The organism is Companilactobacillus halodurans (assembly GCF_009600985.1).
Classification (GTDB): domain Bacteria; phylum Bacillota; class Bacilli; order Lactobacillales; family Lactobacillaceae; genus Companilactobacillus; species Companilactobacillus halodurans.
In genome coordinates this window covers 1-57,671 of record NZ_VDFP01000005.1, presented here as the reverse complement: position 1 = coordinate 57,671, position 57,671 = coordinate 1, and the positions used below count along the sequence as shown (strand labels likewise).

Below are 57,671 nucleotides of genomic sequence, written 5' to 3'. Positions count from 1 at the left end.
CATTTTTTGTACTTATCAAAATATATATATCATACATATAAAATCTAAAAAAGTATCCCTCAAAAGTTGAATTATCAGCCTTAAAGAATACTTTTAATAAAAATTAATTTTTCACTTTATTATAGTCTGTGAGTTAATACTATTGAATCTCCATGATTAACATTTGTTCCATCAACTTTGCTAAACCTATCAATAGAATATTTTTCACCATTGGTTAGAACAGTAATAACGACTGGATTTTTCCCTGCTCTTTTTATTTGTTCTATATCCATCCTACCAATCTTAGTATCTTCGCTAACTTCATCACCTTCACTTACTAAAATATCGAATGGCTTCCCTTCCATTTCAACAGTGTCTAAGCCTAAATGAATAAGTATTTCCGCACCGCTTAAGCTTTTAATACCAATAGCATGTTTCGTAGGGAAAATTGATTCTATTTTTCCTTCAACACTTGCATAAATATCTTCGCTTGTGGGATTAACAGCATAACCACTACCAATCAATCCTTGTGAAAATACACCATCATCTAATTTTTCAATTTCTGTAAATTTACCATCAACTGGAGCAAATAATTGAGATTCATTAGTAATAAATTTAGTTTCTTGTTCTTTTTCTTCAACTGACGTTGGGTCAGATGTCTGATTATTAAATTCTTCCCAGCCACCATTGTCTATAAGGTCATCAACTTCCTCACGAACATTGGTAACATCGGGTCCAATTATAACCTGGACTGCGTCTTTATTTCGTACAACTCCCTTTGCTCCAACTGACATAAATTGATTATCAGTAGCTAGTAATTCTGGCTTATTTATTGTTAATCGCAATCTAGTAAAGCAATTATTTACTGACGCTATATTGTCAGGACCACCTAATAAATTAATATAAGCTCCTGCAGCTGAACGGAACGGATTATTGGATTTTTGACCATTATCCTGTCCTTTCGATTTTTTCTTTTTATAATCATCCTTCGTAAACATATTGACCATTTCATCATCTGATCTACCGGGAGTTTTAAAATCGAATTTCAAAATCAAGAATTTAAATACTACAAAATATATTCCAATAAAGATCAATCCAATTACCCACTGAATTACATATGTTTGCCAATGATTTGCCCACATCGGAATATAATTTTTCGCGGTAATATCAATTAGCCCTGCCGACATATCACCTGTTACTCCAAATGCATACATAGTAGTTGCTAAACTAGCTGCTAAAAATGCATGAACAAAGAATAAAGCTGGTGCAATGAAGAGAAAAGTATAATCAAACGGTTCAGTGATACCTGCCAAGGCTGCTGTTAGTACCCCAGGAATAATTAAAGCAAGCAATTTCTTCCTGTTTTTGGGAATAGCAGTTGAATAAAATGCTAAAGCAATACCAGGAATACCAAATATATTAGATAATCCTTGTAAAGCATAACCACCTTCAGGGAATAATTTAATAAGTGGTGTAGATGTTGCTGCAAATTGACTAATATGCTTAACCCAATATAAAGTTGTTCCACCCTCGATTACAGCAGGACCATATTGGAATGGTGCATATATGAAGTGATGCAAACCCAATGGTAGCAAAGCCTTTTCAAGGAATATATATGTAAATACCCCAAAATTCCCTGATTTAACCATAAAGTATTGCATTTGTAGAATACCATGTTGGAAAACAGGCCAAATCCATACAAATAATCCTGCAATTGGAATCATTAGGAAGAATCCAATCATTGCAACAAAAGCTGACCCCTGGAAAACTCCTAACCAGTCAGGCAATCTTGTACCGAAATAGCGGTTGTGTAGCCATACAACAATACCTGCAATGAGAATAGCGCCAATAACACCTGTATCAAGTGTTTTAACACCAGCAATAACCTTTAGACCACTTGTTTCAGAAGTAGAGTTAATATTTACTCCAAAATTTTTACCAAACATTTGTAAAATCTGATTAACAAAATTATTAAATGTCATATAAATTACAAATGCTTCAAGCGATGCACGTTCTTTTGCCTTATTGGCTAACCCTAACGGCAAACCAATAACAAAAAGGACTTCCATATTATTAAATACGGTCCACCCACCAGCATCGATGATTTTCCAAATAGAAATCCATGCTGTGCCTGGTGCTGCAAGTCCACCAACAATTGCCGGATTAGTGAAGACTGCAGTTAACCCTACAACAATTCCAGAAAATACAAAAAATACAACGGGTGTAAACATGGCGCCACCAAAGCGCTGGAACTTAGCCATCATATTCCTATACCTCCATATTAGTGTAGTTCAGGCCAGTAATCTTTATTTGCAATAATTAAGTCATCCAAAACAAGTTTTGCTTTGTCTGCTGAAGGAACAGTTTGGTTTAATGTAAATGCTTGAAGAACTTTTTGATATGATCCTTCAAAATAACCATCTACTAATAATTTTTCCGCTGCATTTTGAGCTTCCATTAAACCTTTATGGAAATCCGGAATATCATGACGCATTGATATTGGTTCAGCACCCTTACGACCAACGTAAGCAGGCACTTCAACAGCTGCATCAGAACGCAAATTTGGAATAGAGCCATGATTTGGCACAATCAGCATAAACCGTTGATGACTATCATTTAAAATTGATGTTGCCATATCAACAATATATTGACCATGTTCTCCAAAATCAAAGTCTAGAATATTTCCATCATCATTATTTCTAATTTCGTTAGCCATTTCTTTAGTATGCTTTAAACGTCCATCCATAACCATATTGGCACGAGTATAATTGGAATCTGTTTCATCTACGATGATATCTGGGAAGAAATAATATTCCAGATAATTATTTGGCAAATAATCGGGGAATAAGTTCAATATTTTAGATAACTTATTCCAAGCATCTTGCCATGACTGATCGCCTTTGTTAAATGAAGCAATTTTCATTGGTTTATTTCTTAATTTCTCAATAAGTTCAGGCATAACATCACGTTCTAATTTTTTATCATAAATCTCTGTATACCAGCCAAAGTGATTTAATCCATAATATTGACAAATCCAATTTTTTCTATCATATCCAAAATCACGAGCCATTGTTTCTTCAATTGATATCGTCATATCACAAGCATTTAACATATTTGCATTCGGATATACTCTTCTAATAGATTCTGCAATTAAAGTTTCTGGGTTTGTATAATTTAAAATCCAGGCATCGGGTGAATATTGTTGAACATAACCAACAACACCAAGTAATCCTTTGATTGATCTTAGTCCGTACGAAAAACCACCTACACCACAAGTCTCTTGACCAACTAGCCCATACTTCAAAGGAATTTTTTCATCCTTTTCTCTCATTTCCATCCCGCCGACACGCAATTGAGAGAAAACAAAGTCACAATCTGTAAATGCTTCTTCTGGATCCAGAGTTGCAACTAATTCAATGTCATCATGATTAGTTGTCTTCAACATGTATTGAATTATTAAATACATATCCTCATTTCTTTCTTCATCAATGTCATATAAAATTAATTTTGACATTGGAAAGCGATCCAAATTATGTAAAACAGCCTGAGTAATTCCAGGAGTGTATGTGCTACCTCCGCCAGCTATTGTTACATGCAAATCAGTTTGCTTCATAATCGATGCCTCCTATAAATTTTTTTATTTTTTCAACAAAGACAGTATATAATGAAGTTTAAACAGATTGTTAAATTTTATCGCAAGCGCTTACCTTTTTAGAAGAACGATTGCCCTTTCAAATCTCTGAAACAAATTTCATTTTTTTAGGAGGACTTTGGAAATGCGTATAGAAGAATTAATTAATAAATATTCAGACAGATTAACTGAAAATGATTATCAACTATTATCTATTATTCTTAAAAACAAAAAAATTTTAAGTAATTTAAATTCTAAAGAAATCAGTGATATTGTTTATTCATCACCCGCAGGACTAACTAGACTTGCGAAGAAATTAAACTTTACAGGTTTTTCAGAATTTAAGTACTTCTTAAAAAACGATGCCGACAATTCAGGACCGTTAGAACCCAATCAATTAGATATTTTAATTAATGATATGAACGATACAATAAAATTACTCAGCCAGACAAACATGACCCCACTAACGACATATATACATAATGCAAAACGAATATATATCTATGGTACGGGTTGGGGAGAAAAAAGAGCAGCAGATTTAATAGCAAGAAATTTTCTCGCCTATAATATTCTGTTTTATAAAATTCCAGCATTCACTGAATTGGAATGGGTTTTAAATGACATTACGGAGAATGATATCTTATTTGTAATTTCATTTAGTGGAGAAAATACCGACCTAAACAAAAGTTTAAAGAAATTAAAATTAAAAAATGTTCCATACATATCCATAACACCATTATCAAAAAACACTTTGGCTTCCCGAGCAACTTATAACATGTATTACAGTACGACTATTTTAAATATCTCAACCGCACCAAATACTGAATACAATTATTTCTCACCTTTAGAGTTAGTAGCAGATGCCTTATTTAGGTCTTATATAGATACCTATCCAAAATAAGTTAGTGAAAGGCGTTTCAAATCTCCTAAAAGCGATTGAGCAATTCAAGAAAGCGTTTACAATGGTATTAAATAAAAAGCTTTAGGAGGATCCAACTAATGAATAAAATAGCCTCAAATTTCAAGAGGATAGTTCTTTTGAATTCAAAAAAAATCTATAAAATAAATTACTTAATGCTATTTATTACTTCTCTCCTTTATGGACTATATATATTAATGATTAGCAATTCAAAAAATATTGGATTCCAACAAATTTTAAAGGCAAGTCCATATACCGCAATTATGTTTATTGTTATTTTATTAAATTTAATGATTGGTTACGCCCTATGGATTAAAGGTTCTGAAGGTATGTCTAATAACAAAAAGAATAGAATCATTTTAATCGATTTGGCCACCTGCCAATTAATTCTAGGGAATATATTTTCCTTTATTACTTTTATGACTACATATTGGTCATTCAAAAATCAACCTGATACAGAAGTCGAATCTAAAAGAAATTCTCTCACAGGAACGGTTGTGATATCGACGATATTATATATATTATGTTTCTTCTTATTGATTCGCCTTACTTTACATTGAATATAGTCCCTGTGAAATTTGATTCACTTAAAGTATTAAAGTAAAATCATCCACATAAAAAGAGCCAAATCATAACTTCTGCATCCATCATGCAAAATTATGTTTTGACTCTTATTTTATTTCTAAATTAAAGTGATTCGTTAAGACTCCAAGTCAAAGTCCCTTGATAAACTCCACTCGATGTATCTTGCGGAATTTTGATTTGCCAATCATTGACTCCAATATAATTAGTTAAATTAAGGGAATCTTGATTGCCACCGAAATCTTTTGTCCGAATACGCGTACCTGAAGCTGACACCGGCTGCCAAGTTCCTGAATCAGTATCAGAATCATCACGTTGTCTGAGGAACAATAAGTTTGTTCCATCAGTTGGCATCGTTTCGCCACTAGCTAGATTTATCATTTGAGAATTTGGATCGTCATTATCATAAGCGACATTGACGGAAAAATCGTTACTATCGGGATGGTTAACAATTAATTGTCCCTTTGTGGCTATATTGCCTAAGGTCTTTGATTTACCACCAAGATCAACGGCTCCAAAATCAATTAAACTTGGAACTTCAGTAATGCCGTCGGACTTTTGAATATTTGCGGTAGCAGTAGTTGAATCCATCGTTGGAATCGACGTTCCACTCGAAGTTGTGCCACCTGAAATCGTTACGGTATTATCCACTGCTCCGATTGCTGCTGATGTGACTTTGGCTTTGAAATCAATTGTTACCGTTTCTCCAGGGTCAACTTGAGCGATACCGGTACTGATACTGTTACTTTGATAAGGTTCCGTATCTTTAGGTCCTTTTACACTAGCTGCACCATCTTGTTCTATTCCAGCTGGTAATTTTTCAGTCAATTGTGACCCAGCTTCCAAAGAATCAGTTCCTTTAACGGTAAAGTAAATATAATACTCCAAGGTATCGCCGACTTTAGCATCAGTACTATCTTTAAAGTCAGTTTCATTATTCGTCAGATTTTTAACTTGCTTTGTAAATTCAAAATCGTACGCTGGTTTCTCCACTGAAATGTTAGCTGAGGCCGTATAGGATTTATCAGATGTTACTGTATCGTGACCAGTGAAAGTGGCCGTATTAGTAATTGTCTTACTGCCAGCATCCCGATCAATTTTAGCTTCATAGATAATTGTCGCTCTTTGACCATCACTCAATGACAAAGCCGGTGGAATCGTTAATGTTTTTGTTGAAGAATCATAATCATCATCTGAAAGCTTTTGCGAAGTTCCATCATTATCGATCAAACGTAAGGATCCAGAAACAAATTGTAAGCCATCAGGAATCTTATCTTCCAAAGTTTTATAAGTCCACGAACTTCCATAACCATTATTCTGAACATTTAGAGAAAACTTCAATGTGTCATTGACATGATTGGTTGCCTTACTACCAGTTTGTCCAGTAGTTTCATTAGTGTAATTTTTTGATACAACAGGTAAAGCATAAGGCTTAGAAGTTACACCCATGGTTGAACCATAGTGGGAAGTTTCTCCTGGTGCTAAAGAAGTTTTATTCCATTTCAAAGAATAGCTTGAATCTACCTTACCTTTGCCAGTAATATCGGCACCATAATTATAATCTTTAGACTCAGCACCATTACCGTTACTGTCAAACCCTGAAGCCCAATTCATACCACTTCCTGAAGTGTAAGCCTGGCCAGCATATTGATCAAATCCATCTACTGTTTGGTTTGTAACTATTAACTTATAATTATGGATAACACCATCAGAATCAGTTTGAGAATTTTCAATATAAAGACCATTTTGAGTACCTAAATCCTTAATAAAAACTGAATCATCATCACCCAATTTAGTATCTTCACCAAAAAGAAATTGGAAGTTTTGAGTTCTGGTTGAATTGTTCCTGAGAAACAGCTCTCTTTGAACATCGGCTGAATTTGAAGGTGAAGCTCTTAATAAAATTTCCGCTTGTAAATCAAAATCATTACTTCCGGTACCAGTACCACGTTTGAAATCACCGACAATTTTTAGTGCTAGATGTCCATTTTTATCTTTTCCAGTATAGATTTTTTTATTAGTCATATTTGCAAGTAACGCATAATTTTTTGTAGTAACAGATGAGGGCATCGTTGTTGGAACAATTAAGAAATCTGGAGAGGTCAGTGAAACATTTTGAGTATTAGTTGTTGCTGTTGCGTATCCAGATTGAAAGACTGAACTAATATACTTTTTATTATCTCTTAAAAATATATTCATTTTAGAACGATATAAATTATTAGTACCATTAACTACAGAATCGTTAGTAACTGTATTATCATTATTAGTCTTAACTAAGGGATTATCTGAATCCATGCTAAAAACATTCCCGCTTGTATCTTGCGCTAGTCCAAAAGTATAACCTAAATCCATATTAGTACCAATATTAACCAATTGAATTGACGAATAAGAACCACTTGTCGAATTCCAGGTAATATCATCATCGGCATTGCTATACGAATCCGGTGTTGTGGCAGCATGAGCAACACTGACCACACTAAATAAAAATACCATCATCGTGATAAAGGCGATGGTTAATAATCGTTTAATAAACTCATATTTTCTCATCATAAATTATCCCCAATATAAATATAATAAGTCGGCAAACATTCCGATATTAATATCCATTTATTATCATACGAATCGTATCACATATTTTATTAATTAAATTATCATTTTTGAACAAATTATTTTTCCTCATTATTTGAGAAAATTAGTTATTCATGGAAACAAAAAAGAGGCTCAAATATGAGTCTCTTTTCAAATAATATTTTTCTGATTAACTGATTAATTTTCTTTAACTGTCTCTTTAGCTTGTTCTTGCTCATAAGCTTGATATTCTTTAACCGGCATTTCTTTACCAGTAAATAACTTATAAGCTGCAGCTCCTTGCCACAACAACATCCCTTTACCGGGTGCAGTAATACAGCCTAAGGATTCAGCGTCTTTAATCAATTTAGTCTTGAGTGGGTTATAAACAGTATCCGCAACCACTAAATCTGAACGCAAAAACTTTTTATCAACTAAAGACTTGCCATCCATTGGTTTCATCCCAACGACTGTGGCATTGGCTAAAATATCAGCTTGAGAAATTTTTTCTTGTAACTTAGCCTGCTCATCGAGTGGATAAACATTAACTTTGACTTTTGGCGTAGCTTTTTCAATCTTTTCTTTAGTATTGACAGCATTTTGATAAAATTCATCCTGACGACTAAAAATGGCGATTTCTTTAGCGCCATTTAGAGCACATTGAACTTCAATCGCTGTGGCAGCACCACCGGAGCCAATGATAACTAGTTTTTTGCTGGCAATATCGACGCCCTTTTCCTTAAGATTGCGAACAAACCCAATCCCATCAGTGATGTGACCTGTCAATTTTCCATTGTCATTAACGATAACATTGATAGCGCCAATAATTTTAGCAGCTGGCGAAAGGTCATCGACTAAACTTGCAGCAATCGTTTTGCAAGGCATCGTGACATTGCTTCCGCGAACTTTTAATAGCTTTAGGGCATCGATTGCTTGTGGCATCTGATCCTTTTTCACGTCAAAGGCTAAATAGGCATAATCTAAACCTTGTTTTTGGAAGCTAAAATTAAACATTGCTGGTGAACCTGAATGCCCAACTGGTGAACCCAAGAGCGTGAATAAACCGGTCGTTCCGGAAATACGTTTTTCCATAGTGAAACCTCCTCTAAAAACTAATTTTTACTTTTTAGCTGGTTGATGGTGATCAATAGCATATTGACGACGGCCACCTGGCTTTGGAATCATATCAGAAATCATCATGTGAATTCCGCCATCGACCATGATTTCACTGCCGTTAGTGTAATCGGAACGGTCACTAGCCATAAATAAGACAGTATTAGAAATATCGTTTAGATTACCGATTCTCTTGCTGGCAACCAAGCGTTTTCTGCCATCTTCTACCTTAGGATCACTGTAGAAGTTCTCTGACAAAGGTGTCTTAACCAAACATGGAAGAACGCAGTTGCTACGAAGTCCGAACTGTCCCCATTCAGCGGCCATTTGTTTGGACATCATATTTACCGCTGCCTTTGTCGTGCTATAGGCACCACTGTAGGTTTCGGGTGAAAGTGAAGCGGCAGTCGAGATATGGATTAAGGTACCGTGCTTTTGTTTAATCATGACTTTGCCAAATCTTTGCGACATCAAGAAATAACCGGTAATATTAACGTTCAAAGCTTGTTTCCATTCGTCTAAACGTAAGTCTTCCAAAGGTGAAAATCTTAAGATGGCGGCGGTGTTGACCAAGACATCGACTTTGCCAAATTTGGCAACTACCTGTTTAACGGCATCATCAACTTGAGCTTCATTTGTTGTGTCACATTGGATTGCCAAAGTTTCCACATTATATTTTTCTGAAATTTCTTTAGCTAAGGCGTCAGTTTTATCCTTTAACAAATCGACTAAAACGATATTAGCTCCTTGTTGTGCAAAATCGTTAGAAAACTTTGTTCCCATTCCACCGACAGCACCGGTAATAACAACAACTTTTCCATTTAAACCTAACCATGTATCACTCATCTTTATGCCTCCACTTTTTTATTTTCTTGTAAAATTTCAGGCCATGCTTCTTTTAAAACTTTGACCGTATTTTTGTACGTATAATCGGCTACATAATCGATTCCTTTAGCCATATAGTTATCAGAAATCACTTCAACGCCAATGACTTTAGGGTCGACTCCGGCATCTTTAATCATTTTGACGAATCCAACTGTATCCAAATCGCCAGTTCCCGGAGCTAATCTGTCATGCATTGATTCATCCCGCAAAATCGACTGGGCATAAGGTCTTTTATAAGCGTCATCCAATTGAATGGAGATAACTCGTTTAGCTTGCTCTTTGGTCAACTTATCGTAAGGTTGGTTAGCTCTGACCCAGTGCCACATGTCTAAAAGCATGTAAACATTGTCACAATCAGCTTTTTGAATGATAGCCCAAGTCTTGTCTAAATCAGTCAAACCACTGTATGGCATTGGCTCTAAAGCAATAATCAATTTGCCAGCTCTCTTAGCTAATCCTTGAAGCTTTTTAGCTGTATATTCAACTGAATAATTTTCCATCAAACCAGTATTGATATGCTTGACGCCGAACAATTCGCACATGTGAAAGCACATTTGTTCTTTATATTTTTGTTCATATGAACGTGGCTCTTCACACCACTGCACGATGTATTCCACTTCAGTACATCTCAAATTATATTTAGCCAACATATCTAGAATATCTTGGTCAGTTAGTCCTTCATTTAAAGCATCGACGTAAGTTTCAGCTCGTAAACCGATGCCGTCGTAACCCGCAGCACTGGCCGCTTTGCAGCGCTCTTCAAAACTGCACTTATCGCCCAAAGTCCACGAACTCACCGTGATTGGATGTGTCTTTGTCATCATTAATTCCTCCAAAATTCTGGATTATTAATATGCATGTTTTTTAATTCACATATTACTTACAACTCCAATGTAATCGTCTTCTAAAACAGCGTCCAATTACTCTTTGTCACAACCATTCATAGCTAAAAGTTATCGGTTCTGTTATATTTGATTTAAAGAGGTAATCGTTATGAATTTAGATCATTTACGTTATTTTGTAGCCCTCTCACGGACGGAAAATTATACCCAAACGGCTAAAATGTTACACATCACGCAACCTAGTTTGACCAAGGCGATTCATTCGTTGGAAAAGGAACTAGACTTATTGTTGTTTCAAAAAAATGGCCGTCGCGTCGCTTTAACTCCAGCCGGAAAACTCTTTGCCAACAGCGTTTCAGCTTCTTTGATTTCACTGGATAAAAGTATTGCCGAAGCTAAAAGTTTCCACAAGAAAAAAGCCATCATCCGCCTAGCATCTTTACGAACGCTAAGCGTCAAATGGCTTCCAAATATTGCTCAACAATTTTTGAAATCAACGGACAATCATGCCGTCGACTTCCAATTTAATACTGGAACCGGATTGTCCCCCGATATTTTGAATGACTTACGAGCTAAAAAATACGACGTCGCCTTTTGTTCAAAATTAGACGACTATCCCGATTTAGACTTCTTCCCCATTGCTGAACAGACCATGGTCTGCATCACCCCAATCGACCATGCCCTAGCCAATAAATCAAGCGTCAGTCTGATGGAGACCTTGAATTACCCACAAATTACCTTTTCTAAAAGCAGTGGCTTGCATCCCATCATGAATAAACTTTTTAACGACGTCGGAGGACAACCTATCAGCGCTTATTCAGTCGAAGAAGACCAAACTATTGCTGGCTTAGTTGCCAATGGCTTCGGAATCGCCATCGTCCCCAATATGTCAATTCTACAAACCTTGCCGGTTAAAATAATTCCTATTTCTTTTCCCAACTGGCAGCGTATCCTTTATATGGCGACTTTGAAGCAAGAAACACAACCTGATGTGATGAGATTTGTGAACTTTGTTAAATCACAGAGTAAAGAACTTTCGGTAAATAATATTTAGACTAAAACCCGTGGTAATTAAAAATTTGATTACCACGGGTTTTGATTTATATATATATCATTAATTATTTAATAAAATAAAATCATTGCATTAAAAAACATTTGATTTCTTTTTACTACGTGCTATAATTTCTTTTGTAAGCGCTTGTAAGTGTTTATAAGTGACTTAAATTAATTAAAAAACATAAGGATTGTTACCCAAAACTCTTTGGGGCATTACCTTTATCTATTAATCATATTAGGTAAAGTGTGTGCCTTGAAGAGTTTTTTTGTCGTGGAGGAAAAAATGTTTGGATTAAAAAGTAAAAAAAAGCAACTTTTTGAAGTAGTTTCACCAATTAGTGGTGAATGTATACCAATTGATGAGGTTAATGACGAAGTATTTTCAAAAAAAATGGTAGGCGACGGTTTTGCAGTAAAGCCAGATGATTCTTCAAATATTGTAGTATCTCCAGTTTCTGGAAAGATTGTTGCATTGCCTGACAGTAAACATGCCATTGGTATCCAATCAGATATAAACGATATTAATATCCTAGTTCACATTGGACTTAATACAGTAAATTTGCATGGTAAAGGCTTTTCATCAAAGGTCAAGTTAAATCAATCTGTAAAAATCGGACAACCAATTATGGAAATAAATCGAAAAATTCTAAAACAAGCTAATGTTGATATGACCACAATGGTTGTTTTTACAGATGGGTATAATGGTTCCATTGAACTAGGAAGCAAAAAGAACCATTCTATAAAATCTGGACAGCCAGTTTTAAAACAAGCTTAGATTTTATTAATTGAGAGGAAGTGAGGTAATTGAAAGTAGTTAAAAAGATTAACAATAATGTTGCTGTTTGTATTGATAGTAATGGAGAGGAAGTCGTTGCTTTTGGAAACGGAATAGGTTTTGGAAAGATACCATATGAAGTTAAAGATCTTAATAAAATATCAATGACATTTTACAAATTGGATTTTCAATATTATCAACTTTTAAAGGAAATCCCCTCAGATATTTTTGATTTAAGTGAAGATATTTTAAAAGAAGCTGAAAGGGTAATTAATAAACCACTAAATCCTAATATTTTATTTAGTTTGGCTGATCACATCAATTTTGCAATAACAAGACTCAAAAAATATAAAAGCGCACAATTGCCATTTTCATATGATATTGAACATTTATATCCAAAAGAAACTAAAGTGGGCTATTATGCCGTTAATCTAATAAAAAAGAGATTGAACATTAACATGCCAATCTCAGAAGTTACAGCGATTGCCTTACATTTTCTCAATTCTCAATCACCAACTATCAAAAGTGAAAGAAGAAAAAATATTGATGAATTGATAGATTATTCTACAAAAATTCTAGAACAAGAATTTGATATTGACATAAACCGAAAAGAATTTATTTACAACCGTTTTATTATGCATCTTCGTTATTACATCCAACGGGTTAAAAACAATAATCAACTAACTGAACAAAATAATAAAGAACTATTTAATACTATTAAGGAACATGAGCCAAATATTTATTTAGGTGCTAAACGTATTGCAAATTATATTGATAAAGAACTTAAGACTAGTAGTAACGATGATGAACTATTTTACTTAATGATTTATGTCAAAAGAATAGTTAATAAAAAAGATACGTCAGTGAAAGGATGAAATAGTATGTCAAAAAAAGACGAAAAATATAAAAATTTAGCTAATAAAATACTAGATGAAATTGGTGGAAAAGCCAATATTTCATCAGTAACACACTGTATGACTAGATTGCGCTTTAATCTAAAAGATGAAAGTATTCCCAATGATGATAATATTAAAAGCATTAATGGAGTCTTGGGAGTCAATCGTTCTGGTGGTCAATATCAAATTGTTATTGGTCAAACTGTACCCATAGTTTATGATGCATTGATTGCCATTAGTGGATTAACAAAAAATGCTCCCATTGATGAAAATCTGGATAAAGATTTGACCAAAAAAGAACCATTCTCATGGAAAAAACTTGGGTCAGCTATTTTAAACAAGTTAGCTGGAAGTTTAACTCCTTTGATTCCAATACTTGTTGGAGCTTCCATGTTCAAAATGTTTGTAGCAATTTTTGGACCAACAATGTTAAATTGGCTTTCTACAAGTAGTGATACTTATAAGCTATTTACATTAGTCGGAGATGCAGGATTTTATTTCTTCCCAATTTTCTTGGGATATACAGCTTCAAAACAATTTCATACAAGTCCCATGATTTCAATGCTTTTAGGTGCTATTTTACTGGATCCTAATCTAACTAGCATTGTAAAAGCTGGAAAGGCCTTCAGTGTTTATGGTATTCCTATGAAATTGGTCAGTTACAGTAGTACTGTAATTCCAATAATTCTTGCAGTTTGGGTTATGTCTTATATTGAACCACTAGTCAAAAAAATTGTACCAGATTCCTTATCAGTCGTTTTAACTCCAACAGTCACACTATTAGTAATGCTTCCTATCACATTAACTGTTGTTGGACCTGCTGGTGCTTTCTTAGGACAATACGTTTCAGATGGTATTCTAGCATTCAGTAAATCAGGCGGTATCTGGAGTATCCTAGGTATTGCAATTATTGGTGCCCTTTGGGAACTATTAGTAATGACTGGAATGCACTTGATTTTAATTTCAACTATGATGATGATTTTTGCGACAGCTGGTCATGAAAACTTTATTAGTATCGGTGGATTAGTCGCAAGTATGTCAGTTGCTGGTATGTGTATTGGCACTGCTTTGGCTCTACACAACAGAGATGAAAAAGTTCTCGCTTGGGGATATTTTGTTGCATGCTTTATTGGTGGTGTTACCGAACCAGCTCTTTATGGTTTAGCTATTAGATACAAGCGTCCATTTATCGGAATGATGCTTGGTGGATTTGCAGGTGGATTATATGCTGGTATCGTTCACCTAGATGCTTATTCTCTTGTACCTGTTGCTAATTTTCTCGGCTTAAGTGCATGTATTGGTGGAACAACCGCCAACTTCATAAATGCAATTATTTCCGCTGGAATTACTATTGTGGTTGCTGCAATTGCAACTTATATAATTGGTGTTGAACCTAAAACTGGAAACAGTAAAGAATCAAGTAAAAATCTAAAATTAGTCGAGGCATAATTAAATATGAAAAAAATGATATTACGTGCTGATGATTTGGGATATTCAAAAGCTATCAATCTCGGTATTTCTGAATCTGTTCACAACGGTTTAATAAATAACGTTGGTGTTATGGTAAACATGCCTGAAACAGAAAACGGCTTAAATCTATTAAAAGACACAGATGTTTGTCTAGGACTACATACAGTCATCTGTACTGGTAAACCATTAAGTGACCCTAAATTGATTCCAAGCATCACAAATTTTGATGGAACTTTCGTTCATTCAAAGGTTTATAGATCCGTGAATAAAGATTTTGTAAATTTAGATGAAGTAGTTATGGAAATAGAAGCCCAATATCAAAAATTTGTTCAATTAGTTGGTCGCGATCCAGATTATTTTGAAGGCCATGCGGTTGTTAGTGATAATTTCATTAAGGGATTAAAAATAGTCGCTAAACGTCATAATCTTAATTTCTTAGATTTTGCCCTTGGCCCTGATTCTGATTCAGTCCCCTTCAAAAATATCAGGCTATATAGTTATATGGATAGTATGAATGATAATTACGACCCTTACGATACGTTAAGACGTGCTGCCTTGGCAGAACATGAAGATGGATATTCTATGATGGTCTGTCATCCAGGTTATCTAGATAATGATATTCTTACACATTCAAGTTTAACTATTCCTCGTACTCAAGAAGTCGCTATGCTGACAAATCCTCAAACAAGAAAATGGATAGATCAAAATGATATATCATTAATCAAATACTCAGATATTAAATAATTCCTCTCTTCAAATGATAAGTGTATATATACTTATCATTTGAAGAGTTTTTTTTTACAAAAAAGTCCCATAACCATTGATTAAGATTATGGGACCTGCTATAAATTTTATCTGATTAAATCATTCTTACCTTCATAATCGATGTAATTAAAAACATCCTCCCGACTAAAGATAGGTGAATCATTCATTGAAGCTTGTGCTAAAACGGAATTAGCAATCGCAAATTCCAAGGTATCGTCAAAATCCCACTTTTCAATCAATCCGGTTAGGATTCCACTGGCAAAGGCATCTCCGCTTCCGATTCGATCGAGGATATTCAATTCTTTAGCAGCTGAATGGTAGATTTTATTATCGTGGAACAAGAAACCGGCAAAATACTTCTTGCCTTCGACAAAACTGCGGTTGCTGCCGGCAAAAAAGTTGATTTGATAATCTTGGCAGAATTTACGATATAACTTAGTTTCGTCTTTTTCTTGATAATCCAATAAATCGGTTAAATCTCTTTTACTTCCAAAAATTATATCGATAAATGGTAGAATTTTTTGATAGCGTTTCTTCATCATTAAATGGGTATTGCCCTTATTCAATTGATTGCGATAATTGAAATCAAAACAGACGGCTTTGCCACGTTCGTGCGCCATTTCAGCTAATTTAAAAGCTGCTTCTCTGGTTTGATCCGTTAAACTCAACGAGATTCCACAAATATGGACGATATCTACTCCCGAAAGAGCTTTTTCAAAGTCATAATCTGAAGCTTTCATCTGACTAAAGGAACTAGCTAAACGATCTTGATAGGTCACCCTTTGTGGTCTTGCTCCCTGGCCTAATTCGACGAAGAAGCTACTGATGCTGTTGCCTTGATAAATAACTTTTTTATCGGAGATACCTAATTTTCTAATATCCGCACTGGCTTTTTTCCCGATGGGATTATTTGGTAATACTGTCAAAATCGAAGTGTCATAACCAAAGTGAGCTAAGCTACTCAATAAATTGACGCCAGTTCCGACTGTCGATAAGTGGAGGTCATCGGTTTGTTCAAGCAGCATTTTATCGGCAACTGTAAAACGAAGCAATACTTCACCAAAAGCTAAAATATTCATCCTTGAACCTCTTAAAATTTCTTGATAATTTCGTAGAGTTTAGCAACGTCTTCAGGTTTAGTATCTCCAGTTGCTTTGTCGATAATTGAGCTATAAACGTGAGGGATAATCCTTTTAACACCAGCATCGACGGCGATTTGAACAATTTCTTCAAAGTTCTCTAAATCAATTCCACCGGTTGGCTCCAAGTCAAAATCATTTTCAGCACAAGCTTTAACTACCGCTTTGAATTCTTCTTCATGAGTTAAACCTTTCATAGGAAAGAACTTGATGGAAGATCCGCCCATATCTTTTAATAAGGCGATAACTGTCTCAATTGGAACTTTGGTTGGTTCTTCTTGGCTGCTGAGTGGACCAGTGGCTAAATTGACAAGACCAACTTCTCCAGTAGGTGAAACTAGACCATTGATGATAGTTTCATTCTGTCCTAAAGCTTCTCGACTAGCTCCAACTCCAGTAAACACTTGATTGACGTGTTGTGGTTGAATAGCTTTAGCTACTCGAGTAACCATACCACTTTGCTTAGGGTCGCCTGCCCCGAGTCCAACAGATACAGCATTGTCGATTTCAGCTTGATACTTCTTCATATCCTCAATGGCCGCTTCGTCACTAGGATAATTCTTCGTCAAAACTCCCAAAACGACATGACCTTGTGCAGCCTCGTAACAGTCCTTGGCATTTTGCACTGAATTAGCCAAGACATTCAAACAAATTCCGTTCTCTAAATAATTTGGTCGTAAACTCATCTTAATTTCCTCCAACGATTTCTTTTAATCTTGCAACGATTTGGTCCATTTCGCTTTGGTCGACCGCTCTAATATCGAATTCGATGAATCCTTGGTTGACGCGATATTCACGGGCATAAATGGCAGTTTTGCCATTTCGTAATTGGTCACAAATTTGCTCAGCGGATAACTTGCCAACAGGCTTCACCTCTGCTCGATAGATTTGACGGCCAGCGGCATCTTGAATCACCTTGACTTCAAAGTCAGGAATCTTCTTTAATTCAGCAACAAATGGTTCGAGTCGCTCAATCATCGAGTCGCCAGTTTCTGGTCCATCTTGCAGGTACTTCGTGATAGCGGCTGTTAATCCGATAATATTTTCCTTACCAATTTTCATAGCTCGACCCATACCATGACCTTGCAGTCGAGCCCACTTGATATAGTTGCTCTTGCCAAAAATCACCCCTGAAGCTGGTCCCTCTAAAGCTTTAGCACCACTATAAATTACGACATCAGCCCCGATTTTCAGATACTTTGTTAAATCTTCTTCAGCAGCTGCATCTAAAACTAAAGGTAGGTCGTGACTATGTGCGACTTCAATTGCTTGTGGTATCGAGAGCATACTCTTTTGAACCGTATGGTGGCTCTTGATATAAAGGATGGCAGCCGTTTGGTCAGTGATTTGCATCTCCAAATGTTCTGGTTTACACATATTGGCGTAGCCGGCGGGAACCATTTTGGCTCCGGCTAGTTGCAACATCACGTCAACCGGTGCTCCGTAATCGACATCGTGACCCATTGGTAAAATCACTTCTCGTTTGGTAATGCGACTGGTGTACGGATGGTAGAGATGATACTCGCTGCCTTGTCCAATGATTCCAGCAATTGTTTGTGCGATTCCTGCTGAAGCAGAATTGACGACTAAGGCGTCTTCGCTGCCGACTAAATCGGCTAAATATTTACCCGTTTGTATCAAGAGATCTGACATTTCAAAGAAGTTTTGGTCGCCCAATTTTTGAGCTGCTACTACTTCATCAGGCACTTTGGAAACACCGAGAATCGTCATCTTGCCGTCAGCATTGATGACGTGTTTTAAATTGTACTTTTCATAAAGATCCATGCTTTTCTCCTAACGAATAAATTTTGCCGCCAATAATGCTATACAATGGTCGAATTATTGTATCGGTCTCTTTTGTATAACCATCGGAATCGGTCAACTTTTTTTTGCCATCTTCAACATTGAAAATCGTTACGTCCGCATCAAGTCCTTCAATCAAGCGACCTTTAGTTTTCAAGCCAAAATTCGTAGCCGGTACGCTTGTTATCATTGGTATAATTTCGGTCAAACTAAAACCTAGATAGAGCATCTTTTCGATACAAGTGGCCATGTTATAAACTGGACCTTCTTCACGATTTTTATGGTAGATATCAGTACTGAGGCTTTGGGGATAAAGGTGATTTTCTTTAGCAACTTCAGCTGTGTGGAAATTGAAGCTATCAGTGCCATGGCCAATATCGAAGATGATGCCTTTTTCAACTGCCTTAAAGACGAATTCTTTAATCTTGCCATCAGCATTCAAAATGCCATTTTTCTTACCATTAAAGCAGTGCGTTAAAATATCGCCTTTTTCTAGTAAATCCAAAATCCCTTCAAGTTCAGGTGGATTGGATCCAACATGAACCATCAAGGGCAGTTTTGGCAGTTTAGCTTGAATTTGCTTTGCCAAAATCATCGGCTTGATTCCGTTATCCACCACGACCGACTTACTGATACGTGCTTTCATCCCAATGATGAAGTCCGGATATTTAAAAACAGCTCCTGCAAAAGGTTCCAGTTGAATCTTGTTCAAATCGCCTAATTCGTTTTGTGCCAAAATTCCGGTTTTAGCAATATTGAGCATGGCATAAACATTCGTTTTTTTCTTGCGTGCAAGTCGATAAAAGTCACCTACATTGTCTGATCCAGTCGAACCTGCATCGATTAATGTCGTGACGCCCGTTTGATAGCCTACCTTATCAGGGTCGTCATAATAAAGCGACAATTTTTCATAACAGTGAACATGGTCATCAATCCAACCCGGACTGATATAAGATTTGTTGTGCAGGTTGATTTCTAAGTCTGCATCGACATTTCGCAATTGGGAAGCAATTTCTTTGATTTTGCCATCTTCCAAAAGGACTTCAAGTGGCTGTCCATCAATATTCTTACCATTTCGAATATATAAACTTCCCAAAAGATCACCTCCTAAAGCGGAATTTTGCCCAAGGACCAAGGTAGTCGAGCAAGAATAATTCCTCAGGTGCAATCGAAGCAACTTTGTTCTTTCGAGGGTCGGTGTGATCTTCCAAAACGACCTGTAACTCATTCTTATACTTACCAAAATTATTATTACCAATGACGATGTCGCCACGCTTGAAATCATGGGTACCCAAACTAACTGAATTGTTGCTATCCTTATACTTCTTACGAACTTCCGTCGATCTGATGACTAAGTCAGTGATGTCGCCACGTCTAACATGTTGATTATCGAGTAAGATTTCTCGTTCAACTTGCGTGATGTCATCAGCTAAATCAACTTTGAAAACTAATTGGTAGCGGTCGAGTTCACCCAATTTTCTGAGTTCAGCTTCTGAAGCATAAGCGTTGCCGATAATTACGCAATCGATCAGACCGGTGCTGAAAAGATGCTTAGCTTGAATCTCAACTGGTAAATCCCGGTGCATCTCTAAGGTTGGCAAGCCATCATTGATGTCCCAAGGTCCAATCGTCCCAGTTTGCGAAGTGATAAAGGCTGCTGTTTCAATCCCATGTTTTTTAAAGCGTGTCGATGAACTGATAAAGAAATCAAGTGGCAAACCAGTCCCTCGTTGAGGATAAAAATTATGGCAACCATAAATGAAAGGTTTGTTAGCGGCGTAGCTCAAAATATTGTCCAAATAGGCAACGTCATTACTCATGTTCAATTCAATATTGAGGTGTTGCGGATTGTAAGAAATCAAAGCTTCTTTTTGTCCATCGAATCCTTGATCCAATCTGATAGCATCGGCACCTAATTCCGAGAAGAAATCTAAATCATCATATGAGATTCCTAATTGGTTGAAGATGTTAGGTGCAATATCCAAGGTCGTTGAAAAGCCGAGATCTTTAGCAAATTTAATCAATTCGCTAAATTTTTTGGCAACTTTTTCTTTGCCTTCAGAAACTTCCAACATACTCATAAAAATACGGGTAAAACCGTAGCGATTGGCCAGCACTAAATATTTTTTGTCTTCATTTAAATCGCTGTGGTCGGGATAAAGTGAAATACCTAAAGTCCTCTTGGTCATATTCTTTTACCTCTTTCCCATTTCTGGAATTCCTTCATGTAGTAATCTGAAATTACGATTGACAGATAGATTGTGCTTAAAATTACGAAAATAACAGCGAAGCGTAAGAAGAAACTAATTGTCGCAAAGCCTAATATGATGAGTGATGAGAATAAAATCAGTTTTCCGGCGGCTAATTTTTTCAAAAACTTCGGTACGAGGCCTTTTTGAACGAGGACTTCGCAGATTAGAAAATAAATTGCAAGTAATAGAAAAATCATCGTCTCACCTCATTATTCTTTTTCTAGTTGTTGTTTTTCGAAGACTTTGAAGAATGGATAGTAGATTGCCAAATCGATGATGAAGTTGACGAAGACTAGAATCATTGCGGGGATGCTCCAGTTCGTGCTGAGGTATGCGGCTAGTGGACTAGGCATTGTGAATGGCAACCGCGCCATCATCATCGGTACGACTCCGGTAACTGTCATGACATAGGACAAGGTTCCGGTCACTAATGGTGCGACGATGAACGGAATGCTCAAAATTGGGTTCATCACGATTGGTGCACCGAAGATGACTGGCTCGTTGATGTTGAAGAGTCCTGGTAGGATTGCTAATTTACCAAGATCCTTTAAGTAAGCCGACTTTGAGAAGAGGAACAAGACAACCAAGGCTAACGTACCACCGGCACCACCAATCCAGAGGAACCACTGTAAGAACTGTTCTGTAAAGATTGTTGAAAGGTGGTTAGCGCTAGTACCTGATGCGAATTCACTCATATTTTGGGCAATCGACATTTCCCAAAATGGTCTGGTAATTGGTGCCATAATGGCAGCACCGTGAATACCTAAAGTCCAAAATCCAGTAATCAAGAAGATAGTTAACAGACCACCGAAGAGACTGTTTCCAACTAAAACTCCTTTTAGTGGCATTAAAATCATACTCAAGAAGTTAGTTAGATTGAAGTTCAAGACGTAACGGATAAACCAGAAGAACAACAAGATAAAGGCAGCTGGAATCAAAGCCACGAACGAATTGGAAACTTCTGGTGGTACTCCATCCGGCATCTTGATAGTGATATTTCTTTCTTTAAAGAAACGATAAATCTCAACTGTCAAAAGGCCTGTAACAATTGAAGCAAATAATGACGAGGCACTTAAATTGGCAATATTGATATAACGACCAGCCTCAAGAACTCCTTTAACGTTTTTTTCAACGTTAATTGGCGTTGCAGCAGAAATCATAAATGCTAAGACAGCTAAAATACCATTAGTTAATTTATCTAATTTATAACTATCGGCCAGTGACGAGGCAATTCCAAAGGTCGCATATAAAGCTAAAATTCCGACAGTGTAGCGGAATGGAATATCCAAAATTTCCTTGTAAGGCAGTAGCCAGCCGGCAACCGTTTTGTTAGGAATATTATTGATAATCGTAAAAAAAGAACCCACGATCGTCAGTGGCAGCGTTGAAATAATTCCTTTCCGAATCGCCATCATATGCCGTTGCGCTCCCATTTTATTGGCAACGGGAAGTATTTTGACGTTTAAAAAATTAACAAAGTTATCCATGTAGTACCCTCCTTTTTTTTCGGAATCATCATAACATTATAATGTTATGATGTAAACGCTTAAATAAAGATTAATTAAATATCATATTCAATTTTGTATGGCATTTTATTACTGTCATAGATAGACTCAGTATACTCAATTAAATTTCCTTTATTATCAAAACCACGACGGATGCGTTTCAAAGCTAGAGCATCTTTCTTATTTAAAATCTTCTTTTCATCATCATCTAGTTGAATAGCACTGAATTCATCGCTAAAATGACTGATTTCTTGACCGTTATCCTTTAAAAACTTGTATAACGATTGATGATTGAGATTTTTAACTTGCGATGTCCCCTCAATTTTTGGCAATAAATGGTTCACGATAATAAAGGGTTCATCATCTAGTGAATAGAGGCGTTTAACAAACACGACTCGAGGACTAGTGAATTCATCTTTTAAAGGCGTTTGTTCAGTCGGTAAAATCTTTGAAGAGAGAATCTCCTTTGTCAACTTGCCCTGTTCGTTGACGATAGCTGAATAAGACTTAGCTTTCGAGAGTTTGTTGAAGAGATTATCGCTGATAACTCGAGTACCGATGCCGCTTTTCTTTCTCAAATAGCCGTCAGCAACTAATTGTTCCACTGCCTTACGAACAGTGATTTTACTGACGTCATACTTTTGTTCCAAATCATTTTCAGTTGGAATCAAACTATCAACTGGATAAGCTCCAGAGAGAATATTCTTCTTAATATCAGCTGCAACCTTTTGATACAAAATTTCTACGACCATAGACACGCTTCTCCAAATATCAATTTTATTTATATATATTATCGCATTACTTATTCTAACAAAATTAGTAGTTTATGAAAGCGAATAACAATTTTATTTTTCACGGCAAAATAAAAAACGCCCTGTTATCAGGACGCTAGCTTAGTAAAATTTGATTAAAATGATTCACGAATAAAAGCCACTTCGCTTAAACTACTTCGTAAATTATCATCATCCAAAGTATTCAAAAGATTGATGAATTGAGAATAATTATAATTTTTAGCTGTAAAACTGTCATAGAGCTTTTGTTTCAAATCAAATTCAATTTTGGCACGTTGAATTCGAAAGCGCATTTCTGAAAAAATCTGCTCTGGATTATCTTTATAAATAACCTTTTGAATAGTTCTCTTTTCAGGCACGATGTGTTCAGGATCTTCAACGACAATTGACAATTTTTGTTCTTGATCATCCCAAGTAAATTTAGTTCTTGCAATCTTCTTTCCTTGATGCTCAAATAATTCAAACTTGCCATTGGCTCCAGAAAAAATCTCCACTTCTAACTTTTCCGGTAAATCATTGATATTAGCCATTGAATCAGGATTAGTAACAATAATAGCTCCCTTTTTAACGAAAACTGGCATCTTATCAATATCGCGATAATTTTTGATGACCGTAGCCCCGTTATAAGGTAAATGCGTAAAGTAGTCGATCCACTTTCCTTCTGGCAGCCATGTCGTTGCATGGGACATTTGAGTAGTCTTGTCATGAGGTTGCGTGATGGGTGAAACCAGCATTTGCGCACCGAAGAAATATTCATTTTTAATTGCATAGGCATTATCGTTTTTGGGAAAGTCATAATAGAGCGGCTTGACGATGGGGATGCCTGCAACATGTGTCTGATAATTGGCAGAATCTAGATAAGGCACTAACTTAGTCCGCAAACGTAAGAATTTTTCTTGAGATTTTTCGTAATCTAAGCGGTAATTCCATGGTTCTTTACCTGAAAATAGATTATTTGAAGAATGCAAGCGATTGATGGGACTGAAAACGCCCAATTGTAACCATCTAGTGGCTAATTCGCCATCGAAACTGCCATGCATATGACCTCCGATGTCATGACTCCACCAAGTGTAACCAATATTTGCCGCTGTAATTGTAAATTGAGGTTGGAAATTTAAGGATTTCCAAGAAATCACCGTATCGCCAGAAAATCCTAATGGATAACGATGTGAACCAGGTCCGGCGTACCGGCTCAAAATCAGTCCATTGCCGTTAGTTCTGCGATTGTTATCCTGATAGTGGTAATGATTCAACAACCAGAGCGGATCCATCTTGTTTTCTGATTTAGCCAAGCCTTGTTGCCAATCAATCCACCAAAAGTCAACGCCTTGATGTTCCAATTGATGATGTATATCTTCAAAATAAGCTTTTCTAAATTTAGGATTTTCTAAATCAAAGGAAATTGGCTCACCCTTTTTAGGATCCATCCCCATCGTTGCGCAAGCTTTTTGATAATTATCTTCAAAGGCTCTGATACCAGCAGCCGGGTGAACGTTCAAGGTAACTTTTTCACCATTTTCATGAAGCCACTTGAGTAATTTTTCCGGTTCTGGAAATAGTTCTTTGTTCCATGAATAACCAGTCCAACCAGAACCGTATTTTTGAGGAATATCGAACTTATGCCAATCCATATCGAGGACGCAAACATTAATTGGAACATCTTTTTGAGCAAATTTTTCCATTAATTCCTGATAGCTAGTTTGCGTATATTGATAAAAACGGCTCCACCAATTTCCTAAAGCATATCTAGGCAATAATGGCGTTGGTCCTGTCAGTTGATAAAAGTCGCTTAAAGATTTTTGATAGTCTCTGCCATAACAAAACAGATAACCATCGACTGTTTCAGATTCTCTTTTTGTAAATGAGTCAGTCTTTGTTTGATAAATAAAGGATTTCGAATCATCCAAATAACTGTAGCCGTCTTTTGACATGATACCTTTGCCTAAGTCAGTTGCTCCATCGATTTTGTCCAAAGTTCTAATCGTGCCACCTAAGTTTTGGCGATGGCTATCGTTGTCAGCTCCAAAGTACCAACGATTCCCATAAGTTGCATGACCTTTTTTCAAATCGATATAAAGAGATTCAGAATTAAGGCGACCACCATCGTAGTATAAGTGAAACGAGTCTGTCTCGATTTCAATCTCATGTTGGTTGTTATCACGTAAAACTTGAACCTTAGGACTGGCAAAATCTCGATTAACCACTGTCTGGGTAGGTCGATTCTCAAATTGACCACTCATGTCTTCTTCAATTCTCAATAACGAGTCCGTTATAACGGTAAAGCGACAAGTTCTTCCAGCAACTGCTTTCATCAAATCCACTCCAATTTCAACATATTATCCATCTAACTAATTTTTCTTGCAGCAAAAATCGGTTGTTTTTAAAATTATATCTTTAGAATACCACCTCTACTAAATAACTGTAAAAAAGCTTAGAATAGTCTTTGTAAGCGCAATCTTAATTATTGACTTCTCACAGGCAACATTCAATAATAAAATTGTTAATCAAATATTGGAGGTATTTTTATGAAACAACGTTATATTGGTGAAACTAATTGGCAAGCATCAGCAGTTGCGTTAGGAATCATGAGGATGAACAAATTGAATCCTGACCAAGCTGCTAAAGCTATCGACACTGCTTATAACAGTGGCATTAATTATATTGATTCAGCTGATATTTATGGCAATGGCGATTCAGAAAAAATCTTCGGTCAAGCTCTTAAAAAGAGCAGCGTCGACCGTGACGATCTCTTTATTCAATCTAAGGGTGGCATCGTTTCCGGCGAGAGATATGACTTTTCAAAACAACATATCATCGATGCTGTCGATGGTTCTTTGAAACGTTTAGGAATTGATTATCTCGACTCCTTCTTGTTGCACCGTCCCGATCCATTGATGGAACCTGAAGAAGTGGCTGAAGCTTTTGATGAATTGCAAAGAACTGGCAAAGTTCGTCACTTCGGTGTTTCAAACTTTAATCCTCAACAATATTTACTCGTTCAAGAAGCTGTTGACCAAAGACTGATTATCAATCAATTGCAATTTAGCATCATGCACACCGGTATGATTGACTTTGGACTGCATACCAACATGACCGATACTCGCTCGATCAACCATGATGGTGGCATCCTTGAATTTTCCAGACGTCTTGGCGTAACTATTCAAGCTTGGTCACCATTCCAATATGGTAACTTTGCTGGAACCTTCATCGACAACGATAAATTCCCTAAGTTAAATGATGAATTACAAAAATTAGCTGATAAATATAACGCCAGCAAGAATGCGATTGCGACTGCTTGGATTTTGAGACATCCTGCTAATATTCAAGTAATTATTGGAACAATGAATCCTGAACATATTTCTGACAGTGCTCAAGGTGGAGACATCGACCTTACGAAACAAGAATGGTACGACGTTTACTTCGCTGCTGGAAACGACTTACCTTAAAATACGATTTTTATAATAAAAAAGGAGGTTCTCATTGATTTGAGAATCTCCTTTTAATTTCTAAATTTATTTAAAAATATAAACTTTGCTCTCGTAAGGTCTAATTTCCATATTTAAGTCATCATCATAGTTACCAATCAACAACTGGCCCTTTTCTTGACCATAGTCACGAGTCAATTTCTGGTCAGTGAAATTACTGATAACTAAGAGTGTTTGACCGTTATAACGACGTTTGTAACTAAATACCTTTTCATCCTCTGGGTCAAGCAATTCATACTCGCCGTAAACAATCAAATCGCTGTTATGACGTAATTCAATCAATTTCTTATAGTAGCTAAAGACTGAATTTTTGTCTTCAATTTGATCACGAGCGTTGATTTCTTGATAATTAGGATTCAATTCAAACCAAGGTTTGGCGCTAGAAAAACCGGCGTTCTTATTTTCATCCCATTGCATCGGCGTTCTAGCATTATCACGTGACCTAGCAGAGAGATACTTCAACATTGAATCTTTATCGACGATTTTTTCATCCTCAACGAATTCATGATAAGCATTCAAGGATTCCAAATCCTCATATTGTGAAAGTTTCGTATAGTGAACGTTGGTCATTCCCAATTCTTCACCCTCATAGACGTAAGGTGTTCCCTGCATCATATGTAAAGTGGTCCCTAACATTTTCGCAGCTTTTGTCCGATACTTCGGATTATCTGTTGCAAATCTTGAGACAGCCCGAGGTTGGTCGTGGTTATTCCAATACAAACTGTTCCAACCTTTGCCATTGAGCCCGGTCTCCCACTTACTCAAAGAATGCTTTAATTCCGTCAATTTGACTGGAGCATCATACCATTTTCCCAAACGCTTATCGGGATTTCCAGAAAGTCCCACATGATCGAATTGGAAGACCATGTTCAACTCGTGTGAATCCAATCCGGTGTATTTTATTGCATCTTCCGGCGTTGAGTCAGGCATTTCGCCAACTGTCATCACATCATATTTAGATAAAACTTTTTGATTCATTTCTTGGAGAAATTCATTTAAACGGGGACCGTCAGCAACGACTTTACCCACGTCAGCGTATTTCTCATCAGGCAATTTCTTTCCGTCAGGCAAACCTGCAGGTTTAGAGATTAAATTGATAACGTCCATTCGAAATCCGTCGACGCCTTTGTCTAACCAAAACCGCATTACATTCCAAACTTCATCGCGAACTTTAGGATTTTCCCAATTTAAATCGGGTTGACCCTCCGCAAACAGATGCAAATAATATTGGCCTGTTTGTTCATCAAATTTCCAAACGGAACCATTGAAGTAAGAACCCCAATTATTAGGTTCGTGACCATCCACTGGGTCGCGCCAAACGTAATAATCACGATAAGGATTATCTTTTGACTTGCGACTTTCTTGGAACCACTTGTTCTGATCAGACGTATGGTTGACCACTAGATCCATCATAATTTTCAATCCTAAAACATGTGCTTTTTGAAGCATTGTTTCAAAATCATCCATCGTTCCATAGGTTGGCTGGATGCTGCGATAATCGCTAATATCATAGCCATTATCTTTATCAGGAGACTTGTAGATTGGATTTAACCAAATTACGTCCGCTCCTAAGTCCTTGATATAAGGCAACCGACTCGTCAAACCTGGTAAATCGCCGATACCATCGCCATTGCTATCTTGGTAGCTTCTTGGATAAACTTGATAAACTACTGATTTTTTCCACCAATTATTCTCTGTCATACTTTGCCCTCTTCCTAGAATTATTAACTCTATTCTAGGTTTGATTACAATTTGTGACAACGGTTTCAGAGAGCTATTTTTCAGTTTTTTTAACTTTGTTATTAGCTTTTCGATAAACCAAATAAGATGTAATCGGCACTGTCAAAATAACGCCAATCGTACAAATCAAAGTCGTTAAAATCTGCGCCACAATCAATTTATCATTCAAGATTTCTGAAAATTTGTATCCCAATGAATGAATCAAGAAAAACAATGGAAAAGTTGAAGAAAAGAAATTGAAGAGCAAAGTATTAGTCTGCGTATTGAGAATTTTATTGCCAACTGAAAAGCCATCGTTAAATATTTCTCTTGGCGTTAAAGTTGGCTTGTTATCAACGATTTCATTCAAGCCACTCGTTATCGCCACACTGGTTTCAGAAATAACTCCTAAACTATTGATAACGATGATTGAAATTGCTAATTCGGGAAATGAAATTCCTGCGGCTAGAGAAAAGGCTTCAAGTTCATCTTGATTTTCAGCCCCCATCCCTTGAGCATTAGCCCAGGTTTCTAGGGGAATCGTAATCAATAAAATAATAACTACAATTATCAATGACGTCTTAAAAGCTGTATTGGCTGTTTGCGGATTGTCGACATTCATAAAAATTGCGACTACCAAAATTATTAACGCAACGATACCAGTCGTAATTAAAATATTGAAGCCATCTGCAATCAAAATTAACAAAGCTAAAATTGAAATAACATTGATGCCAAGTCCGAATAATAAAGTAAATCCTCTAGTTCCACTGACTAATAATAGTAGAACAACGAAAGTTAAAAATAGATATAGCATTAATTCAACCTCCTTGTAATTACTTTACTAGCAATAAAACTAGTGACCGGCACTGTCAAAACGATACCGATAGCACTGATCAACAGCTGTGTGACGCCTAAACTCAAGGTCATGTTCAACGTGTAGCCGACGGAATTGCCATTGCTCAAATAAAGTAAGACAACATTCAAACTCTCCGCAATCACAATAAATAACAAGATATTGATTAAAGGTCCAATCAATTCCCGACCGATATTGATACCAGATTTAAAGAGCGTCTTATCAGTTACATCGCTCAATTCCTTTTTCATTTGAATCAAAGATGAAGAAATATCCATCGTCTCATCAAGAATAACACCTAAAACACTAAAAATGACTTGCGACAAGAAGACGCTCAGATATGGCTGCAGTTCATAATCGTTAAGTTCCAAGTGAATCCCACTGTAGCCTGTCATTCCAAGAATAAAAGTACTCAATAACATTGCGGCCGTCGTAGCAACCACCGTACTCGAAAAAGCCATTAAAGCTGAATAAGTCGGCCCTAAAATAACTAATAACGCCGTTGCAGAAATTAATAACGCCGTTATGATAGTCATCAAAAGTAACGCGTTGTTGTGTGTTTTAATAATCGACTGCATATAGCCATAGAAAATAACGATGTTAATCAAAACACTGATAAATAATTTTTTCCGGTCGAATTTCATACAGAACAATAGGAAAATGACTAGTCCGAAAGTAAAGACCAGACTCGTGTCACGCTTGATATTTTGAGGTGAATACGAGTGTCCGCTATGTGCTAGGATAACTTGCTGTCCAGTTTTATACTTTGTATCAGTCAACTGCGACTTGTAGTAAGTATTGTGAAACGAAATCGTTTTGCCTTTATTTTTACTATTTAATAATTTACCACTGACACGTTGCGTGATTTGCGTATCGGTGTTTTTGTACTGATCCTTAGAAGTATTTTTACTAAGATTCTTAACATTTGTCACTCTTACCACAGGGTCGTGGTACAAGAAACTGTCAAAATACGTTAAGGCTGTGGCAAAAATCACCATCAACCCCACGATTAACAATAATCGTATATTTTTTCTCATAAAATAAATTTCCTCGCAATTCTGCCAATGTCTACATTATATGTTTTTTCAGAAAATAATTAATAGGCAAAGTATTATAAATTTGTGGTTGACAAGAGTTAGTTATTGAAATATATTTGAGTCATCAATTTGTTAGGAGAAAACATTATGAAAAATACATACTCTCTAATAAATATTCGTTGGCAAAGCCGATAACTCAGATTGATCCGATATGGATTCAATCTGGAGTGGATTGTATCCGTGTCGGCTTATTAAACTATGATAATTTTAGAGCCCACATGGAATTTTTATACAAAATAACCATGTGGGTATTTTATTTTCTAAGGACAATCCCACAAAAATTCTGGGATTGTCCTTTTAATTTGGGGGAATATAACGATGAAACATACGAGAAGACTTTATTTTACGCTAGCTGCACTAGCAATGTTCTTAATTTTTGCATACTTCTACACAGGAAGAGCTGATGGACAAAAGCAAAATGCCATCCCGAAAGTTGGTATCTTGCAGTTAATGTCGCATCCAGCTTTGGATCAAATCAATAAGGGGATTAACGATACACTCAAGAAAAATGGTTACGTTGATGGCAAGAATGTCAAAATTGAATTCCAAAATGCTCAAAACGACCAAAGTAATTTACGAACGATCAGTAAACAATTCGTTCAAGACAACGTGGATGTAGCAGTCGGTATCGCTACTCCATCAGTTCAATCATTGAAAAACGCTACTAACAAAATTCCCATCGTTATGGGAGCTGTCACTGATCCTGAGGGCGCGGGAATCATTAAAAACAATAAAAAGCCAGGTGGAAATATTACCGGTGTTTCCGACCAAGCTCCACTAAAAGCTCAATTAGATTTAATGAAAAAGGTCATCCCTAATTTGAAAACGATTGGAATTATTTACACTTCTAGCGATGCCTCAGCCACTAGCCAAATGAAAAAAATGCAAAAATTGGCTAAAAAAGAAGGCATTACCGTTAAGGTCTCAAGTATCAATTCTGTCAACGATATTCAACAGGTCGGAACGGCTTTGGCTGAAAGTGTTCAAACGATTTACGTTCCAACTGACAATACCGTAGCTTCTGGTATGAAACTCCTATCTTCAATTGCTCAAAAACAAAACATCGCTGTCTTCCCTGCAGCAACTACCATGGTTAAAGATGGTGGTTTAGCTACTGTCGGTCTTAGCCAATATGAACTCGGTGAAAAAACTGGCGAACACGTCGTCAATATCTTAAAGGGTAAAGAGAAGACCGCTACGACACCAGTTACCTTCATGGAAAAAGGACACTTGATGTTAAACGAAAAAATGGCTAAGAAGCTCAATATTACTTTCTCAGATTCACTTATTAAGGAAGCTAAAAAGAAAGGACAGATTATCAAATGAATTTAATTGTCTCTACTATAAGTCAAGGTTTTATCTGGTCGATTATGGCTATCGGGCTCTTTATCACTTTTAGGATTCAGGACTTCCCTGATATGACGGTTGAAGGCAGTTTCCCACTCGGCGCTGTCACTGCTATCAGTTTGATTCAAAGTGGTCATTCGACGATTTACGCGCTTTTCATTGCTTTTATTTTCGGATGTTTGGCCGGATTTGCGACCGCATTTCTTTACGCTAAATTAAACGTTCCGATTCTTTTAGCCGGTATCTTAACGATGACCGCTCTTTACTCTATTAACTTACGTATATTGGGTAAAGCTAATATGTCATTGACTAAATCAACTAACATTTTCAATCAATTCGGATTGGATAAGTTGCCTACTAATTTCAATGGCATCGTCTTAGGAATCGTTGTGATTGCTTTGATTATTTTCCTACTGATCATCTTCTTGAATACTGAAAAAGGGCAAGCCTTGATTGCTACAGGTGATAACGAAACTATGGCCGCTTCCCTTGGTATCAACACAACTGTGATGAAATTCATCGGCTTGATGGTCTCAAACGGAATCGTTGCTATCACTGGTGGTCTGATTGCCCAACAAAATGGTTTTGCGGACGTCAACATGGGTATCGGCGTCATCGTTATCGGCCTTTCTGCTATCATCATCGGTGAAGTCATCTATCCAGATGTTCCCTTAAGTATTCGCCTTATCACCATTGTCATAGGTAGTATCTTCTATCGTCTGATTTTGATGGCCATCTTGCAACTAGGCTTCAATACTAACGACTTGAAACTGATTTCAGCTATCATTTTGGCACTGTGCCTAGCCTTGCCAACGATTCGCGAACAATTCTTGAAAACTCTTAGAAATGGGGTTAAAACCGAATGAAACCATTATTAGAAATAAAAGATGCCGTTAAAACAATCTATAACGACGATGACACTTTGAATATTCTCAATAATATCAATTTAACGATTAATCCCAAGGATTTCTTAGTCGTTCTCGGAACTAATGGTGCTGGGAAGTCGACTTTACTGGACGCCATCACCGGTACCAACAAATTAACCTCTGGTAAAATTTTATTGAATGGTGAAGATATTACCTCTGAAAATCTAGCTAAGCGCAGTCGCCACATCAGTCGAGTTTATCAGGACCCAAAATCGGGGACCGCACCACGAATGACCGTTGCGGAAAATCTGCTTTTAGCCAAACGTCGAGGACTTCCTAGACGATTAAGATTACGTAAGTTGAAGGAAAACCTCCCTGAATTCAAAGAGTTAATCTCCAACTTGCCCACCTTGGACAACCGCTTGAATACTTTCACCGAAAAATTATCCGGTGGTCAAAGACAGACTTTGAGCTTTTTAATGGCCATCATCCAACGACCAGAATTGCTTCTACTCGACGAACACACCGCCGCTCTTGATCCACAAACTAGCAAGGATTTAATGGAATTAACTAATCGTATCATCTTAGAAAAAGAACTGACTTGCATGATGATTACCCACGATTTATCAGAAGCTATGAAATACGGCAACCGTTTAATCGTTTTGAAAAAAGGTGAAATCATCCTCGATTTGAATCAAGAAGAAAAAGATAAGTTAACTGAAGCTGACTTATTGCAATACTTCTAAAAATAATACTTATAAAAGTCATAAAAAAAGGCCAATCCATAACGGATTAGCCTTTTTGCGTGATTTCAAAACTTTTATGATTTTAAAAAATTATTTAACGTCGCTAGCTCTTAACCATTCGTTAGTTGCTACACGATACATCTTGATACCATTGATTGTTGCTGTTCTGTCAGTAAACCAGCTTGAGTTTCCGGCAATAGCACGGTTACTAATTTGTTTACCATTTTCATCGAATAATACTTTATATTGACCACCAGTAGTTTGAATAGTAGTGATATTTTCAGTATATTCAAGAACTTCGCTAGCTTTTGCCCATTCGTTAGTTGCTACACGGTAGTAAGTAACGCCATCAAGAACCATTGTTTCATCAGAAGCCCAGTCTGAACCATTGCTGAGAACACGGTTAGTAATTTCCTTACCTTCTTGATCATACAATCTAGCATATCCCTTACCATTAACACTAACTACACTACGGTGATTTGAAACAACACCCTTGTTAGATTCTTTTACAAGGTAAACTTTAACAGCTTTTGTCTTGCTGTCTAATTTGATTGTGCCATTTTCACCATTAGCAAGTTTGTAACCTTTAGGTAAAGTAAGCTTTTGTTGGTCGCCAACTTTACCTGTGATTGTTGAAGTTGTGATTGTTTTGTTTGTTGCTTTGTTGATGTATGTCACTGTTACGTTTAGGTTTTGAGTTGCATTAGTTGATGTATTTGGTTTATTTACAATTGTATCTTTAGGTTTAAAAGAAACTTCTACATAATTTAAATTACCATCTTTCAGTATTTCCCAACTATCATTACCAACTAATTCATATTTATTATCATCAAAATCTAAATCCTGTTTGGAGATTTTATTAGCTGAAGAATCTACTTTAATATATTTAATATCAATTTTATCTTTTGACTTACTATTTACATTCTTAAATTTAACTTGAACTTCTTTTTTGGAATTAATACTTGTAATTGGCACCACTTTAACGTTTAGGCTTCCATCAGTATTAAGGTTTTTTAAATTTAAAATCGTTTCACTCGCTTTATACCCGCTTGGTATTTTTTCTACTAAAGAATTTGTACCCAGTTCTTTAGTTGCTGTCAGAACTTCTATTGAGTTAGATGTATTTTCTAATTCAGTTTCACCGTTCAAATAATGTAAAGTGATGTTTTTTTTCTTTGAAACCTCTACTTTTACTACTTTATTATCAACGTTATATTCATCTTGTATATTGAAGATACCATAATCTGGATAAGCATCTTTTAATTTCGTAGCAATTTTTTCTTTTGTGATTTTAGATTCATTAGAATTAATTGTTGCTTGCATTGTTGAATTATCATCAACATTTTCAAATTTAATAGTCACTTCTTGTTCATTTGGCAATTGATTTGAATCTGATGCTGCAGTTGCCAATGAAACAATATTACTAGCATTAACCCCACCTAAAATGCTTGAAAATAGAATCCCCGTTACAATTATACTTTTAGCTAACTTCATAATACCCTCCGGAATAAAAATATTTTTCCTTAATACTCATAAGGTAATCCTAATGTAATATATCTTTAAATTCCTAGCAATAAAAAAATCAAATATTTTAAATTAGTTAAAATTCCTACAATTATAATGATGATGTAATAAATAATAAATTCAAATATAAGCTAATGCTTATGAATAAAGATAACATTATATTGTTTCTTTCATAATTTACCCACAAAAAAAAGCCACAAACCAAAATTGATTTGTGACTTCTAATTAGTTCATTAATATATAAAAATTTCTATTCAACAATATCAGTTACTTTAACCCATTCATTTGTAGCAACGCGATACATTTTAACGCCATTAACGGTTGTCATTTTATCTGTTGCCCAAGCAGATTTTGCGCCTAAACCACGGTTACTGATAAGGTCGCCAGTTTGAGTGTAAAGTTTTGTGTAAGCTACATCTTTAGTTGTTACAACATTTCTATCAGCTTTTTGAACGATATCGTCATTTGATGTTTCTTGTGAAACAACTGTAACGTTGTCGGCTGGAACCCATTCGGTTGTAGCTACTTGGTAATATGTTTTGCCGTTTAGGACTAATTTATTAGCGACCATCCAATATGAATCAGCGGCTAAGGCACGGCTTTTAATTTGTTCACCTTTTACTGTGTACAAATTAGTAAATGTTTTGCCAACTTTAACTTTTCCAGTAAAAGGTGTGACATCGCTAGTTGCTTTAGTAACTGTCACGATTTGCGTATTGCCTTCAGTTTGCAATGTGAGAGCTTTGCCATCGGTTGCATAACCTGCGGGGATTTGTTCATCAGTTAGTGAAATTGAGTCTCCTGCTTTGTCTCCAAAAATTTGTGTGCGGCCAACTTCTGTTTGATCAGCTGTCTTGAAGATAACAGTATTAGAAACTTCTTTTTCGACAGGAACGTTATATTCCTTGCCTTGTTCCAAAGTGATTGTCTTATTAGCATCTTTAGGCCATGAACAACCAGCTGGCAAGTTTGAAATTGTGTAGCTATTGCCAACGCCACCATTAACTGTTTCTGATTTAACTAGTTTATTGTTTTGATCCACAAAGTTAATTTTTGCGGAAGTTAATGGTGTGATAGTAACCCCAACACTTGAATTATCAGAACCCTCATTTTTTACATAAGTAGCATTTTCGCCGTCTGCTAAAGTGTAACCATCTGGTACATTAGTAATCTTGGCGCCAATTGTGCCCTCTAGTTCAACTGGTTGACCAACTTGTTCGCTATTTGATGCTAAATAATAAGTTACTTTATTAGTTACATTTTCAGATGCTTGTGTAACTGCACTAGCAGCATTTACTGCTGTTGGAGTTATAATGCCTCCTAATACCATCCCTGAAACTAAAACTCCACTGAGCAATAATGATGTTGTTTTTTTCAAAATAAATCCCCCGTATTCTATTTGAACTTTTTCAAATCTCAATATCTAAATCTTAATTGAGTCCAACCTTTCTTTCAAGGAATTTATAAAAAAATCAATAAAAACGGAAATTAGACACCAAATCCTTCAGGTATCCCCAAGGCTACTCGCGCGTAGCGACTCATCTTGCTAATATCCCAAATTGGATACCAGACTAATTCGATTTCAACTTCTGTAATGCCGGAAACGGATTTAGCTGCCTGTTTAATGGCATCATTTAACATATCGCTCAACGGACAGCCCATAGTGGTCAAGGTTATGGTGATAGTTGCTTGATTGTCATTTTTTATTTCAACTTCATAAATCAAACCGAGATTGACGATATCAATGCCAAGTTCTGGATCGATAACTTTTTCAAGTGCATCCATGACTTGGTCTTTTTTTGCCTTTTCTGCCATAGTGACCTCCTATTATCCGATTGAACCTTCCATTTCAAAACTGATCAAGCGATTCAATTCAACCGCATATTCCATTGGTAATTTCTTGGTGAACGGTTCAACGAAGCCCATCACAATCATCTCCGTAGCCTTAGCTTCAGAAATTCCTCGGCTCATTAAATAATAGAGCTGTTCTTCCGAAATTTTAGAAACTCTCGCTTCATGTTCCATCGAAACGTTGGCATTAGCAATCTCATTATAGGGAATCGTATCAGAAGAAGATTGGTCATCCATGATAATCGTGTCGCATTCAACGTGGGCCTTTGAGCCATCGGAATGCTTGCCAAATCGAACAGTCCCTCGATAATCGACTGAACCACCTGTTTTAGCAATTGACTTGGACACGATTGAACTAGAAGTATTCTTGGCATTATGAATCATTCTAGCTCCAGAATCTTGATGAATCCCATTACTAGCGACTGCAATCGACAGCATCGTTCCTCTAGCATTTTCGCCATTTAAATAAACGCTCGGATATTTCATCGTTACCTTTGAACCAAGATTGCCATCGACCCATTCCATCGTGGCATTTTCTTGCGCTGCTGCCCGTTTAGTTTCCAAACTATAAACATTGTCAGACCAATTCTGAATCGTTGTATAACGGCAGTACGCATCCTTATTGACGTTTACTTCCACCACGGCCGCATGCAAACTGTCAGAAGAATAATTAGGAGCCGTGCAACCTTCAACGTAATCAACCTTGGCACCTTCATCGACAATAATCAAAGTCCGTTCGAACTGACCAGAGTTCTCTGAATTCAAGCGGAAATACGATTGGATAGGAATATCGCAGCGTACGTTTTTGGGCACATAAATAAATGAACCACCCGACCAAACGGCACCATTTAAAGCCGCAAATTTATTGTCTGCAGGCTTGACCAATTTACCGAACCATTTCTTAAACAACTCTGGATATTCTTGCAAAGCTGTGTCTGTATCAGTAAAGAGAATCCCCAGTTTACCAAACTCGTCGCGCATATTGTGGTAGACCACTTCGGATTCGTATTGGGCCGACGACCCAGCCAGATATTTCCGCTCAGCCTCTGGAACCCCAAGCCTATCAAAGGTTTGTTTCAATTTATCTGGCACATCATTCCAATCACGGTACTTACGATCGGTCATTTTTTGATAGTAAAGCATATTCTTCAAATCTAGGTCCGATAAATCGGGCCCAAAGTTTGGCATGGGCAATTTTTGGTAGAGTTCAAAAGACTTAAGACGGTAATCTAACATCCATTGCGGTTCATTTTTTTCAGCTGAAATTTGGCGAACTGTTTCTTCAGTTAAACCACGACCGGTCGAATATTTAGGTTTTACATCGTCATGAAAGCCATACTCGTAATCTGAATCATTTAAATCAATCATCGTCTTCATCTCCCAAAGATTTTCTCAAAGCCCACCAGCATAAAGTAGCACATTTAATACGAGCCAGAAATTGCATCACGCTCGATAAAATGGCCGCATCCTTTAACTTATCTAAATCCTCTTGTGAATGTTTTTTACCCATGACCATATCAGAAAATATCTGGGCCATTTCAAGTCCCTGCGTGGTGGATTTTCCAATAACTGCATCGGTCATCATACTAGCCGAAGCCTGACTAATCGTGCATCCAGAACCAGTGAATCCAATATCTTCGATTACATCATCTTTTAAAGCTATTTCTAAATTAATCACATCGCCACAAGTAGGATTTTTCAAAGTAATCTTTTTTGTAGCCTGATTTAAAAGGTGTTTGTGATGTGGATGTTTGGAATGGTCTAAAATCACTTCTCGATATAAATTATCTAATCCTGATAAACTCATACTTTGAAAAACTCCTTTGTCTCAAAGATGGCTCTTAATAATTGATCAACATCTTCTTTAGTATTGTAAAAATAAAAACTAGCTCTGACAGTGGCAGATACTCCTAGGTATTCCATTAACGGCTGGGCACAGTGATGTCCCGCTCTGACAGATACACCATCCATATCAAAAGCTGTGGCAACATCATGTGGATGAATATTCGCCAGATTAAAGGATATAACACCGTTATGCTTGTTGCTTTTTTTTGGACCATAGACAGTTAGTCCTGGTACTTCCAAAAGTTTTGGCAACGCATAATCAACCAATTCATATTCTATTTGAGCAACCTGTTCCATCCCTAAATCTGTTAGATAATCGATTGCTTTGCCTAATCCAATTGCATCAGCAATATTTTGCGTGCCAGCTTCAAATTTCCAGGGAATTTCAGTCCAAGTACTGTGATACTTCTTGACGAAATCAATCATCTCACCACCATATTGATAAGGCGACATCTTCTCAAGCAATTGCTTCTTACCGTATAAAACGCCAATTCCCGTTGGACCCAGCATCTTATGTCCTGAAAAGGCATAAAAATCAGCATTTAAATCTTGAACATCAACTGGCATATGAGGCACTGCTTGGGCTCCATCAACTACCATAACGGCGTTATGAGCGTGTGCTATTTTGGCCATTTTTTTGATGTCATTGGTAACGCCTAAGACATTGCTAGCATGCGTTAAAGCGACGATTTTAGTTTTATCAGTGATTTTATTTTGCATATCTGCTAAATCCAACTGACCATCAGCAGTTAATTCGATATATTTGAGGATGGCTCCTTTTTCCAAGGCTAATTGTTGCCAAGGTATCAAGTTGCTGTGATGTTCCATATAGGAAATCACTATTTCATCGCCCTTTTGAATATTCTCTTCGCCATAAGTGCTAGCTAAAAGATTAAGACTATCAGTCGTTTCCTTAGTAAAAATAATTTCATGAGCATCTTTTGCATTAATAAATTTTTGAACTTTAATGCGGGCATTTTCATATTCTTCAGTCGCTCTTTGTCCAAGCGTATAGACGCTTCGATGTACATTCGCATTGTCATTTTGATAAAAATTCATAATTGCATCTAAAACTGCCTGTGGTTTTTGACTTGTAGCGGCGTTATCTAAATAGGCCAAGCGTTCATTATTAACCTTCTGCTTTAGAATTGGAAAATCTTCTCTAATTTTCAAAAATTTTTTGTCCATTTTCCAACTTCCTTTCAATCGTCTCAATTAATTGCTGACGAATAATCTTTGAAGGAATCGCTACGAGTACATCGCCTAAGAATCCACGAATAACCATTCTTTGGGCCGTTTTTTGATCAATTCCTCGGCTCATCAAATAATACAATTGATTCTTATCAACTTGACCAACACTTGCGGCATGTCCTGCAATAACGTCATTTTCATCAATCAATAAAATCGGATTGGCATCGCCATAAGCCTTACTAGACATCATCAAGACCCGATTTTGCTGCTCAGCGTGAGAACCTTTGGCGCCATTTTCAATATGACCGATTCCGTTAAAAATAAGACGAGACCGATCCATAATTACGCCTCGTTGATTAATATTTCCAATCGAATGCTGACCATAATTGGTAACTCTAGTATTGACTCCTTCTTGTTGACGTTTAGACGTGATATCGACCACTTTAATCTCTGAATGGGCACCTTCGCCATTGAGGTCAGTATCAAAGTCAGCTACGGTATCGCCGTCATTCATTAGCCCAATTGACCAATCGACAAACGCATTTTGACCGACACTAGCACGACGACTCAAATATGAAGTGACATTTTCACCAAGTTCATCGACTGCCGCATACTTAATTCGACTATTATCTTTTGCCACGATTTCAACGATGCAATTAGCTACAGATTTTTTATCGCCTTTAGAAGTCATCTTTTGGATAAATGAAAATTCTGAATTTTCCTCAGCCACGATTAAAATATGTGAAACAAAGGGACTGTCCGACAACTGCTCCAAATTAACCTCAATCGGCTGTTCAACTACAGTATTTTTGGGGACGTACAGGAAAATACCCTGATTCACAAAAGCAGCATGGTAAGCAGCTAACTGATTTTCAGAAAATTTAATAACTTGGTTCATATAATAGTGCTCAATAATTTCTGGATGCTCTTTCAAAGCTTCAAAAAAATCCATCAAAATATAATCTGACCCTGATTTCAAGTCAGTATGGAAAATCTGCTTGATATCAGGCGTCATCTGCCAAGAATGATAATCGAAACGCTGCATCTTAGGCAACGACAACTGTTCTATCAAGTCCCTTGCTTTTAATCTCGTTTCCACAAACCAATCCGGTTCCCCATTAGCAAGTGCAATTTGCTTTAACTCTTTTGGTGACATCACGCTCCTCCTAATCTTCGTCAACTAATTTAACATCAAGTCCTAATTCATCTCGTAAACCAGCGTAGCCTTCATTTTCCAATTTAACGGCCAATTCACTTGAACCGCTCTTCACGATTTTTCCACCCATCATCACATGAACAACATCTGGCTTGATATAATTCAATAACCGTTGATAATGCGTGATTATTAAAGCACAAAAATTGTCGTCTCGCATCGAGTTAACGCCTTTAGAAACAACTTTTAAAGCGTCGATATCAAGGCCTGAATCAATTTCATCTAATAAAGCAAAACTAGGTTTAATCATCAACAGCTGCAAAATCTCATTGCGTTTTTTTTCGCCACCGGAAAAGCCTTCATTTAAATAACGTTCCGCCATTGATTGACTCATATCTAATAAGTCTAAATTGTGGTCGAGTTCTTTTAAAAAGTCCATGACGGAAATCTGATCATTTTCGGGTCGACGAGAATTGATGGCAGATCGCAAAAACTCCGCGTTCGTCACACCTTTTATTTCAGCAGGATATTGCATTGCTAAAAAAAGGCCTTGGCGAGCACGTTCATCAACTGGCCAATCCAAAATACTCTGTCCATTTAAGAGGATGTCGCCCTTTGTCACGTGATAATTTGCCTGACCCATGATTGTCTGCGAAAGAGTCGATTTCCCAGTTCCGTTTGGTCCCATGATGGCGTGAATCTCGCCTGTTTGCATCTGCAAGTTCACACCTTTGAGAATTTCTTTTTTCGTCTTCTTTTCTTCGTCTTCAACTTCAACGTGAAGATTTTTAATTTCCAAGCTGGCCATATAACTCCCCCCCATTTTATCTAATCTAAAATCATTATAGTATAGGTTACGATCATTTATTATTACAATATTTATATGTACATTTAACAGAATTAATAGGCATGGCAATCTTTTGTGATCGTCATGCCTATTGTTTTACTTTAAATCAATAATTTTATAATCGAAGCCACAGGCTTTAATAAATTTCATTAAGTCAGATGCTTCCAAGAAAATCGTGTGGGTATTGAGATTAGGATGAAAGGTCAAAATATTTTCGGCATCTAGCATCTCTTTATCAAAGAACACCTGAATATTATGAGTTTGGTTGTTAATTAATCCAAATGGAGAAATTATTCCTGCTTCTAAACCTAATTGTTCATCAATATCATGATTGTGCGCCATCGACAGACGTTTAGTACCAGTCAATTGTTGAAAATCTTTAAAATCAAGACGCTTTTTATCATCCATAACAATCATATAAAAATGCTTCTTGTCTTTAAGGAACATGCTCTTAGTTCTAACGCCCTCTAAACCTGCAATATAACTATCTGCTTGTTGAATAGTTTCAGCAGCTGGGTGATCAACTATTTTATAGGAAATTTCTAATTTATCTAAGTTATCAAGTAAGTCGATATATGCCTTTTTTGTACCCTTAGTCATCAAATCTCCTCCTATTTAATGTGCCTTAATATTTTTAGTCATTAGACTCATTTTGATATTTCCCTTGCAGTGCTTTAACTTTCAAACCGACAATTTCATTATGATTGATTCGCGCAAAGGCTGAAGCATCAGCTAACAAACTTAAAATTTTCTCTTTTGGCTTCTTCTGAGCAATAGCGTTTTGAGCTGATAATAATTTTAACCGGGGTAAATAATAGGTAATGTGCTGTTCAGAACAGAGTTTGATTCCTAGGTAGACCAATTGTGTACTTAAATCATATTTTTCATTCTCTAAATAAAAGTCAGCTGTGAAAAAGACAATTGTCAGAATACGCAAATAAGCGTTAATGCTACCCTTGTCAAAATTTTCATCCTTATGACGTTCTATATAATCAAATACTTTAGTAAAATAAAAGTCGGCTTGTTTTTTTGATCAGTTCGCGAATAAACGATTCCTAAACCAACGTATGCCAAATAAGAGTAAATCGTTCGATGGTTTTCGTCCAAATTATCCAAAATTTGTGCAAAATAATAAAAAGTATCCTCAGTTTTACCATTAGTGAGGGCATTATACAGTCCTTTTTCATAGAAATATTGCATCTCTTGGGAGTCACTCTTGATTTCACCCACTTTGATTTCATCTAAACTGTTACCGACATCTGAATAACGCTGCATCATCAATTCGCTTTCAATTCGATTCAAGACGTTTCTCATGTGAGTCGTTGATGCTAAAGCATTTCGATAGAGGTCATCAACTGATAGCCCTAAGCGTGCACAAAGTTTGCTCAAAATGCTCAATGAAGGAACTCGACCATTGTTCTCAAATTTGCTTAAAGTCGATTGGGTGCAAATCCCCTTGCATAGTTTAACTTGGGATATCTTTAATGATTTACGACGCTCAATAAATATATTAATGTCCATAATTTTATCCTTATAAATTTTGTTTCTCATAAAAATTATTGCGAAATATAAGTTAAAAGTTTGGCCTATATTTCGCATGACTATTTAAAGATCCCAAAATTCCCTTTACTCATATATACCAATTATCCAATTTATAGAGCGATTTGTAAATATATATAAGTGTATTTATATTGGTTTAAAAAATAGTTATTTTTATTTCAATTATTAATTATAATAATATTAATTTCTTATTTTCATATTATTTTGGAAAAAAATATGACAACTTCACAAACATGATGTATGATAGAGTCCATCAATAAAAAACAAGTGTTCATTTCTTGTGAACACAAAAGGTGGGATTAATATGGCTAAAGAAAAATTAAGCCGAAGTTTATCTTCAAGACAAATGCAAATGATCGCTTTAGGTGGAACCATCGGAGTCGGTCTATTTATGGGTTCTGCATCCACCATCAAGTGGACCGGACCTTCAGTCTTATTGGCTTATGCTTTAGCTGGGCTAATTCTTTATATGGTAATGCGTGCTTTAGGGGAAATGCTTTATGTGGACCCTTCAACCGGTTCATTTGCCAAATATGCAACCGAATATTTACATCCGGTGATTGGATATTTGACAGCTTGGAGTAATGTTTTTCAATATTTAGTCGTTGGTATCAGTGAAGTTATCGCCGTGGGAACTTATTTGGAATTCTGGTTCCCCACAATGCCAAAATGGATTGCAGGTGTTATTGTTGTTGTAACACTTTGCTTAGCCAATTTGACATCAGTTAAAGCATATGGTGAATTGGAATTTTGGTTTGCCTTAATTAAAGTTCTTACTATTATTATGATGATCATTTTAGGATTTTTCGTCATTGTCTTTGGTTTTGGTAACCACGGTAACCCTGTTGGTATCAGCAATCTTTGGACAAACGGAGGATTTTTCACTGGTGGTCTGAAAGGATTTATTTTTGCATTATCGATTGTTGTAGCTTCTTATCAAGGTATTGAAGTTATCGGTATCACAGCTGGTGAAGCTGAAGATCCACAAAAAAATATCGTGAAAGCTATTCGTTCAATCGTTGGTAGAATTTTGATTTTCTATATCGGAGCAATTTTTGTTATCGTTTCTATCTATCCTTGGAACAAATTAGGTACGATCGGTTCACCATTCGTTGAAACATTTTCCAAAGTTGGTATTACATTTGCAGCCGAAATCATTAACTTCGTTATGTTGACAGCTGCTATGTCAGGCTGTAATTCTGGTATTTTCAGTTCCAGCCGGATGCTCTACACATTAGGTATCGAAAAGAATTTGCCTAAGTCATTTACAAAATTGTCAAAACACAGTGTTCCTTATATTCCAGTTATCGCAATTTCAACTGGTATCTTAATTGGTTTGATTTTGAACTATTCATTGCCAGCACTCCTACATACATCAAGTAATATTTTCGTTATCGTATATAGTTCCAGTGTTCTACCAGGAATGGTTCCATGGTTTGTGATTTTATTCAGTGAACTACGTTTCAGAAAAATCAATAAAGATAAGATGGCTGAACATCCATTCAAGATGCCATTTTACCCAATCAGTAATTACTTATCGATTGCGGCATTATTGGTTATCCTAGTCTTCATGTTTTTAAACCCTGAAACAACTGTTTCATTACTAGTTGGCGTGGTCTTCTTGATAGCTATGACCATCGTCTACTTCGTCAAGAACCGTAAATCAGTCAAAGCAAAAGAACCTAAAGCTGAAAAAGTCAGTGATGACTCTGAAGAAGAATTAGATTAATAAATAAAAGACATCTATCCAAGTTTAAGTTGAAAACTTGGATAGATGTCTTTTTTCGTTATAACGCTCTAATTAATTTTATTTAAAAACTGCTAGACCACCAGCTGGATTATTCCAATCTGGTTCTTGAGCTGTGACAATCAATTTCTCATTAACAAAGGCCATCAAACCTAATTCACTCATTTCACGTCCATAACCTGAACCTTTGATACCGCCAAATGGCAATTCTGGCAAAGAGATGAAGAAGGAATTGACGAAGACCATTCCTGTTTCAATCTTTTCAGCAACTCTCTTACCACGTTGTGGGTCGCCAGAAACAACTGTGCCACCAAGTCCTAATTCAGAGTCATTAGCTAAATCAATAGCTTCTTGGTCTGAACTTACTTTAAAGACTTGAGCAACTGGTCCAAATAATTCATCGTAAAATTCAGGATTATCCTTAGAAATATCTGTCAAAATGGTTGGTTCTAAAAATTGACCTGGCAAATCAATTGGTTTGTCGCCATAGTAAATTTTGGCACCGCCTTCAACAGCTTTATCGATTTGTCCTTGAAGCTTTTCCTTAGCACGCTTAGAATTCATTGGAGCAATTGTAGTATTTGGATCCATTGGATCTCCTGGCGTCAATTTTTCAAAATTTTCTTTTAATTTCTTCAAAAATTCATCATAGAGATTATCAGCGACAATAAATCTCTTAGCAGAAGTACATACTTGACCAGCATTATAGATTCTAACTCTCCATGCTAGGTTAACCGCCTTATCAATATCAGCATCTGATAAGACGACAAAGGCATCAGAACCACCTAATTCCATCGAATTCTTCTTCAAATTCTTACCAGCATTAGCAGCAACTGATTGGCCACCACGCTTTGAACCTGTCAAAGCAACGCCTTGAACTCTCTTATCGGCAATAATATCGCTAACTTGATCATAACTGGCAAACAAATTAGTCAAACTGCCTTTTGGAGCTCCTGCTTCAGAAACGATTTTTTCAAATGCTTCTGCAGAGCCTGGTGTATTAGAAGCGTACTTTAAAATCATTGGGTTACCAACCATAAAGTTTGGTGCGAAGACACGCATAATTTGATAATATGGGAAATTCCAAGGTTCAACCATCATCAAAACTCCGGTTGCTTCTTTAACTACTTCAGCATCCCCAGTATTACGACTTGTAATAGGAGTTGGTTTCAAAAGATCAGCACCATTGTCAGCATAATAGTCGGCAATCATAGCGCACAATTCAACTTCTCCTTTTGATTCACTGATCAACTTACCCATATCGATCGTGGCAATCTTAGCTAATTCATCCTCATTTTTTCTCAATAAATCAGCAATTTTATGTAAAGTCTCAGAACGACTAGCAACTGGCTCATTTCTCCACTTCTTATAAAGAGCATCTCCAGTACTTAAAGCCTGTTCTATTTCTTCTGATGTTGCATCAGGATAAGATTTCACAAGTTCATTATTATAAGGGTTAATCGTTTTATAAGCCATTTTGTTCCTCCTCAATCATTAGTAAACACATTAAAGCGCTTACCTCGTTGTCAATTGTAGTTTAATGAACCTTATTTTTAAACCATTTAGACTCATCCGCTTAAATAAGTGGGTCGCACCTCTTTTGAAAATAGCTGAATCAACCTTTCCAATCTTTGTGAAAAAAGAGTACCATAGGGAATAAATATTAAATGAAGGGTGTTTTTTTCATGGGTGTTTTCTTCTCAAGTATTCAGGGAATCCTCATCATCATCGGCTTGATTGCCGTTGGTTATGGTTTGAGTTATTTAGGCTGGTTTTCTGAAAATGCAACTAATTTAATTGCCAAATTAGTTACGCAAGTTGCCTTGCCTGCTTATATGATTTCCACTATTACTAAGGATTTTACGGCTAAAAAATTAATTAAATTGCTACCTGATTTAGCAATTCCAGTCATTTCAATGACTATTTTGATTTTTGTCTCAATTCTATTAATTAAAATTTTGAAGATTGATCCTAAACATAAAGGATTGTTCTCTTCAATGTTCTTCAACTCCAATACCGTCTTTGTTGGATTGCCCGTCAACATGGCACTTTTTGGCGAGAAGAGTTTGCCTTACGTTTTAGTTTATTACATGGCTAATACAACCTTTTTTTGGACTTTAGGAACTTACCTAATCCAAATGGATGGAGAAATCAAAGGTCACTTCAAGTTAAAGACCACCTTAAAGAAAGTCTTCTCGCCACCATTATTAGGATTTATCATTGGATTGATTTTAGTTATCTTACATATTCAACTACCAAACTTTTTAATGTCGGACTTTGAATACTTAGGAAACCTAACGATTCCTTTATCGATGATCTTCATCGGAATTTCCATCTTTAATGCTGGATTAAAGAATATCAGCTTCCACAAAGACAACATCGCTATTCTCTTTGGAAGATTTTTATGTGCCACATTATTAATGGCCGCCTTATTCTTATTCATCCCTTCAACACCATTGATGAGACAAGTCTTTATCGTTCAAGCAGCCATGCCAGTAATGACTAATGCCCCAGTAGTTGCAAAACTTTATCACGCCGATTCAAATTACGCCGCGATTATGGTTACAGAAACTACTTTGATGAGTTTGATCGTTGTGCCTATTATTATGATGATTATTAAATAAAGAGAGCGAAGTGGGGGCGCTCAGCTCCCGAGGATTAAGACCAATATCTCAGTTGGTTGCGAAGCAGCCAACAGAAATATTAGACTTAACCGCAAGGAGTTGCCCCCACGTAGCTCGTTTCCGCTATAAAGCAAAGAAGCGACACATCAATCTTATTAAAAAAATCAAAAAAGTTGCCAGTTCAAAATCTGAACTGACAACTTTTTTTATACCAATATCTAAATTTGAATCAAAAACCTATTCAGAATCTTTTTGAATAAACTTCTCGATTCCCTCTTTAAGTCGTTGAACGCCATCTTCAACGTTGCTGCGAGGAGTAGATAAATTAATTCTCAAGAATTGATTGCCATTACCTTTATACTTAGTACCTTCAGCTAGATACAAACCAGTTTCATCTCTCAAAAATTGATTAAATTTATCTGACTCATTAGTCAACTTGCTGCAGTCAATCCAAGCTAAGTAAGTTGCTTGAGCTGGCAAAACTTTGATTTCAGGAATATTTTCTTTAGCAAATTTTTCCAAATACTCACGATTGCCTTGAATATATTTACGTAATTCGTGCAACCATTCGCTTCCCTTAGTGTAAGCGGCTATTGAAGCATCGATGGCCAAAACTCCAGGTTCATTGGAACCATCAATGGCAACGGCACGAGCAGCTTTTTCACGAACATCCTTATTAGGAATAATCATCGTTGAAGCATGCAAAACAGCCAAATTGAAAGTCTTGCTTGGAGAAACTAAAGAAATACTATTGTTAGTAATTTCTGAATCCAACGAAGCAAATGGCGTATAGTTATAACCTGGCATCGTCAAATCTCCATGAATTTCGTCAGAAATAATCATGACATTATATCTCCATGCCAAACGACCAATTCTGGTTAAAACATCGCTATCCCAGATATGGCCGGTTGGATTATGAGGATTACAAATAATCATAACGGTTGTTTGTGGATCAGCTAATTTACTTTCCAAGTCATCCCAGTCGATTTCATAAGTCCCATTTTTATAAGTCAATTCACTATTCAAAATGTGACGACCATTATTTGTAATCGTCTTATAAAATGAATTATAATTAGGCTCTTGCAATAAGACATTATCGCCAACGTCAGTCATATGACGCAAAATGGCACCTATTGATGGCATAACGCCAGTACTGAAAACTAGCCATTCAAGCTTTGGCGAAAAATCGTGCTCAGTTCTGTACCAATTGGCCACGGCGCGGTAATATTCATCTGGGACGTATTGATAACCAAAAATGCCACGTTCGACATCCTTGTGCATGGCTTCAATAACTTCGGGAACTGTTTGAATGTCCATGTCAGCAACCCACATTGGCAACTCATTTTCCTCAACATTCCACTTGTTTGAATTGGTATCGCGACGGTCATTTATCTTGTCAAAATCATACTTCATTCATTTCACCTCTTAATCGTATTCATTTCGATATTATCACTAATCAGCAAATTTCGTGAATGTAAGCTTATATATTAAAATAAATATAATATCATTAGAAATGACTCTGTATTTTTAACTTTTGAAATGCCATAATAAAAAGTATTAGATTGGAGTATATTAAATGCCATCACTTTTTCGAAAAAAAGATATCGTTCATGATTTAGAAAACGAACAAACTAGTCTCAATCGAACTCTCAGCGCTAAAGACCTAATCATCATGGGTGTCGGCGTCATAGTTGGTTCAGGAATTTTCATCACGCCAGGTATCATTGCCGCAAATTATGCTGGCCCTGGGGTTATTTTGACTTATTTATTAGCAGCCTTAGTCTGTATCGGCGCTGCTTTTTGTTATTCAGAATTCTCTTCCACTATTCCCTTAGCTGGAAGTGCTTATACTTATTCTTATTCAGTCTATGGCGAAATAATCGCATGGATCGTCGGTTGGTCGTTGATTTCAGAGTACTTATTCGCAGCTTCATCAACAGCTGTCAGTTGGTCAGCTTATTTTCGGAACCTTTTAGCCGGCTTTGGAATTACCTTACCAAAAGTTTTACAGTCAGCTTCTGGAACAGCCGGAAACCCAAGTGGACGCTTTGATTTAGTTGCGTTTATCATCGTTTTGATTGCAACAGTCCTTTTGTTGCAAGGTTTAAATGAATCAATGAAGGTTAATACAATTATGGTTTACGTCAAAATTTTTGTTATCCTGCTCTTCATTGCCGTAACAGTCTTTTACGTTAAGCCTAAGAATTATCAACCATTTTTACCATTTGGCGTTGGTGGAATCGGACGAGGTGCCGCCGTGGCCTTTTATGCCTTTCTAGGTTTTGACGTCGTCTCTTCAGCCAGCGAGGAAGTTAAAAATCCTAAACGAAACATGCCAATAGGAATCATAGCTTCACTCTTAATTGTTGCTATCTTATATGGATTAGTTTCCTTGGTTCTCGTCGGAGCAGTCAATTATAAACAACTTAATGTGGCTGACCCCGTGTCACACGCGCTAAATTTGCTTAATCTTAATTGGGTCTCTGGCATCGTTTCATTAGGTGCCATCATGGGTATGACAACAGTGTTGTTAGTCGTAATTTACGGTGGAACCCGTTTGATCTTTTCACTCAGTCGTGATGGCTTATTGCCACAAAGATTTAAAAATCTCAGTAAACAAGGAGTTCCAATTAGTAGTACCTTTTTAGTTGGCTTGGTTGCAGCTACAGTTGCTGCGGTCGTACCAATTGAAAAAATTACTGAATTAGTCAATATCGGGACGTTATTAGCTTTTGCCGTAACTTCAATTGGTGTTATCTTTTTACGCCATAGCAAAAATACTAAAGACCTTAAACCAGCCTTTCGAGTGCCATTTTATCCTGTTTTTCCATTAGTTTCTTTTGTTGCCTGCATTTACTTAATGACTCAATTGCAGAGTTTCACTTGGAAAATGTACGCTGGCTGGACAATACTAGGATTAATAATTTACTTTGGTTATAGCTTCCGCCACAGTAATGAAAAATCTTAATTAATAAAACTAGTATTTTTAGCCTTCCAATCTTCTAGTTTGATGCAAACCCAAAATGAATAAATACCAAGCGTTACGATGGATAAAGCAAGCCATTTTATCCAGTTGCCAAACAGTCCCATCGCACTTCCAGAAAAGTGCATTCTCTTACCATCGACAACTGTGTGATCAATTTTCCATCCAAATAACAAACATAGGGCCCACGGATACAAGATACCTAGACTGAAAAACGTCATAAGTCCGCAACCGATTCCTAATAAAATTAATTCTATTAAACTTCCATCAAAGAAAGAGTCTCGTCCATATTTCATTTCCATTGAATCAGAATTTGCCGCTAACTCGCTAAAGATCACATTTTCTCGTTCATTCATTTTTCTATCCCCTAATTTTTAATGTAGAGATAGTATACAAGAATTATCTTTTAGAAAATGTACTAAATTCAATTAATTTACTAACATTAATAAGTTAATTAAATGCCGAATATATAAGGTTTTGGACCAAGTTATCAATCAAAATAAAAATTTAAATATCGTTAAAACAAAAAATGCCGATCAAGAATTGATCGACATTTTTTTATTCTTATTTAACTGAATAGTTAGGTGCTTCTTTCGTAATTGTAACGTCATGTGGATGTGATTCTCTTAATCCAGCATTTGAAATTTGAATAAATTGAGCATCTTGTAATTCTGTAAGATTATGTGCTCCAACATATCCCATTCCTGAACGTAAGCCACCAAGCAATTGGTAAATCACATCGCCAACAGCACCTTTGGCTGCAACGCGACCTTCGATACCTTCTGGAACTAACTTGTTTGCTTCGTTAATTCCACTTTGGAAGTAACGATCTGATGAACCGTGAGACATGGCAGCCAAACTACCCATTCCACGGTAAGTCTTGAAACGACGACCTTGATAAATTTCAAATTGACCAGGAGCTTCATCAGTACCGGCCAACATTGAACCAAGCATAACGGCGTTACCACCACCTGCTAGAGCTTTAACAATGTCACCTGAATACTTGATACCACCATCAGCAATAATTGTCTTGCCATATTCATGGGCCACGCTTGCGGCATCATAAACAGCTGTCAATTGAGGAACACCGACACCGGCAACGATTCTAGTTGTACAAATTGAACCAGGTCCAATACCAACTTTAACGACATCAACACCAGCATCGTACAAGGCTTTAGTACCTTCAGCAGTTGCTACGTTTCCGGCAATCAAAGTTGCTTCTGGGAACTTAGCTCTGATTTCACTGATTTTTCTTAAAACACCAGCTGAGTGACCATGAGCTGTATCGATGATAATTGCATCTGCACCTGCATCTAACAATGCTTCAGCACGTTCGAAGGTATCGCTTGTGACACCAACAGCTGCAGCAACGAGCAAACGACCATACTTATCTTTAGCTGCCTTAGGGAACTCTTTAACTTTTTCAATATCTTTAATTGTTACTAAACCACCGAGACGACCGCTCTTATCGATCAATGGCAACTTTTCGATTTTGTGATCTTGAAGGATTTCCTCAGCTTCCTTCAAAGATGTACCAACTGGTGCTGTTATCAAGTCTTCACTCGTCATAACGGTACCAATTTTTACTGAATAATCTGTAATGAAACGTAAATCTCTATTAGTAATGATTCCGACTAATTTTAATTCATCAACGCTTGTAACGATAGGAACGCCACTGATGTGATAAGTTGACATCAACTTTTCAGCTTGGCTAACTTCATCGTCTGCTGTTAAATAAATTGGATCAATGATTACTCCGTTTTCAGAACGCTTAACTTTGGAAACCTCGTCAGCTTGTTGTTCAATACTCATGTTCTTGTGAATTACACCTAGTCCACCTTGACGAGCCATTGCAATGGCCATTGGTGCTTCGGTAACTGTATCCATACTTGCACTCAAAATTGGAGTGTTTAATTTAATATTTTTTGCTAATTGAACTGATAGATCTACCTCATTCGGTAAAACGTGACTCTCCGCTGGTATCAATAAAACATCATCAAACGTGAAGCCCTTTTTATCAAATTTTGTATCCCATGCCGACATGATATTCCTCCTAGTTTGTTTTTACCTGTTGGTAGATAAAATTTATAGACATGATAGCCGATTTTTTTACAATAGTCAATAAAAGTTTGTGAAAATAAAAAGACTTATCCTTTAAGGACAAGCCTATTAATACATTTTTATTGCTACAACCTTGTAATTCCAAAAATCTTTTTTCTCGAGATAAAAATCAAAACTACGCTTCTTCAAACACAATTTATAACGAATTAAATCGTCTTCTTTGGAAATAAAATCATCGACGCGATAAAGCTCTTGATTACTATTGCTTTTTAAATAATCAGCTGTTTTTTCATCAACTGCAATTTGAACTATCTTATCCTTATCCATTAGGGTTGCTCGACAAGCATAGACCATCCTCTTACGAATAAGGTCATTTATAAATAACATAATAATTATTAAAATTATTATGAGCAGCAAAATGCTGCCATAAATTTCCGCAATCACAATCCCCGATAAGTTCATAATAATCAACACTTTTTATATTTTTTTATTCGATATAATAATATCATGACTATATTATTGTTATCAAACATATAGCTTTTTAGTTTTGATTTGGCAGTTTTGAAGCTTCATGGTAAGCTTTTTTACAGACGTTTTAGGGGGGATTTAAATATGAAAAAATTAGTTCGGGATAAAATTCCGGATATTATTTCTGACGATACTCAGTTCGAAGTTCTTTCCAATGAAGATTATCGCGTAATATTACGTACAAAGATAATTGAAGAAGCTAAAGAAGTTCAAACTGCTGCTACACGTGCTAACTTAGTCGAAGAACTCGGGGATTTAGAGGAAGTTATCCGTGCTATTTTAGATGATGCTTCTATTACGTATGAAGAAATGGACAGTCTTAGACAAGCTAAAATCAATCAAAAGGGTAAATTTGCTAAAAAATTTGTTATGATTAAACCTAATGAAGAATCGTAAATCTGTTTATGATTCTTCTTTTTTATCCAGAAATTGAATTTGTACAACAAAACAAAACAGTTTAATATTATCTTATACTTTTACACAGAAAGAAGATTATCATGCAAATTTTGACCTTATTCATCGTGGCATTGGTTGCGGTTGAACATGTCGGCATCGCCTTTTTAGAGATGTTTGCTAAACCTGACATGCAAGCTAAAGCCTTTGATATGCCATTGGACTTTGTTAAATCAGAGCACGCACAAATTGCTCTTGCTAATCAAGGAATTTATAATGGCCTTTTTGGCGTTTTAATAATGTTAATGATCTTATTTTTTACTGGTTCAACTCTAAAAAATTATTCTTATCCTTATGATGCTTTACATCGTTCTTGTGGCCCTTTATGGTGCCTTTACAGCTTCAAAGAAGATTCTCTTTTTACAAGGATTGCCTGCTTTAATCGCTTTGATTTTGGTAGCTGTTTTCTTTAAATAATCCTAAATCTTCTATAATATAAGTAATTTTATAAAGAATGGAAAATACAATGAAAAAAGATTCATTACTAAAGAGTTCACTTTGGATTTCCATTAGTGGAATAATTTCGAGAGTTTTAGCTGTCGTCTATATTATTCCTTGGAATATCTGGATTGGACCCGCTGCCGTTTATGCTGCCAATGCGATGTACGGTAAAGTTTATAATATCTACAATTTATTCTTAATCATCGCAACTGCTGGTATTCCTTCAGCAATTTCAAAAGAAGTTGCAGCACACAATGCTTTAGGCCGATTCGACCAAAGTGAAAAGCTCTTTAAAAAATATACTTTCTACATGACATTAGTTGGTATCGGTTGTGCTGCCGTTATGTTCTTTGGAGCAAAATATGTTGCTATCGTACTAGCGGCAGGCGATATGCGCGTCGTAACGCCTATTAAATATTTGAGTATTGCAATGTTGATTATTCCTGCTTTAGGAATTCTTCGTGGCTATATTCAAGGTTATGCTTTTATTTCATATTCAGCTTTTTCTCAAGTTATTGAACAAATTGCTCGTGTGGCTTACATGCTTTATGCCACTTATACAATTATGATTTTACAAAAGGGTAATTATATTTCTGCTGTTAATCAGTCTACTCTTGCTTCATTTATTGGTGCCACTTTAGCTTACTTATTCTTGCTTTGGATTCGCGTCAAAGTCAGACGTTCAACAACAATTGAAGATATAAAGCCACCAAAAAATGTGGCTCCAGCATCAGATATCAACTTTGGTTCAATGCTAAAGTCAGCTATTCCCTTTTTGCTAGTCGATACAATTATGACCGTTTTGCAATTGTTCGATCAGACTACTTTTACTTGGATTTACCAGCTGATTTTACATGCTAGTCAAAAAACCATCGATAATCTGTATGCGATGTTTGGCTTCCAAGCTAATAAAATCATCATGGTGCTAGTTTCTCTAGCCATTTCAGTCTCTGCTTCAGTTATTCCCGCATTATCAGCGATGGTCAGTCGTAAGGTTGAAAATAAAGAAGTTCAAAACTTCATGCGTAAGATTATGCAATTTACTATCTTTATTATTTTGCCAGCTACATTTGGTGTCATCGCTATCAGTCGCCAACTTTGGACAGCTTTTGTTTTCTATAATCAAAGTATTTTAGGAGCTAAAGTTTTGATTGTTTCTTGTTTTGAAGCTTTCTTCTATTGTTCATTTATGATTTTGGAAAATATCTTGCAAGTAACTAACCACATGAAAAAATCCATGATTTACTTAGCCATTGCCTATTTGATAAAAATTATTTTGCAATTACCAATGACTTTGATGCTTGGCGTTTACGGACCCGTAGTCGCAACGACGATTGCTTTTGTAATTATGAGTTATTTTGACTTTAGATTATTGAATAAACAGTTCCAAATTATCGATAAAGTCTTAGCCAAAAAATTATTCCGCATTTTTATCGACGGTTTAATCATGCTTGTAGTTGTTGGAATTGCTAATTTATTAATTGTCCAAGTGATTTCTGAGGCAACTAAAGTCGGAGCTATCATTGTAATTATTATCTGTGGTATCTTAGGAATCCTTGTCTATGGTTTCTTAAGTTACAAAGATGGTTCTTTAAAAATATTGAAAGAAATTCGCGATACAAAAATATACTAATATGGAAAGAATTAAAAATTATTTAGTTTTTAATTCTTTTTTTATACCATCATTATGCTTTATACTGAATTTAGAAAAGATTGGAGGTCGCTTTTAATGGCATACGATAAGAAATTCATGCGGCTTGCTGCTAATGAAGCTCAAAAAAATGTTGGAACTCAAATTGGCGGACCCTTCGGAACTGTCATCGTCAAAGATGGAACGATTGTGGCCCAAGGTAAAAACAGCGTTTTATCCAATGATGACCCTACTGCCCATGGTGAAATACAGACTATCCGTAAGGCTTGCAAGAAACTCAAAACTCACGATTTGAGTGGTTGCGAATTATATACCAACGCTTACCCCTGTCCTATGTGTTTAGGTGCTATCATTTGGTCAAATATTAAAACTTGTTACTATGGCAATACTCCTGAAGATGCTGATAAAATCGGATTCCGTGACGACGTTATGTATAAATTTTTAGATAGTGGTTCAACAGATAAATCAACTTTAAATTTAGAACAACACGATCGTGACTTAACTATCAAAGCCTTTCAAGATTTTAAAGAAAATGAAAGCAGTACCGTTTACTAATTTTCAATTATTTTTTAAAAACCGTCCAATTCATTAATGAATTGGGACGGTTTTTTTGGTCGTTTCAAGACTGTTATATCGCCTTTAATACGAATTTAGTATAAACTGTATATAAAAATATTTGACGTCAAAAATAAAAAATAGTATCGTATAAAACATTGAAAACGATTACCCGATAAGGAGAGATAAACGTGTTAGTAGGAAGCATTGAAGCAGGTGGAACTAAATTTGTTTGCGCCGTAGGTGATGAGGATTACCGTATTAAGGACAGCATACATTTCCCAACAACAACACCTGAGGAAACAATCCAAAAAGCAATTGACTATTTTAAGAAATTCGACATTGAGGCTTTAGGGATTGCTTCATTTGGACCAATTGAATTAAGAAAGAACTCACCCAAGTATGGTTATATAACGTCAACGCCAAAGCCAGGTTGGAAAGACACAAACTTCATCGGCAAGATGAAAGAAAACTTTGATATACCAATGTTTTGGACAACTGATGTTAACGGTTCAGCTTATGGCGAATACGTTATGTCAACGTTATCTAACGAAAAAATCGATTCATTAGTTTATTACACAATCGGTACTGGTGTAGGTGCTGGTGCTATTTCTAACGGTGACTTTGTTGGAGATGTTGGACATCCAGAAATGGGACACACATTCTTAAAACGTCACCCTGACGACCTAGACTTCAAGGGAATCTGCCCATATCACGGCGATTGTTTAGAAGGATTAGTAGCCGGACCTACATTCGATGCTAGATTAGGCAAACCAGGAAAAGAAGTACCACTAACAGACCACACCTGGGACATCATGGCCTACTACGTAGCCTAAGCAGCTATTCAAGTAACATTGATCCTAAGACCAGACAAAATTGTCTTCGGTGGTGGAGTAGTCAGCGAACCATTCCTAGACAAAGTACGAGCACAATTCAAAGAACTACTAAACGATTATGTAGAAGTACCAGAATTAGATAAGTACATCACAATGCCAGAAATCAAAGACAACGGCTCAGCAACATTAGGTGATTTTGCTTTGGCTATTAGAGAATTGCAGGATTAGAGAAAAAGAGAGTGCAGGTGGGGCGGTCAGCTCACGAGGACTAAGACAATTTCACGAATTGCTCGCGCACCTTGCGAGTGATTTGGGAAATAGGCTTAGCCGCAATGAGTTGCCCCACCGGAACTCGTTTCAGTTAGAGAGTGCAGTGGGGACGGTCAGCTTCCGGAGCCTAAGACAATTTCACGAATTGCTCGCGCACCTTGCGAGTGATTTGGGAAATAGCCTTAGGTGTAGGAAGTTGTCCCCACGGAACTCGTTTCCACTATAAAGCAGCAAAACACCAAAAGCACTAAACGTATAAAACAACAAAAAAGCCCTCAACCAAAGGATAACCTCCAAAAGTTGAGAGCTTTTTTAAAAATAAAATCATCAACCAAGAGAGAATGAAGTGAACCCCATTAATTGGAGTTTATTTTAGGCAATCAGTTGGTCGGAAAGATTCCGGTATTCTACCGGTGTCTTTCCGGCCAATTTTGTCCTTATCCTTTTGTTGTTATAGTAATATACAT

Annotated in this window: 51 protein-coding genes and 2 pseudogenes; 19 read left to right on the top strand and 34 right to left on the bottom strand. The window is 36.4% G+C overall.

Features of this window, described 5'->3' with window-relative positions; genetic code table 11:
• Positions 1-119 precede the first annotated feature (119 nt).
• Together FHL06_RS03805 and FHL06_RS03800 are read right to left on the bottom strand one after the other, a co-directional pair.
• Positions 120-2,243: an alpha-glucoside-specific PTS transporter subunit IIBC gene (locus FHL06_RS03805; protein WP_153384919.1), complete on the bottom strand. Its 2,124-nt coding sequence runs from the start codon at positions 2,241-2,243 to the stop codon at positions 120-122.
• A gap of 17 nt (positions 2,244-2,260) precedes the next feature.
• Positions 2,261-3,592: a family 4 glycosyl hydrolase gene (locus tag FHL06_RS03800; protein WP_153384918.1), complete on the bottom strand. Its 1,332-nt coding sequence runs from the start codon at positions 3,590-3,592 to the stop codon at positions 2,261-2,263.
• Between the two features lie 163 nt (positions 3,593-3,755).
• Between FHL06_RS03800 and FHL06_RS03795 the strand changes: the two genes are divergently transcribed.
• Positions 3,756-4,511 carry a MurR/RpiR family transcriptional regulator gene (locus FHL06_RS03795; RefSeq protein WP_153384917.1) on the top strand — a complete coding sequence of 252 codons (756 nt, stop codon included), beginning with the start codon at positions 3,756-3,758 and terminating at the stop codon, positions 4,509-4,511.
• Between the two features lie 98 nt (positions 4,512-4,609).
• Positions 4,610-5,089 carry a hypothetical protein gene (locus FHL06_RS03790; RefSeq protein ID WP_153384916.1) on the top strand — a complete coding sequence of 160 codons (480 nt, stop codon included), beginning with the start codon at positions 4,610-4,612 and terminating at the stop codon, positions 5,087-5,089.
• Between the two features lie 127 nt (positions 5,090-5,216).
• Here FHL06_RS03790 and FHL06_RS03785 read toward each other — a convergent pair whose 3' ends face one another.
• The 4 genes from FHL06_RS03785 to FHL06_RS03770 form a co-directional block, all read right to left on the bottom strand.
• The gene (locus tag FHL06_RS03785; protein ID WP_153384915.1) at positions 5,217-7,661 is read right to left on the bottom strand and encodes an isopeptide-forming domain-containing fimbrial protein; all 2,445 of its coding nucleotides are present in this window, start codon (positions 7,659-7,661) and stop codon (positions 5,217-5,219) included.
• Positions 7,662-7,877: 216 nt separating this feature from the next.
• A complete protein-coding gene (locus FHL06_RS03780) occupies positions 7,878-8,771 on the bottom strand; it encodes a shikimate dehydrogenase (protein ID WP_153384914.1) in 894 nt (297 codons plus the stop codon).
• Between the two features lie 27 nt (positions 8,772-8,798).
• Positions 8,799-9,638 (bottom strand): SDR family NAD(P)-dependent oxidoreductase, encoded by an 840-nt coding sequence (locus tag FHL06_RS03775; RefSeq protein ID WP_153384913.1) that lies wholly within the window; start codon positions 9,636-9,638, stop codon positions 8,799-8,801.
• A 2-nt stretch (positions 9,639-9,640) separates the two neighbouring features.
• The gene (locus FHL06_RS03770; RefSeq protein WP_153384912.1) at positions 9,641-10,498 is read right to left on the bottom strand and encodes a sugar phosphate isomerase/epimerase family protein; all 858 of its coding nucleotides are present in this window, start codon (positions 10,496-10,498) and stop codon (positions 9,641-9,643) included.
• Positions 10,499-10,670: 172 nt separating this feature from the next.
• On the opposite strand from FHL06_RS03770, the gene FHL06_RS03765 reads away from it, so the two are divergent.
• The 5 genes from FHL06_RS03765 (at position 10,671) to FHL06_RS03745 (ending at position 15,460) form a co-directional block, all read left to right on the top strand.
• Complete coding sequence (locus FHL06_RS03765) at positions 10,671-11,573, top strand: LysR family transcriptional regulator (protein WP_153384911.1); 903 nt, start codon at positions 10,671-10,673, stop codon at positions 11,571-11,573.
• 285 nt (positions 11,574-11,858) lie between these two features.
• Positions 11,859-12,350, top strand: coding sequence for a PTS sugar transporter subunit IIA (locus FHL06_RS03760; RefSeq protein ID WP_153384910.1), 492 nt, complete (start codon positions 11,859-11,861; stop codon positions 12,348-12,350).
• A gap of 29 nt (positions 12,351-12,379) precedes the next feature.
• The gene (locus FHL06_RS03755) at positions 12,380-13,225 is read left to right on the top strand and encodes a PRD domain-containing protein (protein ID WP_153384909.1); all 846 of its coding nucleotides are present in this window, start codon (positions 12,380-12,382) and stop codon (positions 13,223-13,225) included.
• 6 nt (positions 13,226-13,231) lie between these two features.
• Complete coding sequence (locus FHL06_RS03750; protein WP_153384908.1) at positions 13,232-14,695, top strand: PTS transporter subunit EIIC; 1,464 nt, start codon at positions 13,232-13,234, stop codon at positions 14,693-14,695.
• Positions 14,696-14,701: 6 nt separating this feature from the next.
• Positions 14,702-15,460 (top strand): ChbG/HpnK family deacetylase, encoded by a 759-nt coding sequence (locus FHL06_RS03745; RefSeq protein WP_153384907.1) that lies wholly within the window; start codon positions 14,702-14,704, stop codon positions 15,458-15,460.
• 107 nt (positions 15,461-15,567) lie between these two features.
• Here FHL06_RS03745 and FHL06_RS03740 read toward each other — a convergent pair whose 3' ends face one another.
• From FHL06_RS03740 to FHL06_RS03705, 8 genes are all read right to left on the bottom strand, one after another.
• Entirely contained in the window at positions 15,568-16,560 is a 993-nt protein-coding gene (locus FHL06_RS03740) for a sugar kinase (RefSeq protein ID WP_153384906.1), read from the bottom strand.
• Between the two features lie 11 nt (positions 16,561-16,571).
• Positions 16,572-17,306: a 2-dehydro-3-deoxy-phosphogluconate aldolase gene (gene dagF / locus FHL06_RS03735; protein ID WP_153384905.1), complete on the bottom strand. Its 735-nt coding sequence runs from the start codon at positions 17,304-17,306 to the stop codon at positions 16,572-16,574.
• A 1-nt stretch (position 17,307) separates the two neighbouring features.
• Positions 17,308-18,405 carry a DgaE family pyridoxal phosphate-dependent ammonia lyase gene (locus FHL06_RS03730; protein WP_153384904.1) on the bottom strand — a complete coding sequence of 366 codons (1,098 nt, stop codon included), beginning with the start codon at positions 18,403-18,405 and terminating at the stop codon, positions 17,308-17,310.
• Positions 18,392-19,519: an amidohydrolase/deacetylase family metallohydrolase gene (locus tag FHL06_RS03725; RefSeq protein WP_153384903.1), complete on the bottom strand. Its 1,128-nt coding sequence runs from the start codon at positions 19,517-19,519 to the stop codon at positions 18,392-18,394. The genes FHL06_RS03730 and FHL06_RS03725 overlap by 14 nt, the downstream gene beginning before the upstream one ends.
• A 4-nt stretch (positions 19,520-19,523) precedes the next feature.
• Positions 19,524-20,612, bottom strand: coding sequence for a DUF871 domain-containing protein (locus FHL06_RS03720; RefSeq protein WP_153384902.1), 1,089 nt, complete (start codon positions 20,610-20,612; stop codon positions 19,524-19,526).
• A gap of 272 nt (positions 20,613-20,884) precedes the next feature.
• Positions 20,885-22,162 carry a PTS sugar transporter subunit IIC gene (locus FHL06_RS03715; RefSeq protein ID WP_153384901.1) on the bottom strand — a complete coding sequence of 426 codons (1,278 nt, stop codon included), beginning with the start codon at positions 22,160-22,162 and terminating at the stop codon, positions 20,885-20,887.
• A gap of 74 nt (positions 22,163-22,236) precedes the next feature.
• Entirely contained in the window at positions 22,237-22,932 is a 696-nt protein-coding gene (locus FHL06_RS03710; protein ID WP_153384900.1) for a GntR family transcriptional regulator, read from the bottom strand.
• 155 nt (positions 22,933-23,087) lie between these two features.
• Positions 23,088-25,286, bottom strand: coding sequence for a glycoside hydrolase family 31 protein (locus FHL06_RS03705; protein ID WP_420360959.1), 2,199 nt, complete (start codon positions 25,284-25,286; stop codon positions 23,088-23,090).
• A 210-nt stretch (positions 25,287-25,496) separates the two neighbouring features.
• Here FHL06_RS03705 and FHL06_RS03700 point away from each other — a divergent pair, with 210 nt between their 5' ends.
• Positions 25,497-26,417, top strand: a complete 921-nt coding sequence (locus FHL06_RS03700; protein WP_153384898.1) for an aldo/keto reductase — start codon at positions 25,497-25,499, stop codon at positions 26,415-26,417.
• 66 nt (positions 26,418-26,483) lie between these two features.
• Here the strand turns inward: FHL06_RS03700 and FHL06_RS03695 are convergent, their stop codons facing one another.
• From FHL06_RS03695 to FHL06_RS03685, 3 genes are all read right to left on the bottom strand, one after another.
• The gene (locus FHL06_RS03695; RefSeq protein WP_153384897.1) at positions 26,484-28,157 is read right to left on the bottom strand and encodes a glycoside hydrolase family 13 protein; all 1,674 of its coding nucleotides are present in this window, start codon (positions 28,155-28,157) and stop codon (positions 26,484-26,486) included.
• Between the two features lie 73 nt (positions 28,158-28,230).
• Positions 28,231-28,989: a YibE/F family protein gene (locus FHL06_RS03690; protein ID WP_153384896.1), complete on the bottom strand. Its 759-nt coding sequence runs from the start codon at positions 28,987-28,989 to the stop codon at positions 28,231-28,233.
• Positions 28,989-30,065 (bottom strand): YibE/F family protein, encoded by a 1,077-nt coding sequence (locus FHL06_RS03685; RefSeq protein WP_153384895.1) that lies wholly within the window; start codon positions 30,063-30,065, stop codon positions 28,989-28,991. Before FHL06_RS03685 ends, FHL06_RS03690 begins: the two co-directional genes overlap by 1 nt.
• 378 nt (positions 30,066-30,443) lie before the next feature.
• Between FHL06_RS03685 and trpX the strand changes: the two genes are divergently transcribed.
• Genes trpX through FHL06_RS03670 form a run of 3 tightly spaced genes read left to right on the top strand, consistent with a single transcriptional unit; the run spans position 30,444 to position 33,084 of the window.
• Complete coding sequence (trpX, locus tag FHL06_RS03680; RefSeq protein ID WP_153384894.1) at positions 30,444-31,451, top strand: tryptophan ABC transporter substrate-binding protein; 1,008 nt, start codon at positions 30,444-30,446, stop codon at positions 31,449-31,451.
• Positions 31,448-32,338 carry an ABC transporter permease gene (locus tag FHL06_RS03675; RefSeq protein WP_153384893.1) on the top strand — a complete coding sequence of 297 codons (891 nt, stop codon included), beginning with the start codon at positions 31,448-31,450 and terminating at the stop codon, positions 32,336-32,338. Before trpX ends, FHL06_RS03675 begins: the two co-directional genes overlap by 4 nt.
• On the top strand, positions 32,335-33,084 hold the full coding sequence (locus FHL06_RS03670) for an ABC transporter ATP-binding protein (RefSeq protein WP_153384892.1): 750 nt from the start codon (positions 32,335-32,337) through the stop codon (positions 33,082-33,084). The genes FHL06_RS03675 and FHL06_RS03670 overlap by 4 nt, the downstream gene beginning before the upstream one ends.
• Positions 33,085-33,174: 90 nt before the next feature.
• Here FHL06_RS03670 and FHL06_RS03665 read toward each other — a convergent pair whose 3' ends face one another.
• The 11 genes from FHL06_RS03665 to FHL06_RS14650 all read right to left on the bottom strand — a co-directional run bounded on the left by FHL06_RS03665 (position 33,175) and on the right by FHL06_RS14650 (position 43,016).
• A complete protein-coding gene (locus tag FHL06_RS03665; RefSeq protein WP_192917945.1) occupies positions 33,175-34,578 on the bottom strand; it encodes an SLAP domain-containing protein in 1,404 nt (467 codons plus the stop codon).
• Between the two features lie 280 nt (positions 34,579-34,858).
• On the bottom strand, positions 34,859-35,986 hold the full coding sequence (locus FHL06_RS03660; protein ID WP_153384891.1) for an SLAP domain-containing protein: 1,128 nt from the start codon (positions 35,984-35,986) through the stop codon (positions 34,859-34,861).
• Between the two features lie 110 nt (positions 35,987-36,096).
• Complete coding sequence (locus FHL06_RS03655; RefSeq protein WP_153384890.1) at positions 36,097-36,423, bottom strand: metal-sulfur cluster assembly factor; 327 nt, start codon at positions 36,421-36,423, stop codon at positions 36,097-36,099.
• A 12-nt stretch (positions 36,424-36,435) separates the two neighbouring features.
• Positions 36,436-37,827 (bottom strand): Fe-S cluster assembly protein SufB, encoded by a 1,392-nt coding sequence (gene sufB, locus FHL06_RS03650; RefSeq protein WP_272950442.1) that lies wholly within the window; start codon positions 37,825-37,827, stop codon positions 36,436-36,438.
• On the bottom strand, positions 37,820-38,266 hold the full coding sequence (gene sufU, locus FHL06_RS03645; protein WP_153384888.1) for a Fe-S cluster assembly sulfur transfer protein SufU: 447 nt from the start codon (positions 38,264-38,266) through the stop codon (positions 37,820-37,822). The genes sufB and sufU overlap by 8 nt, the downstream gene beginning before the upstream one ends.
• Positions 38,263-39,492 carry a cysteine desulfurase gene (locus FHL06_RS03640; RefSeq protein WP_153384887.1) on the bottom strand — a complete coding sequence of 410 codons (1,230 nt, stop codon included), beginning with the start codon at positions 39,490-39,492 and terminating at the stop codon, positions 38,263-38,265. Before FHL06_RS03640 ends, sufU begins: the two co-directional genes overlap by 4 nt.
• The gene (gene sufD, locus FHL06_RS03635) at positions 39,467-40,651 is read right to left on the bottom strand and encodes a Fe-S cluster assembly protein SufD (RefSeq protein ID WP_153384886.1); all 1,185 of its coding nucleotides are present in this window, start codon (positions 40,649-40,651) and stop codon (positions 39,467-39,469) included. The genes FHL06_RS03640 and sufD overlap by 26 nt, the downstream gene beginning before the upstream one ends.
• 10 nt (positions 40,652-40,661) lie before the next feature.
• Complete coding sequence (gene sufC / locus FHL06_RS03630) at positions 40,662-41,456, bottom strand: Fe-S cluster assembly ATPase SufC (protein ID WP_153384885.1); 795 nt, start codon at positions 41,454-41,456, stop codon at positions 40,662-40,664.
• A 135-nt stretch (positions 41,457-41,591) separates the two neighbouring features.
• The gene (locus FHL06_RS03625; protein ID WP_153384884.1) at positions 41,592-42,095 is read right to left on the bottom strand and encodes a prolyl-tRNA synthetase associated domain-containing protein; all 504 of its coding nucleotides are present in this window, start codon (positions 42,093-42,095) and stop codon (positions 41,592-41,594) included.
• Positions 42,096-42,129: 34 nt separating this feature from the next.
• Positions 42,130-42,432 (bottom strand): hypothetical protein, encoded by a 303-nt coding sequence (locus FHL06_RS14655; protein WP_238333955.1) that lies wholly within the window; start codon positions 42,430-42,432, stop codon positions 42,130-42,132.
• Between the two features lie 47 nt (positions 42,433-42,479).
• Positions 42,480-43,016: a helix-turn-helix domain-containing protein gene (locus tag FHL06_RS14650; protein WP_238333954.1), complete on the bottom strand. Its 537-nt coding sequence runs from the start codon at positions 43,014-43,016 to the stop codon at positions 42,480-42,482.
• A gap of 343 nt (positions 43,017-43,359) precedes the next feature.
• Here FHL06_RS14650 and FHL06_RS03615 point away from each other — a divergent pair, with 343 nt between their 5' ends.
• Positions 43,360-44,784 (top strand): amino acid permease, encoded by a 1,425-nt coding sequence (locus FHL06_RS03615; protein ID WP_153384883.1) that lies wholly within the window; start codon positions 43,360-43,362, stop codon positions 44,782-44,784.
• A 78-nt stretch (positions 44,785-44,862) separates the two neighbouring features.
• On the opposite strand, the gene FHL06_RS03610 is transcribed toward FHL06_RS03615, so the two are convergent.
• Positions 44,863-46,278 (bottom strand): NAD-dependent succinate-semialdehyde dehydrogenase, encoded by a 1,416-nt coding sequence (locus FHL06_RS03610; RefSeq protein ID WP_153384882.1) that lies wholly within the window; start codon positions 46,276-46,278, stop codon positions 44,863-44,865.
• Between the two features lie 209 nt (positions 46,279-46,487).
• On the opposite strand from FHL06_RS03610, the gene FHL06_RS03605 reads away from it, so the two are divergent.
• Positions 46,488-47,426, top strand: a complete 939-nt coding sequence (locus FHL06_RS03605) for an AEC family transporter (RefSeq protein WP_153384974.1) — start codon at positions 46,488-46,490, stop codon at positions 47,424-47,426.
• Between the two features lie 237 nt (positions 47,427-47,663).
• Here the strand turns inward: FHL06_RS03605 and FHL06_RS03600 are convergent, their stop codons facing one another.
• The gene (locus FHL06_RS03600) at positions 47,664-48,839 is read right to left on the bottom strand and encodes a MalY/PatB family protein (RefSeq protein WP_153384881.1); all 1,176 of its coding nucleotides are present in this window, start codon (positions 48,837-48,839) and stop codon (positions 47,664-47,666) included.
• 163 nt (positions 48,840-49,002) lie between these two features.
• Between FHL06_RS03600 and FHL06_RS03595 the strand changes: the two genes are divergently transcribed.
• Entirely contained in the window at positions 49,003-50,394 is a 1,392-nt protein-coding gene (locus FHL06_RS03595; protein ID WP_153384880.1) for an amino acid permease, read from the top strand.
• Here FHL06_RS03595 and FHL06_RS03590 read toward each other — a convergent pair.
• From FHL06_RS03590 to FHL06_RS03580, 3 genes are all read right to left on the bottom strand, one after another.
• Complete coding sequence (locus FHL06_RS03590; protein WP_153384973.1) at positions 50,391-50,711, bottom strand: DUF898 family protein; 321 nt, start codon at positions 50,709-50,711, stop codon at positions 50,391-50,393. The genes FHL06_RS03595 and FHL06_RS03590 overlap by 4 nt on opposite strands.
• 262 nt (positions 50,712-50,973) lie before the next feature.
• Positions 50,974-52,452, bottom strand: a complete 1,479-nt coding sequence (guaB, locus tag FHL06_RS03585) for an IMP dehydrogenase (RefSeq protein WP_153384879.1) — start codon at positions 52,450-52,452, stop codon at positions 50,974-50,976.
• Between the two features lie 126 nt (positions 52,453-52,578).
• Positions 52,579-52,797 carry a hypothetical protein gene (locus tag FHL06_RS03580; protein ID WP_153384878.1) on the bottom strand — a complete coding sequence of 73 codons (219 nt, stop codon included), beginning with the start codon at positions 52,795-52,797 and terminating at the stop codon, positions 52,579-52,581.
• Between the two features lie 285 nt (positions 52,798-53,082).
• Here FHL06_RS03580 and FHL06_RS03575 point away from each other — a divergent pair, with 285 nt between their 5' ends.
• The 5 genes and pseudogenes from FHL06_RS03575 (at position 53,083) to scrK (ending at position 57,162) form a co-directional block, all read left to right on the top strand.
• A complete protein-coding gene (locus FHL06_RS03575; protein WP_153384877.1) occupies positions 53,083-53,394 on the top strand; it encodes a nucleoside triphosphate pyrophosphohydrolase in 312 nt (103 codons plus the stop codon).
• Between the two features lie 101 nt (positions 53,395-53,495).
• Positions 53,496-53,868 (top strand): annotated as a pseudogene (locus FHL06_RS03570) (DUF1304 domain-containing protein).
• Between the two features lie 49 nt (positions 53,869-53,917).
• Positions 53,918-55,525: a polysaccharide biosynthesis protein gene (locus FHL06_RS03565; protein WP_153384876.1), complete on the top strand. Its 1,608-nt coding sequence runs from the start codon at positions 53,918-53,920 to the stop codon at positions 55,523-55,525.
• 96 nt (positions 55,526-55,621) lie between these two features.
• On the top strand, positions 55,622-56,098 hold the full coding sequence (locus FHL06_RS03560; RefSeq protein WP_153384875.1) for a nucleoside deaminase: 477 nt from the start codon (positions 55,622-55,624) through the stop codon (positions 56,096-56,098).
• Positions 56,099-56,289: 191 nt separating this feature from the next.
• Positions 56,290-57,162, top strand: a pseudogene (scrK, locus tag FHL06_RS03555) (fructokinase ScrK).
• A 414-nt stretch (positions 57,163-57,576) separates the two neighbouring features.
• Here scrK and FHL06_RS15095 read toward each other — a convergent pair.
• Positions 57,577-57,671, bottom strand: a 95-nt coding sequence (locus FHL06_RS15095) for an IS3 family transposase (RefSeq protein ID WP_153384874.1), incomplete at its 5' end; no start/stop codon positions are given.

Excerpts from the sequence above, each read along its gene's own strand:
- FHL06_RS03790 (WP_153384916.1), top strand. The coding sequence starts at position 4,610 with ATGAATAAAATAGCCTCAAATTTCAAGAGGATAGTTCTTTTGAATTCA.
- FHL06_RS03695 (WP_153384897.1), bottom strand. The coding sequence starts at position 28,157 with ATGACAGAGAATAATTGGTGGAAAAAATCAGTAGTTTATCAAGTTTAT.
- FHL06_RS03800 (WP_153384918.1), bottom strand. The coding sequence starts at position 3,592 with ATGAAGCAAACTGATTTGCATGTAACAATAGCTGGCGGAGGTAGCACA.
- FHL06_RS03770 (WP_153384912.1), bottom strand. The coding sequence starts at position 10,498 with ATGACAAAGACACATCCAATCACGGTGAGTTCGTGGACTTTGGGCGAT.
- FHL06_RS03690 (WP_153384896.1), bottom strand. The coding sequence starts at position 28,989 with ATGCTATATCTATTTTTAACTTTCGTTGTTCTACTATTATTAGTCAGT.
- FHL06_RS03565 (WP_153384876.1), top strand. The coding sequence starts at position 53,918 with ATGAAAAAAGATTCATTACTAAAGAGTTCACTTTGGATTTCCATTAGT.
- FHL06_RS03765 (WP_153384911.1), top strand. The coding sequence starts at position 10,671 with ATGAATTTAGATCATTTACGTTATTTTGTAGCCCTCTCACGGACGGAA.
- sufU (WP_153384888.1), bottom strand. The coding sequence starts at position 38,266 with ATGAGTTTATCAGGATTAGATAATTTATATCGAGAAGTGATTTTAGAC.
- FHL06_RS03655 (WP_153384890.1), bottom strand. The coding sequence starts at position 36,423 with ATGGCAGAAAAGGCAAAAAAAGACCAAGTCATGGATGCACTTGAAAAA.
- FHL06_RS03775 (WP_153384913.1), bottom strand. The coding sequence starts at position 9,638 with ATGAGTGATACATGGTTAGGTTTAAATGGAAAAGTTGTTGTTATTACC.
- FHL06_RS03700 (WP_153384898.1), top strand. The coding sequence starts at position 25,497 with ATGAAACAACGTTATATTGGTGAAACTAATTGGCAAGCATCAGCAGTT.
- FHL06_RS03740 (WP_153384906.1), bottom strand. The coding sequence starts at position 16,560 with ATGAATATTTTAGCTTTTGGTGAAGTATTGCTTCGTTTTACAGTTGCC.
- FHL06_RS03710 (WP_153384900.1), bottom strand. The coding sequence starts at position 22,932 with ATGGTCGTAGAAATTTTGTATCAAAAGGTTGCAGCTGATATTAAGAAG.
- FHL06_RS03590 (WP_153384973.1), bottom strand. The coding sequence starts at position 50,711 with ATGGAAATGAAATATGGACGAGACTCTTTCTTTGATGGAAGTTTAATA.
- FHL06_RS03780 (WP_153384914.1), bottom strand. The coding sequence starts at position 8,771 with ATGGAAAAACGTATTTCCGGAACGACCGGTTTATTCACGCTCTTGGGT.
- FHL06_RS03750 (WP_153384908.1), top strand. The coding sequence starts at position 13,232 with ATGTCAAAAAAAGACGAAAAATATAAAAATTTAGCTAATAAAATACTA.
- FHL06_RS03760 (WP_153384910.1), top strand. The coding sequence starts at position 11,859 with ATGTTTGGATTAAAAAGTAAAAAAAAGCAACTTTTTGAAGTAGTTTCA.
- FHL06_RS03625 (WP_153384884.1), bottom strand. The coding sequence starts at position 42,095 with ATGACTAAGGGTACAAAAAAGGCATATATCGACTTACTTGATAACTTA.
- FHL06_RS03580 (WP_153384878.1), bottom strand. The coding sequence starts at position 52,797 with ATGGATAAGGATAAGATAGTTCAAATTGCAGTTGATGAAAAAACAGCT.
- sufC (WP_153384885.1), bottom strand. The coding sequence starts at position 41,456 with ATGGCCAGCTTGGAAATTAAAAATCTTCACGTTGAAGTTGAAGACGAA.
- sufD (WP_153384886.1), bottom strand. The coding sequence starts at position 40,651 with ATGTCACCAAAAGAGTTAAAGCAAATTGCACTTGCTAATGGGGAACCG.
- FHL06_RS03715 (WP_153384901.1), bottom strand. The coding sequence starts at position 22,162 with ATGGATAACTTTGTTAATTTTTTAAACGTCAAAATACTTCCCGTTGCC.
- FHL06_RS03670 (WP_153384892.1), top strand. The coding sequence starts at position 32,335 with ATGAAACCATTATTAGAAATAAAAGATGCCGTTAAAACAATCTATAAC.
- FHL06_RS03595 (WP_153384880.1), top strand. The coding sequence starts at position 49,003 with ATGCCATCACTTTTTCGAAAAAAAGATATCGTTCATGATTTAGAAAAC.
- FHL06_RS14650 (WP_238333954.1), bottom strand. The coding sequence starts at position 43,016 with ATGGACATTAATATATTTATTGAGCGTCGTAAATCATTAAAGATATCC.
- trpX (WP_153384894.1), top strand. The coding sequence starts at position 30,444 with ATGAAACATACGAGAAGACTTTATTTTACGCTAGCTGCACTAGCAATG.
- FHL06_RS03805 (WP_153384919.1), bottom strand. The coding sequence starts at position 2,243 with ATGATGGCTAAGTTCCAGCGCTTTGGTGGCGCCATGTTTACACCCGTT.
- FHL06_RS03575 (WP_153384877.1), top strand. The coding sequence starts at position 53,083 with ATGAAAAAATTAGTTCGGGATAAAATTCCGGATATTATTTCTGACGAT.
- FHL06_RS03720 (WP_153384902.1), bottom strand. The coding sequence starts at position 20,612 with ATGACCAAGAGGACTTTAGGTATTTCACTTTATCCCGACCACAGCGAT.
- FHL06_RS03610 (WP_153384882.1), bottom strand. The coding sequence starts at position 46,278 with ATGGCTTATAAAACGATTAACCCTTATAATAATGAACTTGTGAAATCT.
- FHL06_RS03675 (WP_153384893.1), top strand. The coding sequence starts at position 31,448 with ATGAATTTAATTGTCTCTACTATAAGTCAAGGTTTTATCTGGTCGATT.
- dagF (WP_153384905.1), bottom strand. The coding sequence starts at position 17,306 with ATGAGTTTACGACCAAATTATTTAGAGAACGGAATTTGTTTGAATGTC.
- FHL06_RS03730 (WP_153384904.1), bottom strand. The coding sequence starts at position 18,405 with ATGGATCTTTATGAAAAGTACAATTTAAAACACGTCATCAATGCTGAC.
- FHL06_RS03605 (WP_153384974.1), top strand. The coding sequence starts at position 46,488 with ATGGGTGTTTTCTTCTCAAGTATTCAGGGAATCCTCATCATCATCGGC.
- sufB (WP_272950442.1), bottom strand. The coding sequence starts at position 37,827 with ATGATTGATTTAAATGATTCAGATTACGAGTATGGCTTTCATGACGAT.
- FHL06_RS03745 (WP_153384907.1), top strand. The coding sequence starts at position 14,702 with ATGAAAAAAATGATATTACGTGCTGATGATTTGGGATATTCAAAAGCT.
- FHL06_RS03600 (WP_153384881.1), bottom strand. The coding sequence starts at position 48,839 with ATGAAGTATGATTTTGACAAGATAAATGACCGTCGCGATACCAATTCA.
- FHL06_RS03665 (WP_192917945.1), bottom strand. The coding sequence starts at position 34,578 with ATGAAGTTAGCTAAAAGTATAATTGTAACGGGGATTCTATTTTCAAGC.
- FHL06_RS03785 (WP_153384915.1), bottom strand. The coding sequence starts at position 7,661 with ATGATGAGAAAATATGAGTTTATTAAACGATTATTAACCATCGCCTTT.
- FHL06_RS03615 (WP_153384883.1), top strand. The coding sequence starts at position 43,360 with ATGGCTAAAGAAAAATTAAGCCGAAGTTTATCTTCAAGACAAATGCAA.
- guaB (WP_153384879.1), bottom strand. The coding sequence starts at position 52,452 with ATGTCGGCATGGGATACAAAATTTGATAAAAAGGGCTTCACGTTTGAT.
- FHL06_RS03685 (WP_153384895.1), bottom strand. The coding sequence starts at position 30,065 with ATGAGAAAAAATATACGATTATTGTTAATCGTGGGGTTGATGGTGATT.
- FHL06_RS03795 (WP_153384917.1), top strand. The coding sequence starts at position 3,756 with ATGCGTATAGAAGAATTAATTAATAAATATTCAGACAGATTAACTGAA.
- FHL06_RS03640 (WP_153384887.1), bottom strand. The coding sequence starts at position 39,492 with ATGGACAAAAAATTTTTGAAAATTAGAGAAGATTTTCCAATTCTAAAG.
- FHL06_RS03560 (WP_153384875.1), top strand. The coding sequence starts at position 55,622 with ATGGCATACGATAAGAAATTCATGCGGCTTGCTGCTAATGAAGCTCAA.